Origin of the sequence: Geodermatophilus sp. DF01-2 (assembly GCF_004571065.1) — a bacterium.
Classification (GTDB): Bacteria; Actinomycetota; Actinomycetes; order Mycobacteriales; family Geodermatophilaceae; genus Geodermatophilus.
In genome coordinates, this window is the sequence record NZ_SPQN01000003.1 from 56,621 (window position 1) to 112,915 (window position 56,295).

56 protein-coding genes, 1 tRNA gene and 2 pseudogenes (2 of these 59 only partly in view) are annotated in these 56,295 nt (G+C 74.0%); 10 read left to right on the forward strand and 49 right to left on the reverse strand.

Annotation, left to right across the window (positions count from 1 at the left end; translation table 11 throughout):
• Window positions 1–655: the 5' portion of an alpha/beta fold hydrolase gene (locus tag E4P41_RS01825; RefSeq protein ID WP_135139172.1), read on the reverse strand. The gene continues 212 nt to the left of window position 1, outside the view; the window shows 655 of its 867 coding nt (coding positions 1–655); the start codon lies at window positions 653–655; its stop codon lies beyond the left edge, outside the window.
• 215 nt (window positions 656–870) lie between these two features.
• Here E4P41_RS01825 and E4P41_RS01830 point away from each other — a divergent pair, with 215 nt between their 5' ends.
• Window positions 871–1,470 (forward strand): flavin reductase family protein, encoded by a 600-nt coding sequence (locus E4P41_RS01830; protein ID WP_209307480.1) that lies wholly within the window; start codon window positions 871–873, stop codon window positions 1,468–1,470.
• Between the two features lie 27 nt (window positions 1,471–1,497).
• Here E4P41_RS01830 and E4P41_RS01835 read toward each other — a convergent pair whose 3' ends face one another.
• Window positions 1,498–2,388: an IclR family transcriptional regulator gene (locus tag E4P41_RS01835; RefSeq protein WP_135139173.1), complete on the reverse strand. Its 891-nt coding sequence runs from the start codon at window positions 2,386–2,388 to the stop codon at window positions 1,498–1,500.
• 216 nt (window positions 2,389–2,604) lie between these two features.
• Here E4P41_RS01835 and E4P41_RS01840 point away from each other — a divergent pair, with 216 nt between their 5' ends.
• Genes E4P41_RS01840 through E4P41_RS01850 form a run of 3 tightly spaced genes read left to right on the forward strand, consistent with a single transcriptional unit; the run spans window position 2,605 to window position 4,369 of the window.
• Complete coding sequence (locus tag E4P41_RS01840; protein WP_135139174.1) at window positions 2,605–3,474, forward strand: LLM class F420-dependent oxidoreductase; 870 nt, start codon at window positions 2,605–2,607, stop codon at window positions 3,472–3,474.
• Window positions 3,471–3,965: a nuclear transport factor 2 family protein gene (locus tag E4P41_RS01845; RefSeq protein WP_135139175.1), complete on the forward strand. Its 495-nt coding sequence runs from the start codon at window positions 3,471–3,473 to the stop codon at window positions 3,963–3,965. Before E4P41_RS01840 ends, E4P41_RS01845 begins: the two co-directional genes overlap by 4 nt.
• On the forward strand, window positions 3,962–4,369 hold the full coding sequence (locus E4P41_RS01850; protein ID WP_135139176.1) for a nuclear transport factor 2 family protein: 408 nt from the start codon (window positions 3,962–3,964) through the stop codon (window positions 4,367–4,369). Before E4P41_RS01845 ends, E4P41_RS01850 begins: the two co-directional genes overlap by 4 nt.
• A 36-nt stretch (window positions 4,370–4,405) precedes the next feature.
• Here E4P41_RS01850 and E4P41_RS01855 read toward each other — a convergent pair whose 3' ends face one another.
• Both E4P41_RS01855 and E4P41_RS01860 read right to left on the reverse strand, forming a co-directional pair.
• Window positions 4,406–5,164, reverse strand: coding sequence for an SDR family oxidoreductase (locus E4P41_RS01855; RefSeq protein ID WP_135139177.1), 759 nt, complete (start codon window positions 5,162–5,164; stop codon window positions 4,406–4,408).
• 140 nt (window positions 5,165–5,304) lie between these two features.
• On the reverse strand, window positions 5,305–6,501 hold the full coding sequence (locus E4P41_RS01860) for an acetyl-CoA C-acetyltransferase (protein WP_135139178.1): 1,197 nt from the start codon (window positions 6,499–6,501) through the stop codon (window positions 5,305–5,307).
• A gap of 144 nt (window positions 6,502–6,645) precedes the next feature.
• On the opposite strand from E4P41_RS01860, the gene E4P41_RS01865 reads away from it, so the two are divergent.
• The gene (locus E4P41_RS01865; protein WP_135139235.1) at window positions 6,646–7,794 is read left to right on the forward strand and encodes an acetyl-CoA C-acetyltransferase; all 1,149 of its coding nucleotides are present in this window, start codon (window positions 6,646–6,648) and stop codon (window positions 7,792–7,794) included.
• Window positions 7,795–7,887: 93 nt separating this feature from the next.
• Here the strand turns inward: E4P41_RS01865 and E4P41_RS01870 are convergent, their stop codons facing one another.
• Genes E4P41_RS01870 through E4P41_RS01920 form a run of 11 tightly spaced genes read right to left on the reverse strand, consistent with a single transcriptional unit; the run spans window position 7,888 to window position 18,380 of the window.
• Entirely contained in the window at window positions 7,888–8,973 is a 1,086-nt protein-coding gene (locus E4P41_RS01870) for an acyl-CoA dehydrogenase family protein (RefSeq protein ID WP_135139179.1), read from the reverse strand.
• Window positions 8,974–8,986: 13 nt separating this feature from the next.
• Window positions 8,987–10,168, reverse strand: coding sequence for an acyl-CoA dehydrogenase family protein (locus tag E4P41_RS01875; protein ID WP_135139180.1), 1,182 nt, complete (start codon window positions 10,166–10,168; stop codon window positions 8,987–8,989).
• Window positions 10,165–11,025: an SDR family oxidoreductase gene (locus tag E4P41_RS01880; protein WP_135139181.1), complete on the reverse strand. Its 861-nt coding sequence runs from the start codon at window positions 11,023–11,025 to the stop codon at window positions 10,165–10,167. Before E4P41_RS01880 ends, E4P41_RS01875 begins: the two co-directional genes overlap by 4 nt.
• Complete coding sequence (locus E4P41_RS01885; protein WP_135139182.1) at window positions 11,022–11,903, reverse strand: enoyl-CoA hydratase; 882 nt, start codon at window positions 11,901–11,903, stop codon at window positions 11,022–11,024. Before E4P41_RS01885 ends, E4P41_RS01880 begins: the two co-directional genes overlap by 4 nt.
• Complete coding sequence (locus tag E4P41_RS01890; protein ID WP_135139183.1) at window positions 11,900–12,934, reverse strand: acyl-CoA dehydrogenase family protein; 1,035 nt, start codon at window positions 12,932–12,934, stop codon at window positions 11,900–11,902. Before E4P41_RS01890 ends, E4P41_RS01885 begins: the two co-directional genes overlap by 4 nt.
• Before the next feature lie 4 nt (window positions 12,935–12,938).
• A complete protein-coding gene (locus tag E4P41_RS01895) occupies window positions 12,939–14,069 on the reverse strand; it encodes an acyl-CoA dehydrogenase family protein (protein WP_135139184.1) in 1,131 nt (376 codons plus the stop codon).
• Entirely contained in the window at window positions 14,069–14,830 is a 762-nt protein-coding gene (locus E4P41_RS01900) for an enoyl-CoA hydratase family protein (RefSeq protein WP_135139185.1), read from the reverse strand. The genes E4P41_RS01895 and E4P41_RS01900 overlap by 1 nt, the downstream gene beginning before the upstream one ends.
• Window positions 14,831–14,841: 11 nt before the next feature.
• Window positions 14,842–15,633 carry an SDR family oxidoreductase gene (locus E4P41_RS01905; RefSeq protein WP_209307481.1) on the reverse strand — a complete coding sequence of 264 codons (792 nt, stop codon included), beginning with the start codon at window positions 15,631–15,633 and terminating at the stop codon, window positions 14,842–14,844.
• A complete protein-coding gene (locus E4P41_RS01910; RefSeq protein WP_245177048.1) occupies window positions 15,626–16,717 on the reverse strand; it encodes a nitronate monooxygenase in 1,092 nt (363 codons plus the stop codon). Before E4P41_RS01910 ends, E4P41_RS01905 begins: the two co-directional genes overlap by 8 nt.
• Complete coding sequence (locus E4P41_RS01915; protein ID WP_135139186.1) at window positions 16,714–17,517, reverse strand: CoA-transferase; 804 nt, start codon at window positions 17,515–17,517, stop codon at window positions 16,714–16,716. The genes E4P41_RS01910 and E4P41_RS01915 overlap by 4 nt, the downstream gene beginning before the upstream one ends.
• Window positions 17,514–18,380, reverse strand: coding sequence for a CoA-transferase (locus E4P41_RS01920; protein WP_245177049.1), 867 nt, complete (start codon window positions 18,378–18,380; stop codon window positions 17,514–17,516). Before E4P41_RS01920 ends, E4P41_RS01915 begins: the two co-directional genes overlap by 4 nt.
• Before the next feature lie 209 nt (window positions 18,381–18,589).
• Between E4P41_RS01920 and E4P41_RS01925 the strand changes: the two genes are divergently transcribed.
• Window positions 18,590–20,182, forward strand: a complete 1,593-nt coding sequence (locus tag E4P41_RS01925) for a FadD3 family acyl-CoA ligase (RefSeq protein WP_135139187.1) — start codon at window positions 18,590–18,592, stop codon at window positions 20,180–20,182.
• 539 nt (window positions 20,183–20,721) lie between these two features.
• Here E4P41_RS01925 and E4P41_RS01930 read toward each other — a convergent pair.
• Window positions 20,722–20,794, reverse strand: a tRNA-Asn gene (locus E4P41_RS01930).
• A gap of 140 nt (window positions 20,795–20,934) precedes the next feature.
• Here E4P41_RS01930 and E4P41_RS22950 point away from each other — a divergent pair.
• Window positions 20,935–21,255 carry a hypothetical protein gene (locus E4P41_RS22950; protein ID WP_245177050.1) on the forward strand — a complete coding sequence of 107 codons (321 nt, stop codon included), beginning with the start codon at window positions 20,935–20,937 and terminating at the stop codon, window positions 21,253–21,255.
• A gap of 548 nt (window positions 21,256–21,803) precedes the next feature.
• On the opposite strand, the gene E4P41_RS01945 is transcribed toward E4P41_RS22950, so the two are convergent.
• The 14 genes from E4P41_RS01945 to era form a co-directional block, all read right to left on the reverse strand.
• A complete protein-coding gene (locus tag E4P41_RS01945) occupies window positions 21,804–22,367 on the reverse strand; it encodes a hypothetical protein (RefSeq protein ID WP_245177051.1) in 564 nt (187 codons plus the stop codon).
• A gap of 14 nt (window positions 22,368–22,381) precedes the next feature.
• A complete protein-coding gene (dnaG, locus tag E4P41_RS01950; RefSeq protein WP_135139189.1) occupies window positions 22,382–24,763 on the reverse strand; it encodes a DNA primase in 2,382 nt (793 codons plus the stop codon).
• On the reverse strand, window positions 24,763–25,272 hold the full coding sequence (locus E4P41_RS01955) for a hypothetical protein (RefSeq protein WP_135139190.1): 510 nt from the start codon (window positions 25,270–25,272) through the stop codon (window positions 24,763–24,765). Before E4P41_RS01955 ends, dnaG begins: the two co-directional genes overlap by 1 nt.
• 12 nt (window positions 25,273–25,284) lie before the next feature.
• Window positions 25,285–25,914 carry a YdcF family protein gene (locus tag E4P41_RS01960; RefSeq protein ID WP_245177052.1) on the reverse strand — a complete coding sequence of 210 codons (630 nt, stop codon included), beginning with the start codon at window positions 25,912–25,914 and terminating at the stop codon, window positions 25,285–25,287.
• A gap of 64 nt (window positions 25,915–25,978) precedes the next feature.
• Complete coding sequence (gene ppdK, locus E4P41_RS01965; protein ID WP_135139191.1) at window positions 25,979–28,690, reverse strand: pyruvate, phosphate dikinase; 2,712 nt, start codon at window positions 28,688–28,690, stop codon at window positions 25,979–25,981.
• A gap of 294 nt (window positions 28,691–28,984) precedes the next feature.
• Window positions 28,985–29,437, reverse strand: a complete 453-nt coding sequence (locus tag E4P41_RS01970; protein WP_135139192.1) for a hypothetical protein — start codon at window positions 29,435–29,437, stop codon at window positions 28,985–28,987.
• Window positions 29,434–30,606, reverse strand: coding sequence for a tRNA dihydrouridine synthase DusB (gene dusB / locus E4P41_RS01975; RefSeq protein WP_135139193.1), 1,173 nt, complete (start codon window positions 30,604–30,606; stop codon window positions 29,434–29,436). The genes E4P41_RS01970 and dusB overlap by 4 nt, the downstream gene beginning before the upstream one ends.
• 288 nt (window positions 30,607–30,894) lie before the next feature.
• Window positions 30,895–31,242: a PIN domain-containing protein gene (locus tag E4P41_RS01980; protein WP_167760880.1), complete on the reverse strand. Its 348-nt coding sequence runs from the start codon at window positions 31,240–31,242 to the stop codon at window positions 30,895–30,897.
• 24 nt (window positions 31,243–31,266) lie between these two features.
• Window positions 31,267–32,685 carry a glycine--tRNA ligase gene (locus E4P41_RS01985; protein ID WP_135139240.1) on the reverse strand — a complete coding sequence of 473 codons (1,419 nt, stop codon included), beginning with the start codon at window positions 32,683–32,685 and terminating at the stop codon, window positions 31,267–31,269.
• Between the two features lie 62 nt (window positions 32,686–32,747).
• Entirely contained in the window at window positions 32,748–33,311 is a 564-nt protein-coding gene (locus tag E4P41_RS01990; protein ID WP_135139195.1) for a hypothetical protein, read from the reverse strand.
• Window positions 33,312–33,426: 115 nt separating this feature from the next.
• Window positions 33,427–33,702, reverse strand: a complete 276-nt coding sequence (locus E4P41_RS01995; protein ID WP_135139196.1) for an antibiotic biosynthesis monooxygenase — start codon at window positions 33,700–33,702, stop codon at window positions 33,427–33,429.
• Window positions 33,702–34,454 (reverse strand): isoprenyl transferase, encoded by a 753-nt coding sequence (locus E4P41_RS02000; protein ID WP_209307482.1) that lies wholly within the window; start codon window positions 34,452–34,454, stop codon window positions 33,702–33,704. Before E4P41_RS02000 ends, E4P41_RS01995 begins: the two co-directional genes overlap by 1 nt.
• Before the next feature lie 13 nt (window positions 34,455–34,467).
• The gene (gene recO, locus E4P41_RS02005) at window positions 34,468–35,262 is read right to left on the reverse strand and encodes a DNA repair protein RecO (protein WP_135139198.1); all 795 of its coding nucleotides are present in this window, start codon (window positions 35,260–35,262) and stop codon (window positions 34,468–34,470) included.
• Complete coding sequence (era, locus tag E4P41_RS02010) at window positions 35,262–36,179, reverse strand: GTPase Era (RefSeq protein WP_209307483.1); 918 nt, start codon at window positions 36,177–36,179, stop codon at window positions 35,262–35,264. The genes recO and era overlap by 1 nt, the downstream gene beginning before the upstream one ends.
• 143 nt (window positions 36,180–36,322) lie before the next feature.
• Here era and E4P41_RS02015 point away from each other — a divergent pair, with 143 nt between their 5' ends.
• Window positions 36,323–36,919 (forward strand): hypothetical protein, encoded by a 597-nt coding sequence (locus tag E4P41_RS02015; protein WP_135139200.1) that lies wholly within the window; start codon window positions 36,323–36,325, stop codon window positions 36,917–36,919.
• Between the two features lie 337 nt (window positions 36,920–37,256).
• On the opposite strand, the gene E4P41_RS02020 is transcribed toward E4P41_RS02015, so the two are convergent.
• The 10 genes and pseudogenes from E4P41_RS02020 to hrcA all read right to left on the reverse strand — a co-directional run bounded on the left by E4P41_RS02020 (window position 37,257) and on the right by hrcA (window position 46,315).
• Entirely contained in the window at window positions 37,257–37,589 is a 333-nt protein-coding gene (locus E4P41_RS02020; RefSeq protein ID WP_135139201.1) for a cytidine deaminase, read from the reverse strand.
• A gap of 135 nt (window positions 37,590–37,724) precedes the next feature.
• Window positions 37,725–39,125 carry a hemolysin family protein gene (locus tag E4P41_RS02025; protein ID WP_135139202.1) on the reverse strand — a complete coding sequence of 467 codons (1,401 nt, stop codon included), beginning with the start codon at window positions 39,123–39,125 and terminating at the stop codon, window positions 37,725–37,727.
• Window positions 39,122–39,625: an rRNA maturation RNase YbeY gene (ybeY, locus tag E4P41_RS02030; RefSeq protein ID WP_135139203.1), complete on the reverse strand. Its 504-nt coding sequence runs from the start codon at window positions 39,623–39,625 to the stop codon at window positions 39,122–39,124. The genes E4P41_RS02025 and ybeY overlap by 4 nt, the downstream gene beginning before the upstream one ends.
• A gap of 5 nt (window positions 39,626–39,630) precedes the next feature.
• Window positions 39,631–40,092 carry a PhoH family protein gene (locus E4P41_RS23520; protein WP_280658906.1) on the reverse strand — a complete coding sequence of 154 codons (462 nt, stop codon included), beginning with the start codon at window positions 40,090–40,092 and terminating at the stop codon, window positions 39,631–39,633.
• A 162-nt stretch (window positions 40,093–40,254) separates the two neighbouring features.
• A pseudogene (locus E4P41_RS23525) lies at window positions 40,255–41,679 on the reverse strand (PhoH family protein); the annotation flags it as partial.
• A 263-nt stretch (window positions 41,680–41,942) separates the two neighbouring features.
• Window positions 41,943–42,761: an enoyl-CoA hydratase/isomerase family protein gene (locus E4P41_RS02040; RefSeq protein WP_135139204.1), complete on the reverse strand. Its 819-nt coding sequence runs from the start codon at window positions 42,759–42,761 to the stop codon at window positions 41,943–41,945.
• A gap of 41 nt (window positions 42,762–42,802) precedes the next feature.
• Window positions 42,803–43,162 carry a histidine triad nucleotide-binding protein gene (locus tag E4P41_RS02045; protein ID WP_245177054.1) on the reverse strand — a complete coding sequence of 120 codons (360 nt, stop codon included), beginning with the start codon at window positions 43,160–43,162 and terminating at the stop codon, window positions 42,803–42,805.
• 208 nt (window positions 43,163–43,370) lie between these two features.
• Window positions 43,371–44,138 carry a 16S rRNA (uracil(1498)-N(3))-methyltransferase gene (locus E4P41_RS02050; RefSeq protein ID WP_135139205.1) on the reverse strand — a complete coding sequence of 256 codons (768 nt, stop codon included), beginning with the start codon at window positions 44,136–44,138 and terminating at the stop codon, window positions 43,371–43,373.
• Between the two features lie 10 nt (window positions 44,139–44,148).
• On the reverse strand, window positions 44,149–45,276 hold the full coding sequence (gene dnaJ / locus E4P41_RS02055) for a molecular chaperone DnaJ (RefSeq protein ID WP_135139206.1): 1,128 nt from the start codon (window positions 45,274–45,276) through the stop codon (window positions 44,149–44,151).
• Between the two features lie 16 nt (window positions 45,277–45,292).
• Window positions 45,293–46,315, reverse strand: coding sequence for a heat-inducible transcriptional repressor HrcA (gene hrcA / locus E4P41_RS02060; protein WP_135139207.1), 1,023 nt, complete (start codon window positions 46,313–46,315; stop codon window positions 45,293–45,295).
• A 252-nt stretch (window positions 46,316–46,567) separates the two neighbouring features.
• Here hrcA and E4P41_RS02065 point away from each other — a divergent pair.
• Window positions 46,568–46,858 (forward strand): annotated as a pseudogene (locus E4P41_RS02065) (type II toxin-antitoxin system VapB family antitoxin); the annotation flags it as partial.
• A gap of 137 nt (window positions 46,859–46,995) precedes the next feature.
• Here E4P41_RS02065 and E4P41_RS22540 read toward each other — a convergent pair.
• The 6 genes from E4P41_RS22540 to hemW form a co-directional block, all read right to left on the reverse strand.
• Entirely contained in the window at window positions 46,996–47,190 is a 195-nt protein-coding gene (locus tag E4P41_RS22540) for a hypothetical protein (RefSeq protein ID WP_209307485.1), read from the reverse strand.
• 295 nt (window positions 47,191–47,485) lie between these two features.
• A complete protein-coding gene (locus tag E4P41_RS02075) occupies window positions 47,486–48,091 on the reverse strand; it encodes a response regulator transcription factor (protein WP_135139210.1) in 606 nt (201 codons plus the stop codon).
• Window positions 48,088–49,218, reverse strand: a complete 1,131-nt coding sequence (locus E4P41_RS02080) for a histidine kinase (protein WP_135139211.1) — start codon at window positions 49,216–49,218, stop codon at window positions 48,088–48,090. Before E4P41_RS02080 ends, E4P41_RS02075 begins: the two co-directional genes overlap by 4 nt.
• A gap of 20 nt (window positions 49,219–49,238) precedes the next feature.
• The gene (locus E4P41_RS02085) at window positions 49,239–49,985 is read right to left on the reverse strand and encodes an ABC transporter permease (protein ID WP_135139212.1); all 747 of its coding nucleotides are present in this window, start codon (window positions 49,983–49,985) and stop codon (window positions 49,239–49,241) included.
• The gene (locus E4P41_RS02090; protein WP_135139213.1) at window positions 49,982–50,887 is read right to left on the reverse strand and encodes an ATP-binding cassette domain-containing protein; all 906 of its coding nucleotides are present in this window, start codon (window positions 50,885–50,887) and stop codon (window positions 49,982–49,984) included. The genes E4P41_RS02085 and E4P41_RS02090 overlap by 4 nt, the downstream gene beginning before the upstream one ends.
• 137 nt (window positions 50,888–51,024) lie before the next feature.
• Window positions 51,025–52,248 carry a radical SAM family heme chaperone HemW gene (gene hemW, locus E4P41_RS02095; RefSeq protein ID WP_135139214.1) on the reverse strand — a complete coding sequence of 408 codons (1,224 nt, stop codon included), beginning with the start codon at window positions 52,246–52,248 and terminating at the stop codon, window positions 51,025–51,027.
• A gap of 51 nt (window positions 52,249–52,299) precedes the next feature.
• Between hemW and E4P41_RS02100 the strand changes: the two genes are divergently transcribed.
• Window positions 52,300–53,070, forward strand: coding sequence for an enoyl-CoA hydratase-related protein (locus E4P41_RS02100; protein WP_135139215.1), 771 nt, complete (start codon window positions 52,300–52,302; stop codon window positions 53,068–53,070).
• A gap of 147 nt (window positions 53,071–53,217) precedes the next feature.
• On the opposite strand, the gene E4P41_RS02105 is transcribed toward E4P41_RS02100, so the two are convergent.
• The 3 genes from E4P41_RS02105 to selA all read right to left on the reverse strand — a co-directional run.
• Entirely contained in the window at window positions 53,218–53,595 is a 378-nt protein-coding gene (locus E4P41_RS02105; protein ID WP_135139216.1) for a PH domain-containing protein, read from the reverse strand.
• Window positions 53,596–53,662: 67 nt separating this feature from the next.
• Window positions 53,663–55,426, reverse strand: coding sequence for a selenocysteine-specific translation elongation factor (gene selB, locus E4P41_RS02110; protein ID WP_135139217.1), 1,764 nt, complete (start codon window positions 55,424–55,426; stop codon window positions 53,663–53,665).
• A protein-coding gene (gene selA, locus E4P41_RS02115) for an L-seryl-tRNA(Sec) selenium transferase (RefSeq protein ID WP_135139218.1) crosses the window boundary here: on the reverse strand, window positions 55,417–56,295 show its 3' portion. The gene runs 432 nt beyond the window's last position; 879 of the gene's 1,311 nt are visible here — the last part of the coding sequence; its start codon lies beyond the right edge, outside the window — the gene reads right to left on this strand; its stop codon occupies window positions 55,417–55,419. The genes selB and selA overlap by 10 nt, the downstream gene beginning before the upstream one ends.

A 56,295-nucleotide genomic window follows, 5' to 3' on the forward strand; every position in this document is an offset into this window, starting at 1 on the left:
CCCAGTAGGGCGGGGCGTCGGAGGCGGCCGCGGCGGCGCTGCGTGCCTGCATCGCCTTCCGGCCGTACATCCGGCGGGCGCTGGCGAGGGTGTCGGGATCGGTGGCCTGGGCCCAGCGCTCCTCGATCAGCTCCTCGGTGACCATCGCCGGGTCGTGGACCATCGAGCGCAGCCACTGCACGAGCCGCTCGCGGGTCGGCTCCTCGGTGAACTCGACGAGCAGGTTGATGCCCTCGCCGGGGCCGGGGCTGAAGATGTTCCGCCCGAGACCGCCGATGGTGACCATCCGGCGGAAGCGGTCGGGGTGGGCGATGGCGACCTGGGCCGCCACGATGCCGCCCATGGAGTTCCCGATGACGTCGACCTGCTGCAGCCCCAGCCCGTCGAGGAAGCGCAGCACCGCGGCCGGCGCGGCGAGCATCGGGTGCTGGTCGGTGGGGTCGCTGACCCCGAAGCCGGGGAACTCCAGGACCAGGCAGCGGAAGTGCTCGGCGAAGGCGGCCAGGTTTCCCCGGTAGTTCCGCCAGCCGGTGACGCCCGGGCCGGAGCCGTGCAGCAGCAGCAGCGGGGGCCCCTCACCGGCCTCGTGGTACCGGAGCACCCCGTCGTCGGTGGCCAGCTCCCGGAGCGTGGATTCGTAGGTCAGTGATGTCATCGAGATGTCAGCTCCAGCGCTCACGGATGCGGTCGTCGGTGGGCCGGGGAACCGTAGGCAGTCCTCGACGCGGGTGTCCGGCCGGCGTCCCGATCAACGGGACGCACGCCCGCGAGACCCGTGCGGCGGGCCGGGCCGGCTCCCGAGCGGGGCGGCTTCCGGTGACCGGGATCGGACCGCGGGTGGGGGTGCACGCCGCTCCTACCGTCCTCGGCATGCGGACGACCGAGCCGGTCAGCAGCCCTTCGACGGTGGTACCCGAGGCATGCCCTGCAACCGACGCCGAACCGGCGCCGCCGACACCGGCGGAGCTGCGCCAGGCGATGGGCTGCTTCGCCAGCGGGGTCACGGTGGTGACCGGGATGGACGACGGCGAGGCGGTGGGCTTCGCCTGCCAGTCCTTCGCCTCCGTCTCCCTGGAGCCGCCACTGGTGCTCTTCTGCGCGGACCACCGGGGCCGGGCCTGGCCGCGCATCCGTACCTCCGGGCGGTTCTGCGTCAACGTGCTGACCGAGGAGCAGGTCGACGTGTGTGGTCGGTTCGGCTCGGCGCGGGGCCGCCGGTACGAGGGCCTGGAATGGGACCTCTCCCGGTGGGGAGCCCCCGCGCTGCGCAACGTCCTGCTGCGCGTGCACTGCGAGGTCTACGACGTCCACGTCGCCGGCGACCACGACGTGGTGATCGGCCGGGTGCTGCAGGTGGAGTCCGGTTCCGAGGAGCGGCCGATGATCTTCTACCGGGGGCGGTTCGGCATCGATCCGGAGCCGGAGTTCGTGCCCCCGGAGCCGTGGGGCTGGGGTGACCGGTGGGGATGAGTCCCCCCGGGGCGACCGCCCGACGGCTCAGAGCCAGTCGCCGTTCTCCCCGGCCACCATGAGCCGGTCCAGCGTCTGCGCCGACCACGTCGGGCCGGCCGCGGCAGGCACCGCGCGCGGGCGGCGGCCGCTGTCGAGGTTGGGGTGGAGCGAGAGCGACACCTGGCGCGCGGCGTCGACGACCAGCGGTGCGACCTTCTCCAGGGGGGTCCGGGCGTCACCCACGAGGGAGATGCTGGCCAGCGGCCCCTCGGGGCCACGGATGGCCGCCGCGACGCAGGAGATCTCCGCGAAGCACTCCCCGCGCTCGAAGGCGAGGCCCCGCCGCTGGCGGATGCGGTTGAGCTCCTGGTGCAGCGTGCTGAGGTCGGCGATGGTGCGACTGGTCAGGCGGCCGATGGCCTGGCCCATCTGGACGTCGACCTGCTCGGGCTCCAGCCAGGCGAGCATCGCCTTGCCCAGTGCCGTCGAGTGCGCCGGCGCACGGCCGCCGACCCGGGAGGGGACGACGGCGGCGAAGCGCCCGCCCACCTTGTCCAGGTAGTAGACGTCGGCCCCGTCCAGGACCGCGAGGTGGATGACCATCCCGGTCTTGATCTGGAGTTCGTGCAGCAGCGGCGCGGCCGCCACGCGGATCTCCTCGAAGCCACCGTCGCGCCCGCCGAGGCCCAGGGCGCGCTGGCCGAGCCGGTAGCCGAACGGCGTGTGCTCGAGCCAGGCGAGCCGCACGAGCTGATCGAGGATGCGGTGCGCCGTGGAGCGTGGCAGGTGCGTTCGGCGGGCGACGTCCTCCAGCGCCAGACGCGTGGACCGGCCGTCGAAGGCGTCGAGGATGAGGGTCATGCGCTCGACCATCGACGGGGGCAGCTCGGGCCGTGCGGCCACGGGGGCCTCGGGCGCCGCAGAGAGAACGCTCATCGGTGACTCCACCCTCAGAACTGGAATTGATTCTGCTTCCGAACGTACCAGCGATCCCGGTCACAGGGAACACCGTGGCGCAGCTGCCCTCGACGCGCCGGTGTCCCGGGCCGGCAGTCGCTCCCGATCACCGGGAGCCGGCTCCCCCTTGGGCGGCCGCTGCACTAGCAACAGGACGCAGTCGCGGCCGACGTGGCCGCCGCGGGAGGAGCACACGTGCAGATCGGCATCGTCAGCCCGGTGGTCACCCTGGTGCCCGGGGCCCACTCCGAATGGGAGCGCACGGGTGGGATCGAGGACCTGGGACGCATCGCGGAGGTGGCCGACCGGCTGGGCTTCGCGCACCTCACCTGCAGCGAGCACGTCGCCGTCCCCACCGACGTCGCCCAGAACCGCGGCGCCACCTACTGGGACCCGCTGGCCACCTTCGGCCACCTCGCCGCCCGCACCCGGCGGGTCCGGTTCGCCACCCAGGTGCTGGTCGTGGGCTATCACCACCCGCTGGAGATCGCCAAGCGCTACGGAACGCTCGATCGGGTCAGCGGCGGCCGGCTGACCCTCGGCCTGGGGGTGGGCAGCCTGGAGGAGGAGTTCGACCTGCTCGGCGTCCCGTTCTCGGGGCGGGGCCCGCGGGCCGACGACGCGATCGCGGCGCTGCGCGCCGCGCTGTCCCAGCGCGAACCCAGCTACACCGGTGAGTTCTACGACTTCTCCGGCTTCGTCGTGGAGCCGCACGCCCAGCAGGGGCGGGTGCCGCTGTGGATCGGTGGGCGCACGCTGAAGTCACTGCGCCGCGCGGTCACCGTCGGCGACGGCTGGGTGCCCTTCGGCCTGTCCTTCGACGAGCTCGCCGATCTGCTGGGGGCCGTCGACGTACCGGCCGGCTTCGAGGTCGTGCTCTCCGCCGGCCGGTCGCTCGACCCGATCGGGAACCCCGACCGCACCCGCGAGGCCCTGGCCCGGCCGCGGGCGGCAGGCGCGACGACGGTCAACGTCGCGCTGGCGGCCGACTCCGCCGACCACTACTGCGCGCAGCTCGAGGCCCTCGCGCAGCTGGCCGCCGACGATGCCGTTCCCGCGGCATGAGCGCCGACGTCGCCGGGCGACTGGCGGAGCTGGAGCGGCGGCTGCAGCAGCTGGAGGACGAGCGGGCGGTGGCCCAGGTGATCGCCGCCTACGGGCCCCTGGTCGACGGCGGGGACGCCGACCGGGTGGCCGCTCTGTGGGCACCCGAGGGCGTCTACGACGTCGACGAGCTGCTCATGACCGGGCGCGCGGAGATCACGGCGATGGTCCGCTCCACCGCGCACCAGAACTGGATCGCGGGCGGGTGCGCCCACGTCGTCGGGCCCCCGCACGTGACGGTGACCGGCGACGAGGCGGTCGCGGTGTGCCACTCGTTGATGGTCGTGCACGACGAAGGCCGGTTCGTCGTCCGGCGGGCGACGGCCAACCGGTGGCGGCTGCACCGCGGTGCCGAGGGCTGGCAGGTGGCCGAGCGCACCAACCGGGTGCTCGACGGCCGCGACGAGGCCCCCCGTCTGCTGGCGGGCGGCATCCCCGCGGACGACGCGTGACCGACGCCGCCGCGGTCGAGGCCGCGCTGTACGGCGTCGCCACCGCGCTGGACAGCCGGGACTGGGCCGCCCTCGGCGCCGCCTTCGCCGACGACGCCCACGGCTACGGGGTGGACGGCCGCGCGGCCATCGTCGCGCAGGTGCAGGCGCACCTGGGCGGCTGCGGGCCGTCCCAGCACCTGATCGGGAACCTGCGGGTGACCGTGGACGGCGACACCGCCCGGTCACTGGCCTACGCCCGGGTGTTCCACGTCGGGGCCGGCGACGCCGCGGACGCCGTCTACGAGTGCATGGGTGAGTACAGCGACACCTGGGCTCGGGCCCCCGAGGGCTGGCGGCTGACCCGCCGCCGGTTCACCATCGCGATCGAGCGCGGCGATCGGGGCGTCCTGCGTCCCGGCTGACCGCACGTCCGCACGGAGCCGACCCCGTGGACGACGTCAGTCGAAGTTGGCCTGACCGCCGTCGAGCGGAACGGTCGCGCCGGTGAGGTACCGCATGGCAGGGCTCACGATCGCGACGACGGCGCGGCCGATGTCCTCCTCGCAGTCGCCGATGTAGCCCAGCGGGATCGTCTTCCGGAACTCCGCGGCCTCCTCGGGGTTGGCCTCCACCCACGAGGCCAGGCCCGGCGAGAGGGCGTGCGGTGCGATCGCGTTGACCCGGATGCCGTCACGGCCCCACTCATCGGCCGCCGCCTGCGTCAGCGAGCGCAACGCCCACTTGGCCGAGGCGTAGGCGCCGAACGTGGAGAGGTCCCAGCGCACGGTGGCCGAGCTGACCAGGTTGACGATGCTGCCGCGCCGCTCCTTCAGGTGCGGGTGCGCCGCCTTCATGAACGCGAAGGCGGCGAAGGGGCCGCTGACGAAGCCGCGCTGGAACTGGCGGTCGCCCATCGACAGCAACGGGCCGTAGGCGCCGAAGTAGGCGTTGTTCACCTGGATGTCCAGGCCACCGAAAGCCTCCACCACGCCGGCCACCACGTCCGGGATCGCGTCGAGGTGCGTGACGTCGCACTCGACGGGCTCGGCCTTGACCCCGCGGGCGCGCAGCAGCTCGGCCGTGTGCTCGACCTTGGCCAGCGTCCGGCCCAGGACGGCGACGGCGCAGCCCTCGGCGGCGAGCGCCAGCGCGATGCCCTGCCCGACGCCCTGACCCGCGCCGGTGACCATGGCGACCTTGCCCTCGAGGATGCCCATGTCCGCCCCTTCTCCGCCGTCCCGTTCCGGCGCCATCCTGGGTGCACCGCTCCGGCGCCCCGGCGACGCTCCCGGTGACCGGGAACGATCCGGGCGCGACGAGCGCGTGCTGGTGGCGACCGGCACCTGACCGGTCGCCGTCAGGAGAGCCGCTCGAGCACCATCGCCATGCCCTGGCCACCGGCGGCGCACATCGTCTCCAAGCCGATGCTGCCGTCGCGGGCCCGCAGGCCGTTGAGCAGGGTGACGGTGAGCCGGGCGCCGGTCTGGCCGAAGGGATGCCCCACGGCGATCGCGCCGCCCTGCGGGTTGACCCGCTCGACATCGAGGCCGAGGTCGTCGATCGACGGCAGCACCTGGGCGGCGAACGCCTCGTTGATCTCGCAGACGTCGACGTCGGCGGCGGTCATCCCGGCCAGCGCCAGCGCGCGGCGAGAGGCCTCCACCGGGCCCAGGCCCATGATCTCCGGCGAGAGCGCGCTGACCCCGGTGGAGAGGATCCGGGCCAGCGGGGTGATGCCGAGCTCGCGGGCACGCACGTCGCTCATCAGCACGAGGGCGGCCGCGCCGTCGTTGAGCGGGCAGCAGTTGCCGGCGGTGACCGTGCCGTCCTCGCGGAACACCGGCTTGAGCGAGGAGAGCGCCTCGAGCGTGACGCCGGCCCGCGGGGTGTCGTCGGCGTCGACGACGGTGCCGTCGGGCGTGGTCACCGGAGTGATCTCGCGGGCGTAGAAGCCGTCGGCGATCGCCTTCTCCGCGCGGTTCTGGCTGAGCAGGGCGAACTCGTCCTGCGCCTCCCGGGTGACCCCGCGCAGCCGCGCCACGTTCTCCGCCGTCTGCCCCATCGCGATGTACGGGTCGGGCAGCAGGTCGGCCGCGCGCGGGTCGGACCAGTCGCCGGTGCGCTCACCGGAGTCGGAGAACCGCGGGTTGCGGGTGTCGGGCATGCCGTCGGACTTGCCGAACGTGTACCGGGAGACCGTCTCCACCCCGGCGGAGACGACGACCTGCGCCTCGCCGGCACGGATGGCGTGCACCGCCATGCGGGTGCTCTGCAGCGACGAGGCGCAGTAGCGCTGCACCGTCGTGCCGGGGACCCCGTCCTGGCCGAGCAGCAGCGCGGTGATCCGGCCCAGGCCGTAGCCCTGCTCCCCCGCCGGCTGCCCGCAGCCCATCACGAGGTCGTCGATCGCGGCGGGGTCGAGCGCGGACACCTGGTCCAGCGCGGCCTGCACGATCGTGGCGGCGAGGTCGTCGGCGCGCAGCTCGCGCAGCGATCCCTTGAAGGCGCGGCCGATCGGCGACCGGGCCGCGGCGACGAGCACTGCTTCGGGCATGCGGAGTTCTCCTTCGTCGTCCCACCCAGCGGGCGGGCGCACCCGCAGGCACGCCCGGGGACGAAAGCTAGGCCGGTCCGGGGCGGCAGTACGGCCGCGTCCCGGTGACCGGCACGGCTGGAGGACTTCCGAATGACCCGCATGATCGGCACCGCCTACCTCGTCGAGGCCGTCCGCACCCCGGTGGGACGGCGCGGCGGCGGCCTCGCCGGCATCCACTCCGCCGACCTGGGCGCCCACGTGCTGCGCGAGCTCGTGGCCCGGGCCGGCGTCGACCCGGCCGCCGTCGACGACGTCGTCTTCGGCTGCGTGGACACCATCGGCTCGCAGGCCGGCGACATCGCCCGCACCTCCTGGCTGGCCGCCGGCCTCCCCGAGGAGGTCCCCGGCGTCACCGTCGACCGGCAGTGCGGTTCCTCGCAACAGGCAGTGCACTTCGCCGCGCAGGCGGTGCTCTCGGGCACCGCGGACCTCGTGGTCGCCGGCGGCGTCCAGAACATGAGCGCGCTGCCGATCAGCTCCGCGATGACCGCCGGGCAAGGCTACGGCTTCCCCGACCCGTTCTCCGGCTCGGTCGGCTGGCGGGCCCGCTACGGCGACCAGCCGGTCGACCAGATCCGCTCGGCGGAGATGATCGCCGAGAAGTGGTCGATCAGCCGTGCGGACATGGAAGAGTTCTCGGTCGAGAGCCACGTCCGCGCGCTGCGCGCCCGGGCCGAGGGCCGCTTCGACCGCGAGATCGCCCCGATCGCCGGCGTCACCGCCGACGAGGGCCCGCGCGAGCCCAACTGGGACAAGATCCGCTCCCTGCCGCCGGTGCGCGAGGGCGGCCTGGTCACCGCCGCCGTCTCCAGCCAGATCTCCGACGGCGCGGCCGCCCTGCTGGTCGCCAGCGAGGAGGCGGTGCAGCAGCACGGGCTGACGCCCCGGGCGCGGATCGTGCACCTGTCAGTGCGCGGGGCCGACCCAGTGTGGATGCTCACCGCGCCGATCCCCGCGACGGCGCACGCGCTCGACAAGGCCGGCCTGACCCTCGATGACATCGACCTGGTCGAGATCAACGAGGCGTTCGCCTCCGTCGTGCTGGCCTGGCAGAAGGAGACCGGGGCCGACCTGGCGAAGGTCAACGTCAACGGTGGCGGGATCGCCCTCGGCCACCCGCTGGGTGCCACCGGCGCCCGCCTCATGACCACGCTCCTGCACGAGCTCGAGCGCACCGGTGGCCGCTACGGCCTGCAGACGATGTGCGAGGGCGGCGGCCAGGCCAACGTCACCATCATCGAGCGCCTTTAAGCTCCCCATCCGTCGCGATGATCATCGGCGCGTGGCGCCCGCCTCCCGCAAGTCGTACTGCCAGGCGCCGATGATCACCGACGATCGGCGTTCCTACAGGCCGGCGGCGGGCGCCAGCAGGCGGCGCAGCTGCTCCGGCGAGCCGCCGGTGTGCTGCACGTGCGCGGCCCGCTTGAACCACAGGTGCGCGTCGTGCTCCCAGGTGATCGCGATCCCGCCGTGCAGCTGGAGCGCCTCGGCGGCGACGTCGGACAGCGCCTGGGCGCACACGAGCTTCGCCAGCGGGGCCACCACCGGCAGCTCCTCCGGGGCGGTCGCCACCACCCCCGCCGCGTAGCGGGCGGTGGACGCCGCGGCCTCGACGGCGGTGAACAGGTCCGCTGCCCGGTGCCGCAGCGCCTGGAACGAGCCGAGGACACGGCCGAACTGCACACGTGTGCGCAGGTGGTCGACGGTGCGCTCCAGGGCCCGCCGCCCGGTGCCGACCGCCTCGCAGGCGGCGGCCACGGCGGCGACGTCGCGGGCGAACGCCGCGGCGTCCGCTCCGCCGACCCGCACCGCCGGCACCCCGTCGAGGGCGAGGTCCGCGGCCCGCCGCGTCTGGTCCATCAGGGGGACGTCGACCCGTGCGAGCCCGGGGGCGTCTCCGGCGACAGCGAACAGCGCGTCATCCCGGTCGTCCACGGCGGCGACGAGCAGCACGTCGGCCGCGCCGCCGTCCGGGACGGCGGCCTTCGAACCGGTCAGCAGCCAACCCTCGGCACCGCGCGCCGCGGCGCACCCGATCCGCGGCGGCCACGACCGGTCCCCGGGCTCGGCCAGCGCGAGCGCGCCGACCGCCCCGTCGACCAGCGCAGGCAGGAAGGCCGCGTCCCCGAAGCGGGCGAGCACCTCCGCGACGACCACCGTCGACGTGTACGGCGCGGCCAGCAGCGCCGCCCCTACCTCCTCGAGCACGACGGCGACCTCGGCGAACGTGGCCCCCGCCCCGCCGAGCTCTTCCGGCACCGCCAGCCCGGTCAGGCCAAGCTCACCGGTCAGCTGGCGCCAGAGAGCGTCGTCCCGGCCCGACGGCGCCGCCATGGCGGCGCGGACGGCCTCGGAGCCGGCCGCCTTGGCCAGCATCGAGCGGACGGCGTCGCGCAGGTCACGCTGCTCCTCGGAGAGCGAGAGGTCCATCGGGTCGGCCTCCTCAGGCGCGGTCGCGGGGCAGGCCGAGGTGGCGCTCGGCGAGGACGTTGCGCTGCACCTCGTTCGAGCCGCCGTAGATGGTGTCGGCCCGGCTGAACAGGAACAGCCGCTGCTCGTCGGTCAGCTCGTAGGGCAGCCCGGAGGTGACGGCGGCGGCCGGCCCCTCCACCGCCATCGCCAGCTCGCCCAGCCGCCGGTGCCAGTTCGCCCACAGCAGCTTCGAGACGTTGGCCGCCCAGGGCGCGTCCCGGGCCGCGTCGGCGCCCAGGGTCCGCAGCGCGGTGTGCCGCATGACCTGGAGGTCCACCCAGGCCGAGACGATGCGGTCGGCGAGCACCGGGTCGTCGGCGGCCCCGTTGACCCGGGCCCGCTCGGTGATGGTCTCCAGCTCGCGGGCGAAGCCGATCTGCTGGCCGAGGGTGGAGACGCCGCGTTCGAAGCCGAGCAGGCTCATCGCCACCCGCCAGCCGTTGCCGGCCTCCCCCACCACGTCGCCGGCGGCGGCGACGGCGCCGTCGAAGAACACCTCGTTGAACTCCGAGGTGCCGGTGAGCTGCACGATCGGCCGCACCGTGATGCCCGGCTGGTCCATCGGCAGGAGGAGGAAGGACAGGCCGGCGTGCCGCTTCGAGCCGAGCTCGGTACGGGCGATCACGAAGCACCAGTCGGACACGTGCGCCAGCGACGTCCAGATTTTCTGGCCGGTGACCACCCACCGGTCGCCGTCCAGGACGGCGCGGGTGCCCACGTTGGCCAGGTCGGAGCCGGCGTCGGGCTCGGAGTACCCCTGGCACCAGAACACCTCGCCGGAGCCGACCCCGGGCAGGAACCGCTGCTTCTGCTCCTCGCTGCCGTGCGCCAGCAGGGTCGGGGCGAGCAGCTGCTCGCCGATGTGCCCCAGGCGCCCGGGTGCGGCGGCGCGGGCGTACTCCTCGTGGAAGATCACCTGCTGCGCGAGGCTCAGCGCCCGCCCGTAGCGGGCGTCCGGCCAGCCGATGCCGATCCAGCCGGCCTCGCCCAGCCGCCGCTCCCAGGCGGCGCGCTCGGCCAGCTGCTCGTGCTCGCGGCCCGGGCCGCCGCTGCCGCGCAGTCCGGCGAAGTCGCCGGAGAGCTGGGTCTCCAGCCAGTCGCGGATCTCCGTCCGGAAGGCGGCGTCCCCCGGGGCCTCGGCGATGCCCGTCATGCGCCGTAGACCGGGGTCGGCGGCACCGCCTCGGCCAGCAGATCCTTGACGACGTCGCCCAGCTCATCCGGGCGCCACCGCCGACCGGCCTCCCGGCGGGGGCCGAACCGCCAGCCGTCGCACAGCCCCACGCGGTCTGCCTCCACCTCGAACACCTGCCCGGTGACGAAGCCGGAGTCCGCCCCGACCAGCCAGACCACCAGCGGCGAGACGTTGGCCGGGTCCATGGCGTCGAAGCCGTCCTCGGGCTTGGCCATGGTCTGGGCGAACACGGCCTCGGTCATCGGCGTGCGCGCGGCGGGGGCGAGCGCATTCACCGTGACGCCGTAGCGGGCGAGCTCGACGGCGGCGACCTGGGTCATCGCCACGACACCGGCCTTGGCCGCGGCGTAGTTGCCCTGCCCGACGCTGCCCATGAGGCCGGCGCCGGAGCTGGTATTGACGATCCGGGCCTCGACCTGCTCGCCGGCCTTGGATCGCTCGCGCCAGTGGGCGGCGGCGTGCCGCAGCGGGCAGAAGTGCCCCTTGAGGTCGACCCGCAGGACGTCGTCCCACTCGGCCTCGCTCATCCCGACCAGCATCCGGTCGCGGACGATGCCGGCGTTGTTCACCAACGCGTCCAGCCGGCCGAAGGTCTCCACGGCGACCCGGACCAGCCCTTCGGCGGCATCCCAGTCGGCGACGTCGCAGGCGTGCGCGACCGCGCTGCCACCGGCGTCCCGGATCTCACCGGCCACGGTCTCGGCAGCGGCGCCGATGTCGTTGACGACGACGTCGAAGCCGGCGGCGCCCAGGGCGAGGGCGTGCGCCCGACCCAGCCCCTGGCCGGCGCCGGTGACGATGACGGAGCGGGTCACTTCGTAGCCTCCTGCGACGTGGTGGCGGTCTTCGCGGCGTCGCGCATCGAGCGGGCGTCATGCCCGCCGAGGGAGTCCGCGCCGACCTCGGCGTTGTGGGCGTGCGCGACGTGGTGCAGGCCGAAGACGGAGTCCATGCCGGCGTGCTGGCCCATCAGGTCCTCGGCCTGGTTGATCGCCTTCTTGGTCAGGGCCAGGCCCAGCCGGGGCATGGTCGCGATCCGGGCGGCCACGTCGGCGACCTCGGCGTCCAGCTGCTCGCGCGACACGACCCGGTTGACCATCCCCCACTCCCGGGCCCGGGCGGCGTCGATCCGTTCACCGAGGTAGAGGAACTCCTTGGCCTGCCGGGTGCCCATCGCCCACGGGTGGGCGAAGTACTCCACGCCCGGGATGCCCATGCGGACGACCGGGTCGGCGAAGAAGGCATCGTCGCTGGCGATGATGAAATCGCAGACCCACGCGAGCATCAGCCCGCCGGCGATGCAGGCGCCCTGCACCTGGGCGACGACCGGCTTGGGCAGCTCCCGCCAGCGCCGGCACATGCCCAGGTAGACCTCGGACTCCCGTGCGTACCGCAGCTCCGCGCCGGACTTGCCGACGTGGTCCCACCACAGCCCGGCCTTGCGGTCGAACGAGGTGTCGACGTCGCGGCCCGGGGTGCCGATGTCGTGCCCGGCGCTGAAGTGCTTCCCCGCGGCGCGGAGGACGACGACCTTCACGTCGTCGTCGGCCGCGGCGTCGTAGAACGCCCGGTCGAGGGCGTAGGTCATCGCCGAGTTCTGCGCGTTGCGGTACTCGGGCCGGTTGAGCGTCACGTAGGCGATGCCGTCCACGACCTCGTAGAGGACGGGCGCGGTCTCGGTCTCAGCGGTCATCGGGTGGCCTCCCAGGGCAGTGCGGACGGGTCGACGGCGGGCGGGAGGCCGAGCGAGTCGGCGACGACGGCGCGGTGGTGCGCGACGTTCCCCCAGGACGCGGCCAGCGCCCAGGAGCGCTTCACGTAGAGGTGCAGGTCGTATTCGACCGTGTAGCCGATCGCACCGTGCGCCTGGATGGTGCTGCGGGCGGTGCGCCCGGCCATGTCCGAGGTCATGGCCTTGGCGGCGGCGACGTGCGCCCGCGCCTCGGGAGCGCCCGCCGCCAGCGAGACGGCGGCCCGCTGGACCACCGGCACGCAGAAACGCAGGTCCAGCAGGACGTTCGCGAGCAGATGCTTGACCGCCTGCTGGCTGCCCACCGGGACGCCGAACTGCTTGCGCTCGCGGGTGTGGGCCACGGCGAGGTCGAGCTGACGGTGCGCGAGGCCGACCAGCTGCGCGGCGGCGGCGAGCGCACCGCGGAGCCAGGCCCGCTCGGTCTCCGCCGGATCCGCGGTCAACGAGGCGCCGGCGACGGACGGGATGCGGGCGGCTGCCCGGCTGCCGTCGACGGTGGTCACCGGCTCCAGGTCCACGCCGGTGAGGTCGACCAGGCGCAGCTCCGCGCCCGAACGCACCAGCGCCCGGTCGCTGCAGCCGGCCCACGGCAGGATGCCGGAGCCGGCCAGCTCCGCAGTACCCACGAGGTCACCGGCGACCAGCGGGCCGAGCTCCGGGGAGCCGTGCGCGGCCAGCAGCGGCGCGAGGACGGCGACGGTCTCGGCGACGGGCAGCGGCACGGCGGCCCGGCCGACCTCCACGAACAGCGGCACGAGGTCGACCTCGGTGAGCCCGAGCCCGCCGTCGTCCTCGGGCACCATGGCGCCGAGCAGGCCGAGGTCCGCGAGCTGCCGCCAGAGCGTCGTCCGGGCCTTGTCCCCTTCCGGACCCCAGGCGGTGCGCACCACCTCCGGCGGGCAGGCGTCGGTGAGCAGCTCGCGGACAGCGCCGGCGAGCTCGAGCTGGTCAGGGGTGGGAGCGAATCTCATCGGGTCACTTCCGGGGCAGCCCGAGCAGGCGCTCGGCGACGATGGAGCGCTGGATCTCGTTGGTCCCGGCGTAGATCGGGCCGGAGAGGGAGAACATGTGGCCGCGGCTCCACGGGCCGTCGACCTCGGCGTCGGGCCCGAGGAGCTGCAACGCCGTCTCGTGCAGGGCGATGTCGAGTTCGGACCAGTACAGCTTGTTGAGGCTGGACTCCGCGCCGGCCTTGCGTCCCTCGACCAGATCCGTCACCTGGGCGAGGGTGAACAGCTGGTAGGCCTCGGCGCGCAGGTGCGCGTCGACCACGCCGTCCCGCGCCGAGGCGGACAGCGAGCCGGCCCGCTCGACGGCCAGCGCCCGGAGCCGCTCGGCGGCCGCGAGGAACCGGCCCGGTGAACGGAGGGTGAGCCCGCGCTCGGAGCCGGTGGTGGCCATGGCCACCGACCAACCCTGGCCGACCCCGCCGAGGACGGCGGAGTCGGGGACGACGACGTCGTCGAAGAACACCTCCGCGAAGCCTTCGTCACCGTCGAGCCGGCCGAAGCCACGGACGGTCACGCCTGGCGTGTCCAGCGGCACGAGGAGGTAGGTGAGGCCGGCGTGCCGGGAGGCCTCGGGATCGGTGCGGAAGAGGCCGAACAGGTGGGTGCAGAAGGCGCCACGCGTGGTCCAGGTCTTCTGCCCGTTGATCCGCCAGCCGCCGTCGATCTTGTCCGCCCGGCTGCTGATCGCGGCGAGGTCGCTGCCCGCGCCGGGCTCGGACCACCCCTGGCCCCACAGCTGCTCGGCTGCGGCCATCTTCGGAAGGATCTCGTCCTGCTGCTCGGGAGTGCCGAACTCGAACACGGTCGGGGCCAGCAGGAAGATCCCGTTCTGGGTGACCCGCTGCGGGGCGCCCGCCCGGTAGTACTCCTCCTCGAAGATCAGCCACTCCCACAGCGAGGCGTCACGGCCGCCGTAGCGCTCGGGCCAGGAGACGACGGCCCAGCGGTCGGCGAAGAGCTTCCGCTCCCACTCCAGGTGGGCGGCGAATCCTTCGCGGGTGTCACCCGAGGGCAGTCCGCGCGGCACGTTGGCCTCGAGCCAGGCGCGGGCCTCGGCGCGGAACGCCTCCTCGGCCGGGGACCAGGTGAGGTCCATCAGCGACCGCCCTCCTTCGCCCCGAAGCCCTCGCGCACCTCGTCGGCGGTGCCGGACAGGTTGAGCTCGAAGGTGAAGCCCTGCTCGAACCGGTAGCTGCGCTTGACGTCCCACAGGTCGATGCCGTTGAGCGCCTCCTTGGCGGCGCGGATGACCGTCGGGTTCTTGGCCGCGATCTGCCCGGCCACCTCGAGGGCCTTGTCGCGGAGCTCGTCGCGCGGCACCACGGCCCACACCGAGCCGAACGAGTGCAGCTGGGCCGCGGTCGCGGTGGCCGAGGTGTAGAACATCGCCCGCATCAGGTGCTGCGGCACCAGCCGCGACAGGTGCGTGGCCGCGCCCAGGGCGCCGCGGTCGACCTCCGGCAGGCCGAAGGTGGCGTCCTCGCTGGCGACGATCACGTCGGCGTTGCCGACCAGGCCGATGCCACCGCCGAGGCAGAAGCCGTGGACGGCGGCGACCACGGGCACCGGGCAGTCGTAGACGGCGGCGAACGCGGCGTAGCAGCCACGGTTGGCGCCGATGATCGCCGAGTGGTCCGGGCTGGCCTGGACCTCCTTGATGTCCACGCCGGCGTTGAAGCCGCGGCCCTCGGCGCGCAGCACGACGGCGCGGGTCGCCGGATCACGGCCGGCCTCGGTCAGCGCGTCGGCGACGGCGTACCAGCCGGCCACGGTCAGCGCGTTGACCGGCGGGGCGTCCATGACGACCTCGGCGATGCCGTTCGCGTCGGCCCGTTCGAACCGGATCCCGGTGTCCATCGATGCCTCTCTCACGGGTGCTGGCTGCTGACGGACACGACCTCGCCCGTCATGTAGCTGGAGTAGTCGCTGGCGAGGAAGGCGATCACGTTGGCGACCTCCCACGGCTCGGCCGCCCGGCCGAACGCCTCGGAGTCGCTGAGCCGGTCCAGCAGCTCGTCGCTGGTGACCTTCGCCAGGAAGGCGTGCATGGCGATGCTGGGCGCCACCGCGTTCACCCGGACGCCCTGCCGGGCGACGTCCATGGCCGTGCAACGGGTCAGCGCCATGACGCCGGCCTTGGCCGCGGCGTAGTGGGCCTGCCCCTGCTGGGCGCGCCAGCCGATGACCGAGGCGTTGTTCACGATGACGCCCGAACCCCGCCCGACCATGTGGCCCAGCACCTCGCGGGTCATCCGGAAGGTGCCGGTGAGCGTCACGTCGAGGACCGAGGACCACTGCTCGTCGGTCATCTCGAGGATGTTCGCCGTCCCGCCGAGGCCGGCGTTGTTGACCAGCACGTCGAGCGAGCCGAACGCGGCGAGGGTGCCCTCGACGAGGGCCGTCACCTGGACCTGGTCTGTGACGTCGCACGGGATGGCGACGACGTCCGTGTCGAACTCCTTCGCCAGGAGCTCGGTGGTCTCGGCCAGCCGGCGCTCGTGCCGGTCGCTGATCGCGACGCGGGCGCCCTCCTCCAGGCAGCGGCGGGCGGTGGCCGAGCCGATGCCGGTGCCGGCCGCGGCGGTGATCAATACCGTCTTTCCGGCCAGCAGGCCGTGACCGGCCGGCGGAGCGGGAACGGACACGCGGGGGTCAGACACCAGCCACCTCCGGGGCGGGAGCGGTCAGGCCGGTGAGCACCTCGGAGGCATGGGCGACGATGCGGTCGATGAGCTCGGCGCAGCTAGGCAGGTCGTCGATCAGACCGGCCACCTGGCCGCTGGCCAGGCTGCCGACGTCGATGCGGCCCTCGACCATGCCGGTGCGGATCATCATCGGGGTGTTGGCGGCCATGAGGACCTGGTCCCACGAGAGCTCGCGGTTCTTCTGCATGGCGAGGCCCTCGCGGACGATGGCCAGCCACGAGCCGCCGGTCTCTCGCTTGAGCGCCACCGCGCTGCGCACCGACGACGGCAGCCGGGACAGCCGCCGGGCGCCGGTGAGCTGCTCGACCATCGGGGTGCGCAGCACGCGCTGCGGCACGCCGTCGATGGCGTCGGTGACCACGGTGCCGTCGACCCCGGCGTCCAGGTAGGCCTGCTTGACCTGGGCCGGAACGGTGGAGTCCGAGGTCAGCAGGAAGCGGGTGCCCATCGCGATGCCCTCGGCGCCGTACGCCAGGGCGGCGACCAGTCCGCGGCCGTCGAAGAACCCACCCGCGGCGATCACCGGGATGTCGACGGCGTCGACGACCTGCGGCAGCAGCAGAGAGGTAGCGACCTGGCCGGTGTGCCCGCCACCCTCGCCGCCCTGCACGAGCACCGCGTCGGCGCCCATGGCCTGGACCTTCTCGGCGTGCCGGCGGGCGCCGATCGAGGGGATGACGACGACGCCGGCGTCCTTGAGCACGCCGATGACCTCGGCCTTGGGGGCGAGGGCGAACGAGGCGACCCGCACGCCTTCGCGGATGAGGGTGCGCGCGCGGTCCATCGCGTCGGGGGCGTCGCCCCGGATGTTGACGCCGAACGGTGCGTCGGTGCGCTCCTTAACTGTGCGGATCGCGGCCAGCATGTCCTCCGGCGAGAGGGTCGCGCTGGCGATGATGCCCAGGCCGCCGGCGGCGGCAGTGGCGGCGGTGAGCTCGGGACCGGAGACCCAGCCCATGCCGGTCTGCACGACCGGGTGGCGGACGCCGGTCAGCTCGGTGAGCCGGGTACGCAGCCGTGGGTGCGGGGTGACCGTCACGCGCGGACCTCCTTGTCCCGCAGGCCGCGCGGGTCGACGACCTCGCGGATGATCCGGAGCTCCTCTGCGGTGGGCAGGCGGCTCTCGGGTACGTCGGCCGGCACGTCGAGCGCGAAGCCGGTGGCCTCGACCACCTGGTCGACGGTGACCCCCGGGTGCACCGAGACCAGCCGCATGGTGTGGTCCGGGCCGCCGAAGTCGAGGACGGCGAGGTTGGTGACGATCCGTCGGATCTCCACGTCTCGCTCGACGTCCCCGCCCACGGCACTGGCCCGGTCGTAGCCGACACCGGCGACCATGTCGACGCGCTCCACGAACACCCGGGTCGAGTGCTTCGGGACCCAGTAGCTGGTCGGGTGGTTGACCGTGTTGCCCGGCGCGCCCCGCACGCCCAGCAGCTGGCGGGTGGGGCGGGCGAACTCGCCCAGCGCGGAGATGTTGGCGTTGCCGAACCGGTCCACCTGGCTCGGGCTCATCATCACGTGCCGCTTGCCCGACCAGAGGATGTCGAAGATCCGGCGGAACGGGACGTAGCCCTCCACCCGGTCGAGCGGCGGCGTCTCGCCGATGGCCCAGGTACCGGTGTACAGCCTAGACTCGCCGTCGGAGAGCAGCAGATCCGGCTCGAAGCTGGCGCGGGCGGTGCGGGCCGCGATCGTGGGAACCGTCATCATCGGGCTGGCCAGGATTTCGCCGTCGCCGCGCCAGGCGTCGGCGCATGCGGCGATGCAGAACTCGGCCCGGGTGACGGTCTCCGGGTCCACCGGAGCGTCGGGACGCACGTCCTCCTGCACACTCATCGGACGGCCTCCAGGGTGCTCGCCGCGACGGCCGCCTGGTAGCTGGCCTCGTCGCCGGACAAGTAGTGGGCGGTGAACGCGGCCCATGCCTCGGGGTCGGCGGCGGCCTGGGCGTATTCGCGCTGGAACGCCTCGTCCCGGCCGTAGTCGGGCTCGCACGTGGTGAAGTGCGCACCATTGGGGGCTTCGACGACGCCGGCGACCTCCGAGCGGCGGACCAGCAGCGACTGCACCGGACCGGCCGCGGTCAGCTCCGCGGTCGGCACGATCCGCTCGCAGGAGACGTAGGCCCGTTCGGCGGCGCCGCAGAACAGGTCGTCGAAGTAGGCGTCGGGGCCCAGGTACTGCCCGTTGCCCGAGGCGTCGGCGCGGTTGAGGTGCACCAGCGCGGCGTCCAGGTGTAACGCCGGCACGGCCAGGTACTCGGTGCCGTCGGCGTAGGGCGAGGTGACCGTCCTCAGGTCGGGATTGACGATGGGAACGTCGGAGCCCAGGCCCGAGCGCAGCGGCAGGAACGACAGTCGGGACGCCGCCGCGTACAGCCCCCACTGCAGCATGCCCTCGTCCCACTCGCTGACCGTGACCGTGCCCCCCTCGCGGGCGGCCCGGAAGTGCGGCTCGAGCGGGATGGAGTCCAGCGACACGAACCCGTAGACCAGGCGCTTCGCCTTCCCGGCCGCCAGCAGCAGGCCCACGTCGGGGCCGCCGTACGCGATCACCGTGAGGTCGTGCAGGTCCGATCGGCAGATCGCACGCACCAGGGACATTGGCTTACGCCGAGAACCCCATCCCCCGATGCCGATGGTCATACCCGAGCGCAGCTCGGCCACCACCTCGTCCTCGGTCATCCGCTTGTCGGCCACCGGTCTCCTTCCTCGATCCCGCACCCGCCGGCCGGACCGTAGGAACCCGGCCGCGGCGCGGTCGGGCGCCGGACCGGTGAGTGGGCGCGATGGGCATCTTGGGCACCGGAGAACGTCAGGGCGCCGGCCGCGCCCACTGAGCGGGACCGGGCCGGAGCGAACGCGAGGCCGCCCTACCGTGGGCGCCCACTCGTCCTTCCGGAGGTCTCATGGGTTCGCCGGCCGCGGACACCGTCCCCGTGCTGCTGCGCCGCACCGCGGCCGCCCGTCCCCACGCCGAGGCGGTGGTCATCGGCACGGTTCGCTGGACCTACGCGGACCTGCTCGAGCGGGTGCGGACGGTGGCCGCCGCGCTGCTTCACCGTGGAGTGCGTCCCGGTGACCGGGTGGCGATCTGGGCGCCGAACTCGGAGCGGTGGGTGGCCGCGGCGCTGGCGCTGCAGCACCTCGGCGTCGCCGTGGTTCCGGTGAACACCCGATACAAGGGCGATGAGGCGCGCGACCTGCTGGCCCGCACCGGCGCGGTCGCGTTGCTGACCGAGTCCGGCTTCCTCGGCCTGGACTACGCGGCGATGCTCGGCGCCGACGGGACGACACCGGTGCCCGGGTTGCCGGCGCTGCGACTGCTGGTCGAGTTGAGAGACGCGCCGACGCCGGGCGCGGTCGGCTGGACCGAGCTCACCGCCACCGTCGACGACGCAGTGCGGGCCGAAGCCGACCGGATGGCCGACGAGGTGACGCCGGCTGCGATCAGCTCGATCCTGTTCACATCCGGGACGACCGGCCGGCCCAAGGGCGCCATGCTCGGGCAGGGCCAGCTGCTGCAGGTGTTCTCCGCCTACGCCCGCGGGCTCGGCGTGGGCCCGGACGACCGCGCGCTGGCCGCCAACCCGTTCTTCCACACGTTCGGTTACGCGGCGGGCATCCTCACCTGCCTGCTCGTCGGCGCCACCCTGGTGCCGCTCCCGCAGTTCGACCCGGCGCAGGTCCTGGAGACCATCGAGCGGGAGCGGATCACCTGGCTGCCGGGCCCGCCGACGGTTTACGCGATGCTCATGGACTCCCCCGCCCGCCCGGACCGGGACACCAGCTCGTTGCGGCTCGCGGTCACCGGCGCGTCGGTCGTCCCCGGAGAGCTGATCCGCCGGATGCGGGCGGATCTGGGTTTCCGGCAGGTCCTCACCGCCTACGGGCTCACCGAGTCCAGCGGCACGGTGACCATGTGCTCACTCGATGATCCCGACGAGGTGGTAGAGCACACCAGCGGCCGGCCGCTGCCCGGGGTGCAGGTGGAGATCCGCGACCAGGCCGCTGGAGTCTGCCCGCCGGGCACGCCCGGCGAGATCTACGTCCGTGGTCCCAACGTGATGGTCGGCTACCTCGATGACCCGGAGGCCACCGCGGAAGCGATCGACGCGGACGGCTGGCTGCACACCGGCGACATCGGCTTCCTCGACGAGGGCGGCTGCCTGCACATCACCGACCGTCTCAAGGACATGTTCATCGTCGGTGGGTTCAACGCCTATCCGGCCGAGATCGAGCGGCTGCTCACCCAGCACCCGGCCGTGTCGCAGGCCGCCGTCATCGGGGTGCCCGATGCCCGGCTGGGCGAGGTGGGCCGGGCCTACGTGATCCCGCGGCTGGGCGCCGAGCTCTCCCCCGCCGAGCTCATCGCCTGGGCCCAGGAACACATGGCCAACTACAAGGTGCCCCGGGAGGTCGTCATTACCGACGACCTGCCGCGCAACGGGGCCGGAAAGATTTCCAAGCTCGACCTACGCGAGCAGGCGCACCAGGCCTGAGGCCCGCTTCGAGCCTCGGCCCGGTCCAGGCGGTCCTTCCGATCGCGCTCACTGGCGTCGGCGGAGGAACCGCTGCGCGACGTGATGGTCCGGCCCGGTACCCGGTCCTCCTCCGAGACCTCTACGCCATCCCGGCTCAACCGGTGCCCCGAGACCATCGCGGCCAGCCTCACCAGTGGCTACGGCTTGCCGGCTGCGATCGGGCGCGCCGACCTTCTGCTTCGCCCTGCGCATGCTCCGCGTCCGCTTCGGATCGAACGCGCCCCGGACCGCTCACCGGGCACGACTGCGGCAGCCGCGAGCAAGGAGCCAAGTCAACGTCCTGGCCACTCAAGATCGTGAGCCATCACACCTCTTGCCCGGCTGGGCGAGAGACGGGCGACCGCGAGGCGGTGAGGTCGCCAGGCCTCACCCTGCAGCTACGGCCTTCGCCCACCGACACGGTAGGATGAGCGGGCTGACCGGATAACCGAATATTGCGGATAGAATGGGGTCGGTTAGCCAGGCTACGGGACGATAGCCGGTGACCTGCGGTGTTGCTCCCCCGATTGGACTCGAACCAATAACCCTGCGATTAACAGTCGCATGCTCTGCCAATTGAGCTACGGGGGATCGGCGGAGTGACCCGCACGTCGGGACAAGGCTACCCCACGCGGTCCACGAGGCCGCGGAGGGTCCTTCGCGTCGCGCGCCCGGCGTCGGCACGGTTACCGTGATCGTCCACTCTTCCGCGTCTCACCTGGAGGTTCTCCATGGCGAAGCTGTCCTTCCTCGTCGGCTTCGGTGCCGGGTACGTGCTCGGCGCGAAGGCGGGCAAGGAGCGCTACGAGCAGATCCGCCGCGCCTGGGAGCGGGCCAAGGACAACCCGCAGCTGCAGGGTCTGGCCGGCATGGCCCAGGCCCGAGCCGACGGGGTGCTGAACTCGGTCAAGGCCCGCGTGGGCCTCGACGGCTCCGGCGACCGCTCGACGACGCCCCGGCCGGGGTCGGGCCCCCGGGACCGCTCCGCATCGACCACCACCCCGGCATCGGACACCCCGCTGCCCCCTCCGGACACCAGCGGCGGTCTCTGAGCAAGGACCCCTGCCCGGCGTCGCCCAGGTGCCGGGTCAGGCCGGCGCCGTAGCCGCCGGCACCCTCCAGCGCCCACGCCCGCAGCCCGGAGTACTGCTCGGCCAGAGCGCTCAGCTCGGCGTATCCGTCGGGATCGGCGCTCACCGTGGCCCGGGCCAGCACCCCGCCGGTGCGAGCGTCGACCACCGCGGCGGTGTGGGTGTTTTTGTGCGTGTCGACGCCGTATGACGACCTCGACCAGTTCTGCCAGCATGGACATGCGTTCTCTCCTCGCCAGATGGGACGCAGCAGGTCCCGGTCCGGTGCGGAGATGGGCAGGACTGTGATGAGACACGCCAGCCACCAACTGGCGGTCAAGCTCCTGATCAGGCCAACGTCTCCGGCCGGGCCGGTGCCGGCAGCAGCAGGCGGACAGGTCCCCGGCAAGGCACAAGGCCGGTCCTTCTATGAGTCACACCTGCTGCTGCCAGCCGTCAGCCCACCATCGATGCGCTGACCCGACCACTCTCACAGTCCTTCTACCTGCAGGGGGCCGATCGCGGCCGGCTCAGCCCGGTTGGTCGGCCGCGACCGCCTCGGCGAGCTTCTGCCGCGCGGCCTCCCGCGCGGCGGGGTCGCTGCGGTCGGCGTCGTTGTCGAAGACGACGGTCCACTCCCGCTCGGCCTGGCCGGGCACCCGTCGGGCGACGAGCACCACCCCTCCCCGGCCGGGCAGGGGCGAACGTCGGCTGGCGACCACGGTCTGGTCCACCCGCCGGCGGACGACGGGCGGCAGACCCCCGGCGTCGCGAAGGGCGTGCCGCTCGACCGGCAACCGCGCCTGCACTCCCGGCTCGACCTCGGTCAGCGGGGTCACCTCGAATCGGCCGCCGCCGTCCCCGGTCGCCGTCCAGCGGGCCGTGCCGACCTCGTGCCACGGCCGCACGCCGACTTCGCCGGCGTGCGGCAACGGCAGGTCCGCCGGAACACGACGCAAGCCGCGGGACGTCGCGACCAGCCAGCCCTCGTCCCGCACGAGCGCGCCCCAGGCCAGCACCCGCTCGTCCGGGTCCGGCGAGGCGAGCACCACCGCCCGCACCGGCTCCGGCGGCCGGGCGAGACGCCGCCGCACGCGGTCGAGCAGAGTCACTCCCCCAGCCCGCCCATCGCCCGCTTGCGCAGCGAGATCGCTTTCTGCTCGAGCGCCATGAGCTCGCCGAAGGCCCGCATGTACTCGTCACCGGCCTCGACCGGGTTCATCCGCTGCAGCCGGCCCTTGAGCGCCGCCACCTGGCGGACGGTGTGCATCTCCTCCAGCCGGGCCAGCACCGCGTTGACGTACCCGGCGTCGGCCTCGCCGACCGAGCGCGTCGGCTCGACGGCCAGCGCGGTCAGCAGCGCCCGCGCGCTGTCCCGGGTGCAGCGCGCGGCCACCTTGTCCAACCACGCCGGCCCGGTGACCCGGGTGGCGGCCGCTCCCCCGGTGGCGGCGACCGCGGCGGCGACCGCGGCGTAGTCGGGGTCGGTGTAGGCCTCGGCCGGGATGGCGTCGAACGACGGTCCGGCCAGCTCCGGTGACTGCAGTGCCGCCTTCAGCGCCTCGCGCTCGATCTCGACCGCGACGTCGTCCGGACTCTTCTTCGGCGTCCGCGGCCGCCCGCGCTGCACTGCCCCGCCGTCCCCGGTGAGCCGGCGCACCCGCTCGAGCACGTCGGCCTCGTCGGTGTTGCCGATCATCCCCGCCAGCTGGCGGGCGTAGGCTGGGCGCAGCGCGTGGTCCTTGATCTGCGCGACCAGCGGGACGGTCTTCTGCAGCGCGGCCACCCGCCCCTCGACGGTGTCGAGGTCGTATCCGGCCAGCGTGGTCTTGAGGACGAACGCAACCAGCGGCGTCCGCCGGCCCACCAGGTCCCGGACGGCGGCGTCGCCGTGCGCCTGGCGCAGCTCGCAGGGGTCGCGGCCGTCGGGCTCGACGGCGACGAAGGTCTGCCCGACGAAGCGCTGGTCCTCGGCGAAGGTCTTCATCGCCGCGGCCTGCCCGGCGGCGTCGCCGTCGAAGGTGTAGATGACCTCGCCGCGGAACTCGTCCTGGTCCATGAGCAGCCGGCGCAGCACGCCGATGTGCTCGGGGCCGAAGGCGGTGCCGCACGAGGCGACGGCGGTGGTCACGCCGGCCAGGTGGCAGGCCATGACGTCGGTGTAGCCCTCGACGACGACGGCCTGGTGACGGCGCGAGATGTCGCGCTTGGCCCGGTCGACGCCGTAGAGCACGCTGCTCTTCTTGTAGAGCGGCGTCTCGGGGGTGTTGAGGTACTTGGGGCCGGGGTCGTCGTCCATCAGCTTGCGGGCGCCGAAGCCGATGACGTCGCCGGTGATGTCGCGGATCGGCCAGACCAGCCGCCGGTGGAAGCGGTCGATGAGCGTGCCTCGGCTCGACTCCTTGGCCAGCCCCGCGGTCACCAGCTCCTGCTGGCTGAAGCCCTTGCCGCGCAGGTGGCGGGTCAGCGCGTCCCAGCCGCCGGGGGCGAAACCGCAGCCGAAGTCCACCGCCACCTGCCGGTCGAAGCCGCGGTCGGCGAGGAACTGCCGGGCCGGCGCGGCCTCGGGGCTGCCCAGCTGCTCGGCGTAGAACGCCGCGGCCGCGGTGTTGGCCGCGACCAGCCGGGCCCGCTGCCCGGCCTGCTCCCGGGACGGCGCGCCGGTGGGCCGGCCGCCGTCGTCCTCGTAGTGCAGCTCGACGTTCGCCCGCCCGGCCAGCAGCTCGACCGCCTCGGTGAAGGACAGGTGGTCGATCTCCTGCACGAAGCGGATGACGTCACCACCGACGCCGCAGCCGAAGCAGTTCCCCGTGAGGATGTCGTCCTCGAGCGTGAAGGCATGGGTGCCGGGCACCTCGGCGCAGTACACCTCCTCGACCCGGTCGCTCCACTCGACCGACCCGACCACCCAGCTCCCGGATGGGCCCTGGGTCGGAGTCTCATCCGACACGGCACCAGGGAGCTCGCCATGGGTGGCGGCGCCGATGGCCGCGAGCGCCGGCACGCGTTCCCGCGGGAACGCGGAGCACAGCCGGTCGCCGGGCCGGAGGTCCTTGGTCAGCTCCTCCCGACGGGACCCGCCGGACGGGACGAACCAGCGGTGCTCGTCGGTCGCGTGCAGGACCTTCGTCCGGCCGTTGCGGCTCAGCGTCACCGTCATCAGCCGCTGGACGCCGTACGACCTGAACGGCGCCTCCACCCACCCGCCGTCACCGTCGAGGACCTTCACCGTCCTCCCGGCGAGCTCCCGGATGGGGACGACGCCGTCCTCGGTGAGGACCCCGGTCTCCCCTGCCAGGCAGTGGTACAGCCCCCGACTCGGGGTGACGTGGAAGGACGGCGACTTCTCGTCGTGGAACGGGCAGAGCCCCTTGAGGCTGCCGCCGCCCGCGCGCTTGAGCTGCAGGTGGTCGCCGACGACCTCGTCGATCTTCGACCGCTCGCGGACCAGCGCGATGTCGGCGGCCCGGATGCGTCCCCGACCGGCCATCACTCACCCCCTCCCCCACCGTCGCCGCCGCCGCCCGCCCCGACGACGGCGGCGTCGCGGCGCCGGACGATCAGCTCCAGCCACAGCAGGAAGACCTGCTGGTGCAGCGGCAGCGCGGCGTGGGCCTGCAGTGTCGGCCGCGGCGACCAGCCTCCGGTGGTGCCGCCCATGGCAACCTGCTCGCCACCGGTCGCATGGCGGAGACCACCGCGCCAGAACGACGCGCGGACGGCCCGGACCGGCGCCCCCTCGAGGTCGAGGAACCAGGTGCCCCTCCACCACGAGGTCTGCCGGGCGCGAAGCCGCGCCGTCCCCTCGGGGTCGGCCGCCCACCGGCCGGTGAGCTCCCGCCTGGCCTTCGCGAACACCCACTCGCGGTCGCCGACGACGGCCGTGGCCGCCTCCTTCCAGTTCGACGCCCGCACCGTGGCGACGACGGAGCCGTCGCGCAGCACGGGCCGCACGCCCTTCCCGGTGCCGGCCGAGCCGGCCCTGCCCAGTTCGAGCACAGCCTCCTCCGCTCAGCCGATCCCGGGCGCACCGGCGACGCTCTCGCCGGTCGCGCGGTAGAGCAGATAGGCCGCCGTCTCGCGGAGGATGTAGCGGAACTGTGTGGCGCGGGTCTGCACCGCGGGGCCCTGCCGGGTCGGTGAGCTGTCGGCCGCGATGCCGGCGTCCTCGGCCATCCGCTCGGCGCGCATGGCGTGCCACGGGTCGGTGACCAGGACGGCGGAGTCCCAGCCGCGCTCGTCGAACACCGCGGCGACGGCCCGCATGCTCTCCAGCGTGTCCACGCCCTCCTCGACCGCGAGCAGCGCGTCCTCGGACACGCCCGCCCCGGCGAGGTAGGCGCGGCCGGACGCGGCCTCGGTGAACTGGTCGCCGGCCGCCTTCCCGCCGACGGTCACGACCATCGGCGCGACGCCCTGCTCGTACAGCGCGAGGGCGTGCTCGAGCCGGGCCTCGAAGATCGACGACGGGACGCCGTTGTACTGGGCCGACCCGAGCACCACGATCGCGTCGGACGCCGGGCGCGAGTCCTGCCGCGCCGTCCACCAGATCGCCGTCGCGGTGGAGACGACCAGCAGGACCACGGCGAGCACGACAGCGCCGACGACCCGGCCCACCAGGCTCCCCGCGCGCACACCCACGCGTCATGGGTACCACGCGGGTCCGTCGGTTCGTGGACGGTGCGACGGTGTGCCGGGCCCCGGATCAGGAGCCGGCGTGCTCCGCCCCCAGCGCGGCACGGCCGGCCTCCAAGCGAGCCACCGGCACGCGGAACGGCGAGCAGGAGACGTAGTCCAGCCCCACCTCGTGGAAGAAGTGCACCGAGTCCGGGTCACCGCCGTGCTCGCCGCAGATGCCGACCTTGAGCCCGGGCCGGGCCGCGCGACCGCCCTCGACGCCGATCTCCACGAGCCGGCCGACGCCGTCACGGTCGAGCGACTCGAACGGCGAGATGCCGAAGATGCCCTTGTCCAGGTAGGCGTGGAAGAACGCGGCCTCGACGTCGTCCCGGGAGAAGCCCCAGGTCATCTGCGTGAGGTCGTTGGTGCCGAAGGAGAAGAACTCGGCCGACTGGGCGATCTCCGCGGCGGTCAGCGCAGCGCGAGGCACCTCGATCATCGTCCCGATCAGGGCCTGCACGTCGACGCCGTGGCTCTCGCACACCTCGCCGAGGACGCGCTCGGACTCGTCCCGGATCGCCTCCAGCTCCTGGACCGCTCCGACCAGCGGGATCATGATCTCCGGCCGCGGGTCGCCGCCGGCCTTCCGGCGCTCGGACGCCGCCTCGGCGATCGCCCGCACCTGCATGGCGAACAGCCCCGGCACCACCAGGCCCAGCCGGACGCCGCGCAGACCGAGCATCGGGTTGGACTCGTGCAACCGGCGGACGGCGGCCAGCAGCCGCAGCGTGCCCTCGTCGGCGTGCCCCTGCGCCTCGGCGACCGCGACCCGCACGGAGAGGTCGGTGAGGTCCGGGAGGAACTCGTGCAGCGGCGGGTCGAGCAGCCGGATGGTCACCGGCAGGCCGTCCATCGCCTCGAAGATCTCCAGGAAGTCCTGCTTCTGCAGCGGCTCCAGCGCGTCGAGCGCGGCCTGCCGCTCGTCGTCCCCCTCGGCGAGGATGAGCTTCTCCACCAGCTGCCGCCGGTCGCCGAGGAACATGTGCTCGGTCCGGCACAGGCCGATGCCCCGCGCGCCGAACCGGCGCGCCCGGGCGGAGTCCTCCGGGGTGTCGGCGTTGGTCCGCACCTCCAGCCGCCGCACCTCGTCGGCGTGGGTGAGGATGCGGTGCACGCTGCGGACCAGGTCGTCGGCCTCGGCGGAGTCCGGGTCGATCTCGCCCTCGAAGTACCGGACGACGGCGGAGTCCTCGACCGGCACCTCGCCCAGCCAGACCTTGCCGGTGGAGCCGTCGATCGAGACGACGTCACCCTCCTCCACGACCGTGCCGCCGGGCGCGGTGAACTTCTTCGCCTTGGTGTCGACCTGCAGCTCCTCGGCTCCGCAGACGCAGGTCTTCCCCATGCCGCGAGCGACGACGGCCGCGTGCGAGGTCTTGCCGCCGCGGCTGGTCAGCACGCCCTCCGCGGCGATCATCCCGGAGAGGTCGTCGGGGTTGGTCTCCCGGCGGACCAGCACGACCTTCTCGCCGCGGTTCGCCCACTCCACGGCCGTCTCCGACGAGAACACCGCCTTGCCGACGGCGGCGCCCGGCGAGGCGTTCATGCCTTGGGTGAGCTGGGTGGCGTCCCCGCCGGAGACGAAGCGCGGGAACATCAGCTGGGCGAGCTGGTCGCCGGTGACCCGCCGGACCGCCTCGTCCAGATCGATGAGGCCCTCGTCGACCAGCTGGGTGGCGATCCGGAAGGCCGCGGCCGCCGTCCGCTTGCCGACCCGGGTCTGCAGCATCCACAGCTTGTTGCGCTCGACGGTGAACTCGATGTCGCACAGGTCCCGGTAGTGCGACTCGAGGCGCGACATGATGCCGAGCAGCTCCTCGTAGGCGCCCTGGTCGATGCGTTCGAGCTCGGGCAGCGGCACGGTGTTGCGGATGCCGGCGACGACGTCCTCCCCCTGCGCGTTCTGCAGATAGTCGCCGTACACGCCCTGCTCACCGCTGCCGGGGTCGCGGGTGAAGGCCACGCCGGTGCCGGAGTCCATGCCCAGGTTGCCGAAGACCATGGCGACGACGTTGACCGCGGTGCCGGCGTCGCCGGGGATGCGCTCGCGACGGCGGTAGAGGATGGCCCGCTCGGAGTTCCACGAGTCGAAGACGGCGCTGATCGCCAGGTCCAGCTGCTCGCGCGGGTCCTGCGGGAAGTCGCGGCCGCACTGCTCGCGCACGATGGCCCTGAACCGCCCGACGACGTCCTCGAGGTGCTGGGCGTCGAGGTCCAGGTCGGACTCGGTGCCCTGCTCGTGCTTGACCTCGTCGAGGGCGTCGTCGAAGAGCTCACCGTCGATGCCGAGGACGGTCTTGCCGAACATCTGGATCAGCCGGCGGTAGGAGTCCCACGCGAAGCGCTCGCTGCCGGACTGCGCGGCCAGCCCGCGGACCGACTCGTCGTTGAGGCCGACGTTGAGGACGGTCTCCATCATTCCGGGCATCGACGCCGCGGCACCGGACCGGACGGACACCAGGAGCGGATCCGACGGGTCGCCGAGGGTCTTGCCCATCGCCTTCTCCAGCGCCGTCAGGTGCTCGGTCACCTGGTCGGCCAGCTCCGGCGGGGTGCTGCCGTGCTGGAGGTAGTGGCGGCAGGCGTCGGTGGTGATGGTGAACCCGGGCGGCACGGGCAGTCCGAGGTTGGTCATCTCCGCCAGGTTCGCGCCCTTGCCGCCCAGCAGGTCCTTCTGGTCCTTGCTGCCCTGGCTGAAGTCGTAGACCCAGGTCGTCGCCCCGGTTCCGTCCGCCACCGTGCACCTCCGCGCTCGTTCGCCGGCCGCTGTTGCCCGCCGGGGACGGCGCCCCGGGTCCCCCGTCCGCCGCCTCGGCGAGCACGGCCCCGAGCTGCTGTCGCAGGTAGACGTCTCATACGTCCGCTCGGGACCAGACAGCGATCGTGGCCCAGCCGAGAGGGACGCGCCAGCCCGCCGGGCTCGGTGACGGACCGAACGGCCGCCCGTCAGGGTCCTGCCGGCCCCGTCCCGGGCTCCGCCCTGAGCCTGCGAAGGGTGGGGTCCTTCCACGAGGCGTGGGGGAGGTCTTTCTCAGTCCGACGTGGTCCCGCAGACGCGGGCGCCCTGCTCGCTGACCACGGTGAGGACGGAGGTGCTGCCGTCGCTCCAGCTCACCTCGACCCGCTGGACCGGCGCGCCGTCCACCTCGTCGGCGATCGTGCCGGTGACCTCCCCGGTGCCGCCCGCCGCGTACTCGGCGGGCACCGCCTGGGGCGCGACCCGAGCCCGCTCCTCGGCGCAGAGCAGGCCGTAGGCCGTCTCGAGGTCGTCCTGGGCGAGCGCGGCGAGGAAGACGCCGGTGACCTGCCGCGCCTGCTCCTCCGGGCTGCCCTTCACCAGCGGCAGTCCGACGGCCATGCCGACGGCGACGGCGACCGTGCCGCCGATGACCGCCAGGATCAGCGCCCGCGCCGGCCGCGGGGTGCCGGTGTGCAGCGGCGCCGGGTCGTCGTCGTAGAGGTAGGGACCCTGGGTGCTGCTCATCCGCCGCTCGCCATCAGCTCGGCCCCGGCCGGCGGCCGGGGGTCGTCGCGGTCGGCCAGCCAGCCCTCGGGGAGGGCCACCGGGCGCGGCGGGCTGGTGCGCCCGCGCGGTCCGCCGAGCACCGCCGTCGGGTAGGGCTGGTCGGGGATGCCGGCCAGCAGCTCGGCCAGCTCGTCGAGGGAGCCCACCATCGCCAGCGCCCGGCGGACGTCGGAGCCGACGGAGAAGCCCTTGAGGTACCAGGCCACGTGCTTGCGGAAGTCGGTGCAGCCGTGCAGCTCGCCCTGCTCCTCGCTCAGCAGGGTCGCGTGCCGGTGCATGACCGTGGCGACCTCGCGCAGGGTGGGCAGCGCGCGTCGGGACCTCCCGGCGAAGGCGGCTGCCAGGTCGCCGAACAGCCACGGTCGGCCCAGGCAGCCCCGGCCGATGACGACGCCGGCGCACCCGGTCTCGGCCACCATCCGCAGCGCGTCGTCGGCCTCCCAGATGTCGCCGTTGCCCAGCACGGGGATGTCGACGGTCTCGACCAACCGCGCGATCGGCGCCCAGTCGGCGGTGCCGCTGTAGAGCTGGTCGGCGGTGCGCCCGTGCAGGGTGATCGCGGCGGCGCCCTCGTCCTGGGCGATCCGGCCGGCGTCTGCGTAGGTGACGTGGTCGGCGTCGATGCCGATGCGGGTCTTCACGGTCACCGGCACGTCCCGCGCGGCACCGACGGCGGCACGCACGATGTCGCGGAAGAGCACCCGCCGCCACGGCAGCGCCGAGCCCCCGCCCTTGCGGGTCACCTTGGGCACCGGGCAGCCGAAGTTGAGGTCGATGTGCGCCGGGCGGGTGCCGGCGACGCCCTCGTCGACGAGCATCTCGACCGCGCGGCCCACGGTGGCCGGGTCGACGCCGTAGAGCTGGACGGAGAAGGCGTCCTCCTCGTCCGGGGTCGCCCGCACCATCTGCAGCGTCTTCTCGTTGCGCTCGACCAGCGCCCGTGTGGTGATCATCTCGCAGACGTAGAGGCCGGCGCCGAACTCGCGGCACAGCGTGCGGAACGCCGGGTTGGTGATGCCGGCCATCGGCGCGAGCACCACGGCGGGGTCGACGGTGAGCGAGCCCAGGCGCAGCGGAGCGTAACCGGTCGCGGAGGACGACGGCCGCTCGAGGACGCTGCTGCTCACCGCTCCAGGGTAGGCGGTGCCCTTCCGTCGATCTCCGCGGAAACCGCCGTCGGGGAGCAGCGGGCTGAGGCTTGCAAACCTGGCCGTGTGCGGTGCACCGACTGGGACCACGACCGCTGGTACACCACCTGCTCTTCGAGCACGTCCCGGTCCCACGCTCACCGTCCGGCAGGTGCGGTCGCAGGTGGGAACCGTGCTGCGGGGCATGCGGGTGCGGCGACTGCTCCTCCGGCGCTAACTGCTCACCTGGACCAAGCCGCCGGGCCGTCGTCCACCCGCAGCCGGCCGTCATCCCACCGGCACCGTCCGCAGGTCGGTGTGCTGCGCCAGCACCGCGAAGTCGCGGTCCCGGTGCAGGACGGGCACGCCGTTGCGCAGCGCCACGGCGGCCACGAGACAGTCGTTGAGCGAACGGGGTGCCTCACCCCCGCGACGGCAGGCGCGGTAGAGGCCGGCGGCCATTTCGGCGTCGATCGGGGACTCCTGCCGCAGGTGTGCCGCTCCGGCGAGGAACCGGCGCAGACGGTCGGCGTGCATCTCGTCGGTCGTCCCGGCGAGCACCTCCAGCAGGACGACGTCGGTCGTCGCGGCCCGCCGCTCGTCGATGAGAGCGTCGAGCGCCTCGGCCTCCGGCACCGGTTCGTCTCGCAGGGGCCCGCTTCAGCAGACGGGGAGGCGGGTCTTCAGGTAGGTCTCGACCTGGTCCAGCCCGACCCGCTCCTGGCTCATCGAGTCGCGCTCGCGGACGGTCACCGCGTCGTCGGTGAGGGTGTCGAAGTCGACGGTGAGGCAGAACGGCGTGCCGATCTCGTCCTGCCGCCGGTACCGGCGGCCGATGGCGCCGGCGTCGTCGAAGTCGACGTTCCAGTTCTGCCGCAGCTTCGCGGCCAGGTCGCGGGCCTTGGGCGAGAGGTCGGCGTTGCGCGACAGCGGCAGGACGGCGGCCTTCACCGGCGCCAGCCGCGGATCCAACCGCAGCACCGTGCGGATGTCGACGCCGCCCTTGGCGTTGGGGGCCTCGTCCTCGGTGTAGGCCTCGACGAGGAAGGCCATGAGCGAGCGGGTCAGGCCGGCCGCGGGCTCGATGACGTACGGCGTCCAGCGGGTGTTGGTGCCCTGGTCGAAGTAGGTGAGGTCGGCGCCGGAGTGCTCCGAGTGCGTCTTCAGGTCGAAGTCGGTGCGGTTGGCGATGCCCTCGAGCTCACCCCACTCCGAGCCCTGGAAGCCGAAGCGGTATTCGATGTCGACGGTGCGCGTCGAGTAGTGCGACAGCTTCTCCTTCGGGTGCTCGTAGTGCCGCAGGTTCGCCGGGTCGATGCCCAGGTCGGTGTACCAGCGGGTGCGCTCGTCGATCCAGTACTGGTGCCAGGTCTCGTCGGTGCCGGGCTCGACGAAGAACTCCATCTCCATCTGCTCGAACTCGCGCGTGCGGAAGATGAAGTTGCCGGGGGTGATCTCGTTGCGGAAGGACTTGCCGATCTGGCCGATGCCGAACGGCGGCTTCTTCCGCGCCGCCCCCATCACGTTGGCGAAGTTGACGAAGATGCCCTGGGCGGTCTCCGGGCGCAGGTAGTGCAGCCCGGACTCGTCCTCGACCGGGCCGAGGTAGGTCTTGAGCATCATGTTGAAGTCGCGTGGCTCGGTCCACGCGCCCTTCGTGCCGCAGTTCGGGCAGCTGATGTCGGCCAGGCCGTTCTCCGGTGCCCGTCCCTTGCGCGCCTCGAACTCCTCCTCGAGGTGATCGGCCCGGAAGCGCTTGTGGCAGCTCTGGCACTCGGTGAGCGGATCGGTGAAGACCCCGACGTGGCCGGAGGCCACCCAGGTCTGGCGCGGCAGGATCACCGAGGAGTCGAGGCCCACGATGTCGTCCCGGCTCTGGACGACGGTCCGCCACCACTGCCGCTTGATGTTCTCCTTGAGCTCGGTGCCCAGGGGCCCGTAGTCCCAGGCGGAGCGGGTGCCGCCGTAGATCTCGCCCGACGGGAGGACGAACCCCCGGCGCTTGCAGAGGTTCACCACCTTGTCGAGGCGGGCGGGGTCGTGCTTGGCGGGACTGTCGCTCACGGGGAGGGGCTCCATCCGGCTGGCGGTCGGCGGGTTGACCGCTCCACGGTAGTTGCCGGGCCGGCCGTGCTCGCCCATCACCCGCTCCCGAGCAGCACGACCGCCGACACCCCCGCCGCGATCATCAGGAGGAGCACGAACAACGCCAGCGCCCGGACGGGGTGGCGGCGCGGGACGACGCGCGGGTACGGCAGCGGGCCCGGTCCCGGGCCGGCCAGCCACGCCACCGTCGCTGCGTCGCCGGGTCGGCCGGTGCCGCCCGGCAGGTGGACGGTGGGCCGGTCCGCGACCGGGGCCTCCGGCTCGGCCGCGGGTGTCGACGTCGCGTCGGCCGGCGCCTCGGGGGCCGGAGCAGCGGCGGACGCCGGCACCGCCCGCCTCGGGGCCGGCCGGGCGCCGGCGACCGTCGGCAGCGCCGGCATCACCGTCGTCGGGGGCCCGGCCACGGCGGGCGCCTCGGTCGGGGACGGCGTCTCTCCCGGGAGCGACACCCCGGCTGGGGGCGGCACCACGAAGTTGCCGATCAGGCGCGTCGGCCGCTCGCCGGTCGGCACGGGGAGGACGCGGACGGGACGGGTCCGCTCGTCGCCTGCGGCGGCCGGATCGGGCCGGCCGGGCTCGACGGAGGGTTGCTGGCTCACGATGACTCCCCGCGTCGTCCGAGCGGCGCCGCTCGGATGCGGCTGGCACGGGAGTGGAGTGGGACGGGTCCAGGGATAGCCACCCGGGCGTCCGGCCACACGTCGCTCGGGCACGTCAGATCGGGTCGTACACGCCCGGCTCGTCGAGGGCATGAACCCACACCGGAGCGCCGGCGATCTTCACCTCGGCGGCCGACAGCGCCCGGCGGTAGGCGCCGACGCCGTCCCAGCGGGTGACCAGCGCCCACAGCGCCGGGTCGTCGACGCAGCGACCGACGTCGCCGCCCCGGTGGCCGGGACGGGCGGCGAGGGCGGCCAGCAGGGCGTCGACGGCGGCGGTGAACGCGGGGACGTCGTCCTCGGGCACCCGCAGACGGGTCACCGCGAACATCAGGCGCTGCCGAAGCGGCGCTGCCGCGAGGCGTACTCCTCGCACGCGGCCCAGAGGTGCCGGCGGTCGAAGTCCGGCCACAGGGTGTCGAGGAAGACGAACTCGGCGTAGGCCGACTGCCACAGCAGGAAGTTGCTGGTGCGGTTCTCCCCGGAACTGCGCACGAACAGGTCGACGTCGGGCATGTCCGGCTCGTCGAGGAACCGGGCGACGGCGCCCTCGTCGACCTGGTCCGGGTCGAGCCGGCCGGCGGCGACCTCGCGGGCGATGGCCGCGGCGGCGTCGGCGATCTCGGCCCGCCCGCCGTAGTTGACGCACATGGTGAGCGTGAGGACGTCGTTGTCGCGGGTGAGTTCCTCCGCGACCTCGAGCTCCTTGATGACGCTGCGCCACAGCCGCGGACGCCGGCCGGCCCAGCGCACCCGCACCCCGAGCTCGTGCATCTCGTCGCGGCGGCGGCGGATCACGTCGCGGTTGAACCCCATGAGGAAGCGGACCTCCTCCGGGCTGCGCCGCCAGTTCTCGGTGGAGAAGGCGTAGGCGCTGATCGCCTTCACGCCCAGCTCGATCGCGCCCTCGACGCAGTCGAACAGCGAGGACTCCCCCGCCTCGTGCCCGGCGGTGCGCGGCAACCCGCGCTGCTTGGCCCAGCGGCCGTTGCCGTCCATCACGATCGCCACGTGGCCGGGGACCCTGTCCGGCGGCAGCTGCGGCGGCCGGACACCCGACGGGTGCGGGTTCGGGGCCTTCACATCACGACGGACCTCACGCCTCACTCAGCAGACCCACTTCCCGGCGGGGCACCGTCGGATCGGACCGGTCAACCAGCGGCAGCGAGCGCAGGCCGCGCTCCAGGTGCCACTGCAGCAGCGCGGCCACCAACCCGCTGCCCTCCCGCCGGGTGCCGCCGTGGCTGGCCTCGGCGGCGTCCCAGTCGCCGGTGAGCAGCGCGTCGAGCAGCTCGATGGTGGCCGGGTTGGGCATCGCCGAGCCGGTGGGCCGGCAGGCCGGGCACACCATGCCGCCGGCGGGCACCGAGAAGTGCCGGTGCGGGCCCTCCTCACCGCAGCGGGCGCAGCCGCCCAGCGCGGGCTCCCACCCGGCCACCGACATGGCCCGCAGCAGGAAGGCGTCGAGCACCAGGCCGGCCGGGTGGCTGCGCTCGGACAGTGCCCGCAGCGCGCCGATGACGAGGAGGAACAGCCGCAGGTTCGGCTCCTTCTCCTCCTCGGCGGTGAGCCGGTCGGCGGTCTCCAGCACCGCGGTGCCGGCGGTGTAGGCGGGGTAGTCGGCGACGATCGGCCGGCCGTAGGCGCGGATCGACTCGGCCTGGCTCACGATGTCGAGCGTGCGGCCGGTGTAGAGCTGCAGGTCGACGTGGCTGAACGGCTCCAGCCGGGCGCCGAACTTGCTCTTGGTGCGGCGCACGCCCTTGGCCACCGCCCGCACCTTGCCGTGCCGGCGGGTGAGCACCGTGACGATGCGGTCGGCCTCGCCCAGCTTCTGGGTGCGCAGGACGACGCCCTCGTCGCGGTACAGCGACTTCGGTGTGGTGCTCATCAGTAGCCCAGCCGGTTGAGCTTCTTGGGGTCGTCCTGCCACTCACCGAGCACCGTGACGTGCAGGTCGAGGTGGACCCGGGCGCCGAGCCGCGCCTCCATCCCGTGCCGGGCCTCGGTGCCGATCGCCTTGACGATCGAGCCGCCCTTTCCCAGCAGCATCGGCTTCTGGCTGGGACGCTCGACGTGCAGCAGCGCGTGGACCTCGACCAGCTCGCCGCCGTCCCGCTTGGGGTCGGGACGGCGGGTCATCTCCTCGATGGTGACGGCGAGGGAGTGCGGAACCTCCTGGAACACCTTCTCCAGGGCCGCCTCGCGGACGAGCTCGGCGAGCTGCCGCTCGACGTCCTCGTCGGTGGTCTGCTCTTCGGGGTAGAGCGGCGGGCCCTCCGGCAGCAGGCCGACCAGCAGGTCTTCCAGCAGCTCGACCTGGTCGCCCCGGACCGCGCTGACCGGCACCACCTCGGCCGCCTCGACGAGCTGGCTGGCGGCGAGCAGCTGCTCGGCGACCTGCTTCCTGCTCGCGGCGTCGGTCTTGGTCACCACGACGACGACCGGCGCCGTCACCTCGCGCAGCTGGCGGGCGATGAACCGGTCGCCGGTCCCGACGGGCTGGTCGGCGGGCACGCAGAAGACGACGACGTCGACGTCGGCGAGGGTGTCGCGGACGACGTCGTTGAGCCGACGACCCAGCAGGCTCTTCGGCTTGTGCAGACCAGGGGTGTCGACGAGGACCAGCTGCCCGCTCGGCCGGTGGACGACGCCGCGGATGGCGTGCCGGGTGGTCTGCGGGCGGTTGCTGACGATGCCGACCTTCTCGCCGACCAGCGCGTTGGTCAGCGTGGTCTTGCCGGCGTTGGGGCGGCCCACCAGACAGGCGAAGCCGCTGCGGTACGGCGGCTGCTCCGGCGGCGTCACGGCGTCCATCCTCCCACCCGTCGCCGACACCTCTGGTCATCCGCCCACGCCGGCATGGCGGGCGGTCCTCGTGGCCTGCAGGTGCTGCAGGACCGGCAGAGCACGAGAGACGCCGGCCATGCCGCCCTGGGACGATCGACGTCGTGGCTGGGCGGAGACGGCGGGAGCGGCACGAGTCCCTGGCGGTGCGGGCGCTGCGGGAGCGGGACCGGCACGCCGTCCAGGTCGGCGGCCACGGCTTCTTCCCCGGCCGCGGGCCGCGCCGCGCGGCCACGGTGACCCCGGCACCGCTGCGCTACTGGCAGTACGACCCGGCGCGATCGTGGCTGGTCGTCGCCGTGCTGCTCTCCGTGGCCGCGTGGCTCGGGCTGGCCGCCTGGGTCGGCGGACCGGGGTCGGTGGCCGCGGAGGTGCCGCTCGCCGTGCTGCTCGGGGTCGCCGTCCTGGTGCTGTCGACGACCCGGCTCACCGTCTCCGACTCCGGGCTGTCCTTCGACGTCGCCGGGCTGCGGCGGACGTCGTCGGTGCACGTGGTGGCCCGCAGCCTCGTGCAGGAGGTGCGCCGCGGGCGCCCGCCGGAGGGCTGGCCCAAGGGGAAGCGGCGCGGCGGCTGGTGGCCCGGTCGCACGCGGGTCGCCGTCCGGCATCTGTCGACCGACGGCGCGGACGAGCAGGCGTTCACCGCCTGGGTTCGCGACCCCGAGGCGTTCGCCGAGGCCCTCGGCCGGCCGCTGCACTGAGTCGGACCGACGAGGTCGTCCTGGCGGTCCTCCGGCGCTGAGTGCAGGCGCACTCAGCGCCGGAGGTGAGCGAGGAACTACCTCGCCCAGCCGCGCGGGCGGGCAGGATCAGTGCGAGGGATGCCGCCGAGGCTGCCACGGCGGCGATCAGCCCGGCGATCCCGCGCACGATGCTGCCGCCACCACCGGTGGCGTCAGCACGGTCCATGTCGGCGAGCAGAGCCTCCGGACGCCCGTCACGACCGGCGGGACCCCCACCACGGCCAGCGTGACGACAGCATGACTGCAGGCCGGCGAGCAGGGCCCCGTCCACCACGGTCACGGCGGGCGGCGTAGGTCAGTCGGTGGTGCGAACGGCGCCGTCTGGGCCGGCGAGGATCACCGGCGCGGAGGGGGTGAGGTCGTGGACGGCGGCCAGCCCGGCCTCCTCGACCGCGTCGGCGTCCGAGACGACGGCGGCGGCCTCCAGCTCCTCGACCCCGCTGGACACGGCGGCGGCGACGGCGGCCTGCAGCGCCGAGAGACGTAGCGACGGCAGCGCGACGGTGGTGGCGAGGTAGGTGCGGCCGTCGGTGTCGCGGACCGCTGCACCCTCCGGCGCGCCAGTGCGGCCGCGCGCGGAGCGGGCCAGGGTGACGAGCTTGGCATCCTCGGGCTGCAGGGCGGTCACAGGCTCATCCTCGCTGACGCTCGTCGAGCCGGTGACCAGGGGTGCTCTGCTCCTGCGCGACCTCGCAAGCTCGGTCGCGTCCCCGTCCTCGCTGACGCTCGCCGGGCCGGGGACCAGGGGGGTTGCGCGGCCGGGTCAGCGCTCCGCGGCGCCGGCGGGCTCCTCGACGCGCGTGGCCCCGGAGGCGGTCGCCCCGTCGGCGGCGGCCCCGTCGGCCGTGGCGCCCGAGGGCTGCGGCTCCTCGTCCTCGGTGGTCTCGGCCGGCTCGGGCACCCGGCAGACCAGGATCGTGTCGATCCGGTTGCGCCGGCCCCCGGTGCTCTCGGCGACCAGCCTCAGCCCGGCCACCTCGGCTTCCGAGCCCTCGATCGGCACCCGGCCCAGCTCGCGCGCCAGGAGCCCACCGACGGTCTCGACGTCGTCGTCCTGCGGCAGCTCGACGTCGTAGAGCTCGGCGAGGTCCTGGACCGACAGGCGGGCGATAATCCGCGCCGACCCGTCGGGCAGCTCCTCGACCGGCGGGCGCTGAAAGCGGTCGTGCTCGTCGGCGATCTCGCCGACGATCTCCTCGAGGATGTCCTCGATCGTGACCAGCCCGGCGAAGCCGCCGTACTCGTCGACGACGATCGCGATGTGGATGCGCTGGGCCTGCATGTCCCGCAGCAGCTCGTCCACCGGCTTGGACTCCGGCACGAACGTCGGCGGACGCATGAGGTCCTCGACCTTCATGGTGCTCTTCGGGTCCTGTCCGCCCTGGGTCCGGCGGATGAGGTCCTTGAGGTAGATGATCCCGACGACGTCGTCGACGTTCTCGCCGATGACCGGGACGCGGCTGAATCCACTGCGCATCGCCAGCGCGAGAGCCTGGCGCAGGGTCTTGTTCCGCTCGATCCAGACGACGTCGGTGCGCGGCACCATGACCTCGCGGGCGATGGTGTCGCCCAGCTCGAAGACCGAGTGGATCATGTTGCGCTCGCCCGACTCGACGACGCCGCGCTCCTCGGCCATGTCGACCAGCTCGCGCAGCTCGACCTCGGAGGAGAACGGGCCGTCGCGGAAGCCGCGCCCGGGGGTGATCGCGTTGCCGACCAGGATGAGCAGGGTGGCCACCGGCCCCAGCACCCGGCCGAGCAGTCGGACGACGCCGGCACCGGCCAGCGCCGTCCCGTAGGCGTGCTGGCGGCCGAGGGTGCGGGGCCCGACGCCGACCAGCACGTAGCTGACGACGGTCATCACCCCGGCGGCGATCAGCACCGGCTGCCAGCCGCCGCCCCACAGCCGGTAGAGGACGACGGCGACCAGGACCGCGGCGACCATCTCGCAGCCGATCCGCAGCAGGAGCAGCAGCGCCACGTGCCGGGCCCGCTCGGCGACGACGTCGGAGAGCACGCCGGCCCGCTTGACGCCGTCCCGCCGCAGCTCGTCGACCCGGGCCTTGGACACCCGCTGCAGCGCGGCATCCATGGCGCCGAACAGGCCGGCCAGCGGGATGAGGCAGACGGCGACCACCAGCAGGGTGATCTCGCCGGAGGTCATCGCTGGACCGGCCCCCGGTCGACGACCTCGCCGGTCATCGGGGCGCGCGGGGCGGCGCGCCAGCGCTCGAGCAGCGTGGACTGCAGGCCGAACATCTCCTTCTCCTCCTCGGGCTCCATGTGGTCGTAGCCCAACAGGTGGAGCACGCCGTGGGTGGCGAGCAGGATCAGCTCGTCGTCCATCGTGTGGCCCGCGGCGCGCGCCTGGCGGATGGCCACCGTGGGGCACAGGACGACGTCCCCGAGCAGCGCCGGGCCCGGGTCGGGCTCGTCGGGACGGCCGGTGTCCAGCTCGTCCATGGGGAAGGCGAGGACGTCGGTCGGCCCCTTCTCCCCCATCCACCGCTCGTGCAGCGTGCTCATGTAGTCCGGATCGACGCACAGCACCGACAGCTCGGCCATCGGGTTGACGCCCATCTCCGCGAGCACGTACGTGCAGATCGCGGCGAGCGAGGACTCGTCGACGGCGATCTCGGACTCGTTGGCCACCTCGACCGGCATGTGCCTCAGCCCCCCTGCCGGCGCGGCCGCGACCCGCGCACCGGCGGCGGGGTGGCGGGCCGGTCCTGCCGCTGGCTGTTGTCCCAGCGCTCGTAGGCGTCGACGATGTCGCCGACCAGCCGGTGGCGGACGACGTCGGAGCTGGTCAGGTTGGCGAAGTGCACGTCCTCGATGCCGTCGAGGATCTCGCGGACGATCCGGAGGCCGCTCTGCGCGCCGCCGGGCAGGTCGACCTGGGTGACGTCGCCGGTGACCACGATCTTGGAGCCGAAGCCGAGCCGGGTGAGGAACATCTTCATCTGCTCGGCAGTGGTGTTCTGAGCTTCGTCGAGGATGACGAATGCGTCGTTGAGCGTGTTGTGCGTGACCAGGAAGGCGTCGGTCACGTACAGGGAGTCCTCGGCGGCGACCTGGATGCACAGGGTCTCCTGCTCGCCCACCGGCTCGATGCTGTCGATGAAGCGCATCGGCCGACCGCCACCCGCGGCCTCGTACACCCGACGTTTGCGCTCCAGCCGGAACGGCTCGAGGCCCTCCGGCAGGCGGATGTCGAGGATGTACGCGTCCTCGCGGTACTCCACGGGCCGGCCGGCAGCGCGGCCAGGCGGACGCCCAGCCGACTCCCGGAGGCGTGAGTAGACGACCCCGCCGAGCGATCGCACGAGGAACGTGACGTCGTCCTTGAGGTGAGGCGACGTCGTGGAGTACTGGACCCGGCAGGTGCGTCCCTGCTGGGCCACCGGCCCGCCGTCGGAGTCCAGCAGGCCCTGCAGCACTGCGGTGCGGACGGCCACCGAGTTGTGCAGGTAGTCCTCGGGGACGAACTTCGTCGCCGACGTCGTGCCGGCCAGCTCCAGGCGGCGCAGCACCGCGGTCACCGGGTTGGCGACCCTCAGGCCACCGCGACCACCCGCGACGTGGTACAGCACGTGGTCGTAGCCGCTCTTGTGCCGCACCTCGATGCCATCGAGGGCGGCCTCGAGAGCGACCGCGAGCTCAGGATCTGCTGTCGCGAAGGCCGGCGTAGTGGACGTCGTCAGGCACCCGTCGCCCAGGAGGAGCCCGAGGGCGTAGGGATCGAGCGGGATCTCGCGTGGCTCGAAGTGGACGGCGTCCACGAGCGGGAGCTCGTACCGGTGGATCGAGCCGCGGCGCAGGCGGCCGACCATCTCCTGGGTCTCGAGCGTGCGGGTCTTCCCGCGGCGGCGGTCCTCGGGTGTCGTGACCGTCCACAGGTGTTCTCCGCAGGCGACCGTCCAGGCGCCGTCCTGGGTGGCGACGCGGTAGACCTCCTTGCGGCCCTGTGGGTAGACCCCGAGCACCGGGGTCGGGGTGCCGTCGGAGCCGATGACCAGGTCACCGACCTGGAGCCTGCCCATCGGCATGAAGCCGTCGGGGGTGAGCACCTTGGCGTCGTACGGTTGTGCGCGGCCGCGCATGTACGCCAGTGGCGCGACTTCGATGGTTCCGGATTGCATCAATCGCGGAATGGACTCCGGGTCGACCATGTCGTGCAGCGCGTCGTACAGCGGCCGCAGGTAGGGGTCGATCTTCTCCGACAGCGTGCCGGGCAGGTAGCCCAGGCGCTCGCCGGCCTCGACGGCCGGGCGGGTGAGAATGATCCGGTTGACCTGCTTGGTCTGCAGCGCCTGCACCGCCTTGGCCATCGCCAGATAGGTCTTGCCGGTACCGGCCGGGCCGATGCCGAAGACGACGGTGTGCGCGTCGATGGCGTCGACGTAGCGCTTCTGGTTCAGCGTCTTGGGCCGGATCGTGCGCCCGCGGCGGCTGATGATGTCGAGGCTGAGGACGTCGGCCGGCCGCTCGGAGCCGCCGGCGCGGAGCATCCCGATCACCCGGCGCACCGAGTCGGGGCGCAGCACCTGGCCGGTGCCGAGCAGCGCGATCAGCTCGTCGAACACGGCGACGGCGAAGGCGTTGTCGGCCGGCTGGCCGGTCACCGCGATCTCGTTGCCGCGCACGTGGACGTCGGTGTCGACCTCGTTCTCCACCAGGCGGAGCAGCTCGTCGCCGGAGCCGAGCAGGGCGACCATGGAGATCGAGTCGGGAACGGTGATGGTGGTCCGGACGGCGGCGGGGGCGTCCCCGAAGCCGCTGGTGGACGGAGCGGGCGTGCCGGCGTGGCCGTCCGCCGCTGCGGCCTGTGCCGAGGCCTCACGGGACGTGGGCGCACCGGGCACGGGGACGTTCGGGGAGGAGTCGGGCAAGAACCCTCGACCCTGCCTTCCTGCTACGGGTGTGCGGACCCGTCGAGTCTACCCGCGGATGCCCCCTCGAACCGCCGTCCGGACCGGGCTCACCGGCCCGTGTAGGTGGCCCTGCCCGGTCCGTCGGCGAGGAAGGAGTCGACCGCGCCGCGGAGGTCGTCGGTGCCGAACAGCGCGCCGGAGACGTCGGGCACCAGGTCGTCGGCGGCCCGCGCGCCCTGCCGGACGGCGGTGGTGACCAGCTGCTTGGTGGCCGCGTGCGCCACCGTCGGTCCGGCGGCGACCCGGTGGGCGTACTCGCGGGCGGCCTCGGCGAAGCCCTCGTCGGGCAGCACCCGGTTGACCACGTTCCACCGCTCCAGCACCGCGGCCGGGTAGCGCTCGCCGGTGAAGACCAGCTCCTTGGCCCGCGCGGAGCCGGCCCGCTCGGCCAGCCGCTGCGGGCCGCCCATCGACGGGGTCAGCCCGACGACGATCTCGACCAGTCCGAACGACGCCTTCTCCGCGGCGAGCAGGATGTCGCAGGCCAGCGCCAGCTCGAAGGCGGCGGTGAGGGTGAGCCCGTGCGCGGCGAAGACCGTCGGCACCGGGAGGTCCTCGAACGTCTGCGCCACCCGCAGCAGCCGCCGCCACAGCTCGGCGCCGCGCTCGGTGGGCTCGGGGCCCTCGGCGACGTCGCGGAACACGGTCACGTCGACCCCGCCGGAGACGACCTTGCCACGCGCCTCGACCAGGACCGCCCGGGCCCGCGCGGGGTCGGCCGGGTCGGTGAGCCGGACCAGCTCCTCGGCGACCGCCTCGATCGCGTCGAAGACCGCAGGGGTGAACAGGTTCAGCGGCGGGTTGTCCAGGACGACGACGGCGACGTCGCCGTCCCGCTCGATGCGCACGGGCGCGGAATCGGTCATGCCCGCAGCCTGTCAGGCCGGCGCACCGTGCCGGCAGGGGGTCAGCCGGGCGGCCAGCCCAGGTCGCGGCCGCCCAGCACGTGCAGGTGGACGTGGTGCACGGTCTGGCCCGCCGCCGGCCCGGTGTTGGCCACCATCCGGTAGCCGGGCTCCACGCCGTCCTCGGTCGCCAGCCCCTCCTGGACCGCCACCTCCCCGGCCGCGCGGACGACGGCGCCCAGCAGGTCGGGGTCGGCCTGCGCGAGTGCGACCACCGTCGGATGGTGCGCCTTGGGGACCACCAGGACGTGGGTGGACGCCTGCGGGTTGATGTCCCGGAAGGCCAGCGTCCGGTCGGTCTCGTGCACGACGTCGGCCGGGATCTCCCCGGTCACCATCCGGCAGAACAGGCAGTCGGTCACGGGTCCCGACCTTAGGGGGCGGGTCGGGACGGCGTCGGCCGGGACGACCCCGACCCGCCCGCCCCTCTGCAGGCGCCCGGTACCCGGTGCCCGCGCCGGCCGTGGTCTCCCGCGACGTCCCGGCTCACCGTCCAGGGTCCTGGCTCACGACCAGTGGTGAGCCCGGACCCGCAACGACCAGCTCACCTGATCATCGACGGGCGCGCGGTCAGGCCCAGCGGGTGCGGACCGACAGGGCGGCGAGCGCGGCGGCCCCCGCGGTCGAGGTGCGCAGCACCTCGGGACCCAGCCGCACCGGACGCGCGCCGGCGGCGGTGAGCGCGACGACCTCGCCGTCGGTGAGTCCGCCCTCGGGGCCGACGATCACCGCGACGGTCCCGGTTGCAGGCAGCTCGACGCGGGCCATCGGGTGACGGGCCTGCTCGTGCAGCACCAGCGCCAGGTCGACGTCGGCGAGCGCACCGCACACCTGGCGGGTGGTCATGACGTCGGAGACCTCGGGCACGCGGGGACGGCGGGACTGCTTGCTGGCCGCCCGCGCCGCGGCCCGCCACTTGGCGACGCCCTTGGCGGCGCGGTCCTCCCGCCAGCGGGTCACGCAGCGCGCGGCCGCCCACGGCACGACCCGGTCGACGCCGAGCTCGGTGGCCAGCTCGACCGCGAGCGGCCCGCGCTCTCCCTTGGGCAGCGCCTGGACCAGCACGAGCTCCAACGCCGGCGGCGGCACCTCGTGCCGGGCGGAGACCCGTACCCGCAGTCCCTGCGGCCCGGCGCTGGCGACCTCGCCCTCGGCGACGGTGCCCCGACCGTCGCCCACGCGCACCGACTCGCCCGGGGTCAGCCGCAGCACGTCGACGGCGTGCCGCCCCTCGGCGCCGGCGACCAGCAGCTCCCCGGCGTCGGGCAGCTCGTCGAGGAGGAACAGCGGTGCCCCGTCGAGCTCGGGCACCCGGTGGTCGGCGGGGACGCTGCTCACAGGGAGGCGGTCACTTGAACAGCCGGGAGAAGAGCCCGCCGTGCCCCTCGGCGCCGGCGGCGGCCGGGCGGTCCTCGCCGCGCAGCGCCGCCAGCTCGCGGAGCAGCTTCTCCTGCTCGGCGTCCAGGCGGGTCGGCGTCTCGACCTCCACGTGCACCACGAGGTTGCCCCGCCCGGTGGCCCGCAGCCGCGGGGCGCCCTTGGCGCGGAGGGTCAGCACGCTGCCGGGCTGGGTGCCGGGGCGGATGTCGATCTCCTCCTCGCCGTTGAGGGTCTCCAGGGTGAGGGTGGTGCCCAGCGCGGCAGCGGTCATCGGCAGCGTGACCCGGCAGTGCAGGTCCTCGCCGTCCCGGGTGAACACCGCGTGCGGCCGCTCGGCGATCTCCACGTACAGGTCACCGGCCGGCCCGCCGCCGGGGCCGACCTCGCCGTGGCCGGTGAGCCGGATCCGCATGCCGTCCTCGACGCCGGCGGGCACCTTGACCGGGATCGTCCGCCGCGCCCGCACGCGCCCGTCGCCGCCGCACTTCGGGCACGGCTCGGGGATGACCTGGCCGGTACCGGCACAGGTCGGGCAGGGACGGGTGGCGACGACCTGGCCGAGGAAGGAGCGCTGCACGCTCTGCACCTCGCCGCGGCCCGAGCACGTGGCGCAGGTGGTCGCGTGGGTGCCGGGCGCGGTGCCCGCGCCGGTGCAGGCGTCGCAGAGGACGGCGGTGTCGACGGTGATGTCCCTGGTCGTGCCGAACACCGTCTCGTCGAGGTCGAGGTCGAGGCGGATGAGGGCGTCCCCACCGGCGCGCACGCGGCTGCGCGGGCCCCGCGTGGCCGCCCCGCCGCCGAAGAAGGCGTCCATGATGTCGCCGAGCCCGCCGAAGCCGGCACCGGCGAACGGACCGCCGGCGCCCGCGGCAGCGCCGTTGTCGAACGGATCCCCGCCGAGGTCGACGATGCGCCGCTTCTCCGGGTCGGTCAGCGCCTGGTAGGCACGGCTGACCTCCTGGAAGCGCTCCTTGGCCTCGGGGTCGGGGTTGACGTCGGGGTGCAGGTCCCTGGCCAGCCGCCGGTAGGCCTTCTTGATCTCCGCGTCGCTGGCCCCGCGGGACAGCCCCAGCACGCCGTAGTAGTCGGTTGCCATCGAGAAGTCTCTTACCTCAGCTCTCGGCCAGGAGCTGGCCGACGTAGCGAGCCACGGCGCGCACCGCGGCCATGTTCATCGGGTAGTCCATGCGGGTAGGGCCGACGATGCCGAGGCCCCCGAGCGCGTGGTCCCCGGACCCGTACCCCACGGAGACGACCGACGCCCCGGAGAGCGCCTCGTGGGCGTTCTCCTCGCCGATCCGCACGAGGACGGCGCCACCGGTGTCCACCTCGCTGATCAACCGCAGGACGACGACCTGTTCTTCCAGCGCTTCCAGCAGCGGGCGGAGGCTGCCGGAGAAGTCGACGGCGACCCGGGCGAGGTTCGCCGTCCCGCCGACGACGAGCCGGTCCTCCCCCGGCTCCACCAGCGTCTCGACCAGGACGGCGCCGACCGCGGCCACCAGCCGGCGCAGCTGCGGCGGGGCGGTCTCCAGCAGGTCGGGCACCAGGCCGGCGGCGTCGGCCAGCTTCGCCCCGGCGAACGTCTGGTTCAGCAGCGCCCGCAGCTCGGCGACGTCGTCGCGGTCGACGTCGGCCGGGCACTCGACGAGCCGCTGCTCGACCCGGCCGGTGTCGGTGATCAGTACCAGCAGCAGCCGGGCGGTGGCCACCTGCACCACCTCGAGGTGGCGCACCGCGCTGCGCGACAGCGTGGGGTACTGGACGACGGCGACCTGGTGGGTGAGCTGGGCCAGCAGCCGCACCGTGCGGCTGAGGATGTCGTGCAGGTCGAGGGCGCCGTCGAGGAAGCGCTCGATCGCCCGGCGCTCGGCCACCGACAGCGGCTTGAGCCCGGACAGCCGGTCGACGAAGAGCCGGTAGCCCTTGTCGGTGGGCACCCGGCCGGCGCTGGTGTGCGGCTGGGTGATGTAGCCCTGCTCCTCGAGCACGGCCATGTCGTTGCGGATGGTGGCGGGCGAGACGCCGAGGTCGTGCCGCTCGGCGAGGGCCTTGCTGCCCACCGGGTCGTTGGTGGAGACGTAGTCCTGGACGATGGCCCGCAGGACCTGCAGGCGGCGGTCGTCGTGCGCCACGGTGGCACCTCCCCGTACCGGTCGACGCGTCGGACGGCACTCCGGCCGGAGGCCCCGGCACCCCGGACGACGAGCCCCGGGCACTGGCACTCGCACGGACGGAGTGCCAGTCCAGCATACTCGAAGGACCCCGTCCCCCTCCCCGCTCGCAAGCTCGCGGCGAGCCTCTGGACGGGGCCGCGGGACGAGGGCCGATAGGGTGGACGACGGTCCAGTGCCCGCACGGGGCTGCACAGAGCGGAGGTCGGTGCCCTGATCTTCAAGGCGGTCCGGAACGGTCGGCCCTATCCCGACCACGGCCTCTCCACCCGGGACTGGGCGATGATCCCGCCGCGCCAGATCCGGCTCGACACGCTCGTCACCACCAAGCGCGAGCTGGCGCTGGACACCCTGCTCGCCGACGACTCCACGTTCTACGGCGACCTCTTTCCGCACGCCGTCCAGTGGGAGGGTGAGCTCTACCTCGAGGACGGCCTGCACCGGGCACTGCGGGCCGCGCTGCAGCAGCGCAACGTCATCCACGTGCGGGTGCTCGACCTCGACGCGCTGATGCCGGTCGGCCAGCCGGCGAGCGGGCCGGCCACGGCGTCGCTGCCGGCCCAGCCGCCGGTACCGGCTCCGCAACACCGCGGCTGACCGGCACCCCCGACCGGCGACGCCGTTCCGGTGCGCAAGGTCGTTCAGCGCACGGCGTAGTCCGGCGATCGCCACGGCCAGCAGCGGCCGAGCCACGCCCGGACGATGTCGTGCAGCAGCGCGTCCAGGCGCGCCCAGTCGGCACGCACCCAGGACCGGGCGTCCACGTCAAACTCCGCCGACCGCGGCGGGTAGAAGTAGACGCAGCCCAGGTACTCGCCGCTGGCCGCGTCCAGCACCGCGCACGCGAACCCGCGACGGGCCGCGGCGTCCTCCTCGTGCCGTCGCAGACTCGACTCGTTCTCCTCCAGAGACGCCGCGATTCCTGGCCAAGCGCGTCCGGCAAAGCCTGGTGTAGCCCGGATGTGGTCGATGCTGGTGGTCCAGGCAGCGTGGTCGCGCGCGTTGTGAGCCGGGGTCAACGGCTCGAGGTGGAATCTCTCGTCCCGCAGCGGCGGTGGCACCGCGAACCCGGGCGGCAGGATCGGCTGGACCACACGACGAACCATGACCACCCGTCGGCCGCGCCCCGGCCTACAGCCAGCCCTTGTCCTCCGCCACCCGTGCGGCCTCGACCCGCGTGCGCGCCCCGGTCTTGCCGATCGCCGAGGACAGGTAGTTGCGCACCGTCCCCTCGGAGAGGAACAGCCGACGGGAGATGTCGGCGACGGTCGCCCCGTCGGCGGCCGCCCGCAGGACCTCGGCCTCGCGCGCGGACAGCGGCGTCGCACCCAGCGCCAGCGCCGCGGCGGCCAGGTCGCGGTCGATCACCCGCTCCCCCGCCACCACGGCGCGGATGGCGCGGGCCAGCTCGGCGACCGGCGCGTCCTTCACCAGGAAGCCGGCCGCGCCGACCTCCATGGCGCGGCGCAGGAACCCGGGCCGACCGAAGGTGGTGAGGACGACGGCCCGGCAGTCGGGCACCGCGGCCGCCAGCGCCCGGGCGGCCTCGATGCCGTCGCAGCCGGGCATCTCGATGTCGAGCAGCGCGGCGTCGGGCAGGTGTTCCCGGGCGGCGTCCACCACCAGGTCACCGCGGCCCACCTCGGCGACCACGGCGATGTCCTGCTCCAGCTCCAGCAGCGCCCGCAGCGCGCCGCGGACCATCGACTGGTCCTCGGCGATGAGTACCCGGATCACCGGGCGCCCACCCGGTCGCCCGCCGGCAGGGGCACCGGGGCGGACAGCCGGAACCCGCCGTCGGGCGCCGCGCCGTGCTCCAGGCGGCCGTCCAGGCTGCTCAATCTCTCGGCCAACCCAGCCAGCCCGGCGCCCGGAGCGTCGCCGCGCCCGGAGCCCGGAGGGCCGCCGGCCGGCCCCCGCCCGTCGTCGGTGACGGTCAGCACGACGTCTCCCCCGGCGCGGGCCAGCTCGACGGTGACGGTGCGGGCGCCGCTGTGCCGCAGCGTGTTCGTCGTCGCCTCGCGCACCACCCAGCCGAGCACCGCGTCGACCGGCCCGGGCAGCTCCGGCACGGCCGACGGCGCCCGCAGGGTCGTGCCCGCGGCCGACAGGGCAGCGCGGGCCTCGGCGAGGGCGAGGGCGAGGCCGATCTGCCGGTAGCCGCTGACCGCCTCCCGCACCTCGGCCAGCGCCCGCCGGGCGGCGGCCTCGACGTCGGACATCTCGGCGCGGGCCCGCGCCGGATCCCGCTCGGCCAGCCGCCCGGCGAGCTCGCTCTTGAGCGCGATGAGCGACAGGCTGTGGCCGAGCAGGTCGTGCAGGTCGCGGGCGAAGCGCAGCCGCTCCTCGGCGACGGCGGACCGGGCCAGCTCGTCCCGGGCCTCGACGAGCTCGGCGTTGACCGAGACCAGGTACCGGGTGCCGCGCAGCGCGAAAGCGGTGAGCAGGCAGATCACCGGCAGGAAGAACAGCTCGCCCAGCACGCCGTGCGCGGCGATCACCGCGGCGCAGACGCCTGCCGCGCCGACGACCGCCGGCCACACCCAGCGCTCGGGGAGCCCCGCCGCCGCAGCCGCCGACACGTAGATCATCAGCCCGGACCAGGCAGGGCCGAGCCACACGGCCAGCCCGATCCCGATCACCGCCACCGCCAGCAGCGCCCGCCACGGCACGCCGCGGCAGCGGTCGGACATCCGGGTGAACACCGTGAGGTAGACGGCGGTGAAGCAGGCCAGTCCCAGGACGGCGACGACCCGCACGGCTGCCGGGCGCGGCGTGCTCGCCAGGTCGGCCAGCGGGAAGACCTGGAACAGCAGCCAGGGCAGCGCCCAGCCCACTCGCTGCCAGCGGGTGCGGGGATCCACGGCCCGGAACGCTAGACCGCTCAGCCCGCGACGGCGTGCAGCGGACGCCGACGCAGGACCACGGCGGTGAGAACGGCGAAAGCCGCGGCGAACCCGGCGACCGCCAGGACCGTCAGCAGCGCCGGCCCGTCCCCGGCGACGACCTCGCGACCGAGCTCGGCGTACCAGTACGACGGCAGGGTGTGCGCCAGTGCCCGCAGGGACTCCGGGAACAGCTGCACCGGCACCCACAGGCCGCCGAGAGCGGCGAGCACGACACCGAGGATGCCGATCGCGCCGCCGGCGGCCTTGTCCTCGAGGGAGTGGCCCACCAACAGGCCGAGCGCGACGAAGGCGCCCGATCCGAGCCACAGCACCGCAACCAGGCCGGCCCAGGTGGACAGCGGCAGCTCGACCCCGTTGACCAGCCTGCCCACCAGGGCCACGACCACCAGGCTCGGCAGGGTCAGCAGCATGCCGACGAGCACGTCGACGGCGACGACGGACGACGTCGCGACGGGCGTGACCCGCAGCTGCCGCAGCCAGCCCGAGGCCCGGTCGAAGGAGATCCGGATCGTCGCGCCCAGGGCGGCCCCGAGTGCGCCGTAGGCCATCATCGAGACCATCGAGGCGGTCGCGTACGCCTGGTACTGCGCCGCCGCGCCGGCCTGGGCGCCGAAGACCTGGGTGAAGAAGATCGTGAACAGGGCCGGCAGCAGCACCGTGAAGAACAGGAACTGCCGGTTGCGCCCGACGCGGCGCAACTGGAAGGCGAACAGGGTGCTCATCGGTCGGCTCCGATCGGGGTGCGGGAACGGCTGGTGAGGGAGAGCACCGCCTCCTCGAGGCTGGCGCCGCGGACCTGCAGGTCGGGCAGCCGCCGGCCGCCGGCCAGCAGCGCCAGGAGGGTGGCCTCGACGTTGTCGGTGGTGAGGCTGATTCGTTCGCCCTGCCGGTCGGCGGCGGTCACGCCCGGAAGGCCGGCGAACCTCCAGTCCTCGTCGGCGGTGAAGGTGACGGTGCGTCCGGCGATGCCGGCCTTGACCTGCGCGGCGGTGCCGTCGGCGACGACCTGCCCGCCGGCGACCACGACCACGCGGTCGGCGACGGCGTCGGCCTCCTCGAGGTGGTGGGTGGCGAAGACGACGGTGGTGCCGCGGTCGGCGAGCCGGCGCATCGTCGTCCAGAAGGCGCGGCGGCCCTCGACGTCCATGGCCGAGGTCGGCTCGTCGAGCAGCAGCAGCGGTGGCTCGCCGGCCAGGGCGAGGGCGAGCAGCACGCGCTGGCGCTGCCCGCCGGAGAGCGCGTCCACCGGGCGGCCGAGCAGGCCGTCGATGCCCGCGGTGACGACGAGGTCGTCCAGCGGCCAGGAGCGCGGACAGCTGCGCCGGACCAGCTCGACGACCTCCCTCACCCGCGACTCGCCGGGCAGCCCGCCGTGCTGCAGCATCGCGCCGACACAGCCGGCGCGGACGGCCGCGGCCGGCGTCCGGCCGAGCACGCGCACGGTGCCGGTGGAGGGCACCAGGCCGAGGACGGCGTTGACGACGGTCGACTTGCCGGCGCCGTTGGGCCCGAGCAGCGCCACCGTCTCGCCGGTGCGCAGCTGCAGGTCGAGGCCGTCGACAGCGGTGGTGTCGCCGTAGCGGACGGTGAGGTCGCGGATGTCGAGTGCGGTTCCGGGAGGCACGCGACCAGCCTGTCGGCGACGGCCACCCGGTCAGTAGTGCAGGACGTCGCGACGCCGACCTGACATCCGTCACGTCCCGGCCTCCCTGCAGGGGCCCGCGGCGAGCCTGCGAGCCGTGGGGGGGGGCAGGGAGGTCCTTACTCGGTCAGCTCCCTCACCAGTGCGTCGGCGAGCAGCCGCCCGCGGTCGGTGAGGACGGCGCGGCCGGCGGCGTGGGCCACCGGCTCCAGCAGGCCGCGGGCGACGGCGTCGGCGGCACGGGCCCGGCCGGCGGCCGAGAGCGCGGTCAGCGGCAGTCCCTCGCGCATCCGCAGGCCGAGCATCACCGTCTCCAGCGCGCGGTCGGCGTCGTCGAGCAGCTCGGAGTCCTGCACCGGGCTCTCCCCGCGCAGCAGCCGCCCGGCGTAGGCCGCGGGGTGCTTCACGTTCCACCACCGCAGCCCGCCGACGTGGCTGTGCGCCCCGGGGCCGACGCCCCACCAGTTGGCGCTGGCCCAGTACAGCTCGTTGTGCCGGCAGCGGGCGGCGTCGCCGCGCGCCCAGTTGGAGACCTCGTACCAGTCGAAGCCGGCGGCGCTCAGGGTTGCGTCGGCCTGCTCGTAGCGGTCGGCGAGGACGTCGTCGTCGGGCGGGGGCAGCTCACCGCGGTCGATGCGGCGGGCCAGCCGGGTGCCCTCCTCGACGATGAGCGCGTAGGCGCTGACGTGGTCCACCGGCGCGGCGAGGACGGCGTCGAGCGAGGCGGCCCAGTCCGCGTCGGTCTCCCCCGGCGTCCCGTAGATGAGGTCGAGGTTGACGTGCCCGAAGCCGGCGGCGTGCGCCTCCTGCGCCGCCTCGACGGCGCGGCCGGGGGTGTGCCGTCGGTCGAGGACGGCGAGGACGTGCTCGGCGGCCGACTGCATGCCCAGGCTGATCCGGGTGAAGCCTGCCTCCCGCAGCCGGGCCAGGCTCGCCGGGGTCACCGTCTCCGGGTTGGCCTCGGTGGTGACCTCGACGTCGCCGGCGACGGGGAAGAGTTCCCGCACGGTGGCGAGGACGGCGGCGAGGTCGTCGGCGGCCAGCAGCGTGGGGGTGCCGCCGCCGACGAAGACGGTGGAGACGGTGGGCAGGTCGGGGCCGAGGGTCTCGGCGGCCTGCCGGAGCTCGGCGATCGCGGTGCCGGCGTACTCCGCCCGGCTGGCGCCCGGGCCCAGCTCGTCGGCGGTGTAGGTGTTGAAGTCGCAGTAGCCGCAGCGGGTGGCGCAGAAGGGCACGTGCACGTACAGCCCGAAGGTCGTGCGCGCCAGCCCCTCGCGGGCGCTGTCGGGTAGCTGCAGAGTCCGCGGCGGAGCGGCCTGGAGCAGCGGCAGGGCGGCGTTCATCCGCTCCCAGTGTGCTCCCCCGTGTGTCGTGGCCGGGCAGGATGGGCGGTCGTGAGCGACGACACGGTGCTGCAGGTCTCGACGTCCCGGGGGGTCGCGACCCTCACGCTGGACTCCCCCGCCAACCGCAACGCGCTGTCCCGCGCGATGCGCGCCCAGCTGCGGACGGCGCTGGCCGACGTGCTGGCCGACGACGGCGTGCGGGTGGTGGTGCTGGACCACACCGGGCGGGTCTTCTGCTCGGGCATGGACCTGTCGGAGGCAGCCGGGGGCCAGGCGGAGGCCCAGGGGGTGCGCGAGTTCCCCGAGATCCTCGAGACGATCTGGCGCTCGCCCAAGCCGGTGCTCGCCGTCGTCCGGGGCCCGGCGCGGGCCGGCGGGGTGGGGCTGGCCGCCGCCTGCGACGTCGTCGTCGCCGGCAGCTCGGCGACCTTCGCCTTCTCCGAGGTGCGCCTGGGCATCGTGCCCGCGGTGATCTCGGCGGTCGTCCTGCCGCGCATGGTCCCGCACGTGGCGCACCGACTGATGCTCACCGGCGAGGCGTTCGACGCGGCCGCCGCGGCCGCCGGCGGGCTGGTCGACGTCTGCGTGTCCGACGACGAGGTCGACGCCGCGGTGGCCGCGCAGGCCGCCGCGCTCGCGGCCGGGGCGCCGGCCGCGCTGGCCGAGACCAAGCGGCTGCTGCGGGCCGGCGGGCTGCGCGGCTCGTTCGACGACCTGCTCGAACTCTCGGCGCGCTTCTTCGCGAGCGAGGAGGGCCAGGAGGGCATCGCGGCGTTCCGGGATAAGCGCCCGGCCCGCTGGGTGCCGACGGCCGACTGAACGAGGACCCCCTGCCCCCCACCCGGCCCGTCCAGGGCACCGCTGGCCCCCTGCAGGGTCCCGCCACGAGCCTGCGAGTGGCGGGGGGCGGGAGGTCCTCTTACGAGGGATGGGGAGGACGGGATCCTCCTACCTGCAGGGAGGCCGTCATCGGAGCACGTAGGTCGCGATCATCTGCCCGAGGGCCCGGATGTCGGCGTTGCCCTTGAACTCCAGCCGCACCTTGCCCAGCCCGCTGAACCACAGGTCGAGCTCGGCATCGAGGTCGAATGTGCCGGCGGTCTCGATGGAGAAGGCCTGGACCTTGCTGTAGGGCAACGAGGTGAAGTCACGCTTGCGGCCGGTCATCCCCTGGACGTTGACGGCGATCAGCCGCTTGTCCGTGAAGACGACGAAGTCCCGCACGGCCTTGAAGCAGGCGACGATCTGCTCGCCCGGTACGAGCAGCGGCGCCACCTCCGGGCCGATCTCCTGCGGGTGCACGGGGTTGAGCTTGAAGACGGAGCCGTTGCCGAAGTCGATCACCCGGTCACGGTAGGTCACGCGCCGGGGACGGCCCGCCGGCAGCCGGCGAGCGGGCTGCTCCGCCGGGCTACCGCAGCCGGCGGGTGTTGTCCGGCAGCCGCCCGGTGACGCCGCGCGCGTCCAGCCACTCCATGAGCGGGACGGCGACCCGCCGGGTGGTGCCCCACGCCGAGCGGGCCTGGCTCAGGGTGAACGGCGCAGGCAGCCCCGCCAGCCGGGCCCGCGCCTCCTCGGCCACGCCCGGGGCCAGGTAGACGCCGTCGCCGATCCTCACCAGCTGCCCGTCGCGCACGGCGGCGGCGAGCTCCCGCGGCCCGAGCCCGGCGGCGCGCAGGTCCTCGGCGTCCGGCGCGGCGAACGGGTCGGCGGTCAGCCGGTCGCGGATGGCGTCGACGGCCTGCTGCACCCGCGGCGGCAGCCCGGCGGACGCGACGGCCACCCGGCCCTCGCGCAGCGCCAGCGGCGGTCGGACGACGGCCGGCACCAGCTCGTCGTCGGGGAGGTCGAGGGCCCGCCGGACGACGGCGACCGGCGGCCCGGCCTCCAGCGGACGCAACTGCCGGTAGCGGCCGACCACCCCGGGCAGCGCGGCGGCCAGTTCGTCGACCAGGCCGGGGGCGAGCAGCCAGGGCCCCACGGTGGTCGCGTCCTCCGGCACCGGCCAGCCCATGGCGGCGAAGTCCGCGGCCCGGACGATCCGGCGGCGGGCGAGCTCGGCGGCCGCACCCGCCGAACCGGTGGGCTGCTCGGCCAGCTCCGCGGCGCGCCGGCGGGCCGCACCTCGCCGGCGCAGCTCGGGCGGGTCGACGTCCCGGACGTCCGCGCCCAGCACGCGGCGCGCCCCGGGGTCGCGCAGGAGCAGCCGGTCCCCCACCCGCAGCGGCAGCGGGGAGGCCAGCCGCAGCCGCACCGCCGTCCCTTCCAGCGGCCGCAGCCGGGCACCGACGGCGGCCGACCCGATGTGGACCACCGCCTCGGCGGGCAGCCGGCCTTCGTCCCGAGGACCCGACCCACCCGCGGCGACGAGGGTCACGTCCAGCTCCGCGGTCGAGCGGAACGCTCCCGGGGTGAGCAGCGCGTCGCCGCGGGTCAGCTCCTCGACGGCGATGCCGCGCAGGTTCAGTGCGACCCGCGCGGTGGCCGCGGCCCGCTCCACCGGCTGCCCCAGCGACTGCACACTCCGGACACCGACTTCGCGGCCGCCCAGCTGCAGCCGGTCGCCGGCTGCGACGCCGCCCGCGGCGAGGGTCCCGGTGACGACCGTTCCGGCCCCCTTGATGGGGAAGGCGCGGTCGATCCACAGCCGCACCGGCGCCTCCCGGTCGGGCGCGGGCAGCCCGGCGAGCAGCGCCTCCAGCGCCGCGACGACCTCGGGCACGCCGGCGCCGGTGGCCGCGCTGACCGCCACCCCCGGGACATCCCCCATCGACGTCGCCGCCAGCCGCTCGCGTACCTCGGCGAGCACCGGTGCGGGGTCGGCGAGGTCGGATTTCGTGACCGCGAGCAGCGCGTGCCGCACGCCGAGCGCGTCGAGGACGGCGACGTGCTCGGCGGTCTGCGCCGACCAGCCGTCGTCCGCCGCGACGACGACGAGCGCGGCGGGCACCGAGCCGACGCCGGCGAGCATGTTGCCGACGAACCGCTCGTGCCCGGGCACGTCGACGACCGCGAGCCGGCGCCCCGACGGCAGCGTCGTCCAGACGAAGCCGAGGTCGATGGTCAGCCCGCGGCGGCGCTCCTCCTCCCACCGGTCGGGCTCCATTCCGGTGAGCGCCCGGACCAGCGTGGACTTGCCGTGGTCCACGTGCCCGGCGGTCGCGATCACGTCCACCGGCGGGCCACCTCCAGCACCGCGGCGGCCAGCGTCCCGTCGTCCGACGGCGGCAGGCTGCGCAGGTCGAGCAGGGTGCGGTCGCCGGCCAGGTACCCGACCACCGGCGGTCTGCCCGCGCGCAGCGGACCCGCGAAGGCGGCGGGCAGCGAGACGGCGGCACTCGGCAGCGGGTGCTCCGGCGCCCCTCCCCCGCCGACCCGGGCCTCGGAGTCGACGGCGACGGCGTCCAGGCCGGCGGCCGCGAGGCGGGCGGCGAGCGCCTCGGCGCGGGAGCGCAGGTCGGCGACGTCGGCGCCGAGCATCTGCTGCACCGGGGGCTGCGGCCCGCGCAGCGTCGCCTCGAGCGCGGCGAGCGTCGTCTTGTCGACCCGGAGCGCCCGGTAGAGCGGGTGCCGCCGGAGCCGCTGCACCAGGTCGGCCCGGCCGAGCACCAACCCCGCCTGCGGCCCGCCGAGCAGCTTGTCCCCGCTGGCCAGCACCAGGTCGGCGCCGTCGGCGAGGGTGGTCTGCAGGTCCGGCTCGTCGGGCAGCACCGGGTGCGGCCGCAGCAGCCCCGAGCCGACGTCGGCCACCAGGGGGACGCCGCGGCCGGTCAGCCCGGCGGCGAGCTCGGCCACCGGCACCGCCCGGGTGAAGCCGCGGACGACGAAGTTCGACGGGTGCACCTTCACCACCGCGCCGGTGTCGGGGCCCAGCGCGCGCAGGTAGTCGTCGAGGGTCACCCGGTTCGTCGTCCCCACCTCGCGCAGCCGGGCGCCGGTGGCCTCGAGCAGCTCGGGAATGCGGAAGCCGTCACCGATCTCGACCAGCTCGCCGCGGGCGACGACGAGCTCCCCGCCGAGCGCGGTCGCGACCAGCGCGAGGGC

Coding starts and splice junctions, on each gene's coding strand:
- recO (WP_135139198.1), bottom strand. CDS start 35,262: ATGAGCACCACACCGAAGTCGCTGTACCGCGACGAGGGCGTCGTCCTG.
- E4P41_RS01875 (WP_135139180.1), bottom strand. CDS start 10,168: ATGACGGGCATCGCCGAGGCCCCGGGGGACGCCGCCTTCCGGACGGAG.
- E4P41_RS02025 (WP_135139202.1), bottom strand. CDS start 39,125: ATGACCTCCGGCGAGATCACCCTGCTGGTGGTCGCCGTCTGCCTCATC.
- E4P41_RS22950 (WP_245177050.1), top strand. CDS start 20,935: ATGGCGAAGCTGTCCTTCCTCGTCGGCTTCGGTGCCGGGTACGTGCTC.
- E4P41_RS01845 (WP_135139175.1), top strand. CDS start 3,471: ATGAGCGCCGACGTCGCCGGGCGACTGGCGGAGCTGGAGCGGCGGCTG.
- E4P41_RS01860 (WP_135139178.1), bottom strand. CDS start 6,501: ATGCCCGAAGCAGTGCTCGTCGCCGCGGCCCGGTCGCCGATCGGCCGC.
- E4P41_RS01830 (WP_209307480.1), top strand. CDS start 871: ATGCGGACGACCGAGCCGGTCAGCAGCCCTTCGACGGTGGTACCCGAG.
- E4P41_RS01915 (WP_135139186.1), bottom strand. CDS start 17,517: ATGAGTGTGCAGGAGGACGTGCGTCCCGACGCTCCGGTGGACCCGGAG.
- hemW (WP_135139214.1), bottom strand. CDS start 52,248: ATGAACGCCGCCCTGCCGCTGCTCCAGGCCGCTCCGCCGCGGACTCTG.
- E4P41_RS01835 (WP_135139173.1), bottom strand. CDS start 2,388: ATGAGCGTTCTCTCTGCGGCGCCCGAGGCCCCCGTGGCCGCACGGCCC.
- ybeY (WP_135139203.1), bottom strand. CDS start 39,625: ATGCCGGTCGAGGTGGCCAACGAGTCCGAGATCGCCGTCGACGAGTCC.
- E4P41_RS02085 (WP_135139212.1), bottom strand. CDS start 49,985: ATGAGCACCCTGTTCGCCTTCCAGTTGCGCCGCGTCGGGCGCAACCGG.
- dnaJ (WP_135139206.1), bottom strand. CDS start 45,276: ATGGCAACCGACTACTACGGCGTGCTGGGGCTGTCCCGCGGGGCCAGC.
- E4P41_RS01890 (WP_135139183.1), bottom strand. CDS start 12,934: ATGAGATTCGCTCCCACCCCTGACCAGCTCGAGCTCGCCGGCGCTGTC.
- E4P41_RS01885 (WP_135139182.1), bottom strand. CDS start 11,903: ATGACCGCTGAGACCGAGACCGCGCCCGTCCTCTACGAGGTCGTGGAC.
- E4P41_RS01870 (WP_135139179.1), bottom strand. CDS start 8,973: ATGGACCTCTCGCTCTCCGAGGAGCAGCGTGACCTGCGCGACGCCGTC.
- E4P41_RS02040 (WP_135139204.1), bottom strand. CDS start 42,761: ATGACCGATTCCGCGCCCGTGCGCATCGAGCGGGACGGCGACGTCGCC.
- E4P41_RS01895 (WP_135139184.1), bottom strand. CDS start 14,069: ATGGACCTCACCTGGTCCCCGGCCGAGGAGGCGTTCCGCGCCGAGGCC.
- E4P41_RS01995 (WP_135139196.1), bottom strand. CDS start 33,702: ATGTTCGCGGTGACCCGTCTGCGGGTGCCCGAGGACGACGTCCCCGCG.
- E4P41_RS01900 (WP_135139185.1), bottom strand. CDS start 14,830: ATGGACACCGGGATCCGGTTCGAACGGGCCGACGCGAACGGCATCGCC.
- dnaG (WP_135139189.1), bottom strand. CDS start 24,763: ATGGCCGGTCGGGGACGCATCCGGGCCGCCGACATCGCGCTGGTCCGC.
- E4P41_RS01925 (WP_135139187.1), top strand. CDS start 18,590: ATGGGTTCGCCGGCCGCGGACACCGTCCCCGTGCTGCTGCGCCGCACC.
- E4P41_RS01985 (WP_135139240.1), bottom strand. CDS start 32,685: ATGGAGCCCCTCCCCGTGAGCGACAGTCCCGCCAAGCACGACCCCGCC.
- E4P41_RS23520 (WP_280658906.1), bottom strand. CDS start 40,092: ATGCGCTTCATCGACAGCATCGAGCCGGTGGGCGAGCAGGAGACCCTG.
- E4P41_RS01970 (WP_135139192.1), bottom strand. CDS start 29,437: ATGAGCAGCACCCAGGGTCCCTACCTCTACGACGACGACCCGGCGCCG.
- E4P41_RS01855 (WP_135139177.1), bottom strand. CDS start 5,164: ATGGGCATCCTCGAGGGCAAGGTCGCCATGGTCACCGGCGCGGGTCAG.